Here is a 55213-nt window from a genome sequence, read left to right as displayed (position 1 = left end):
CCGACCTGATCGAGCGCGTGCTCGAAGTGGTCCATCGTCACGCGGACGTTGCCCACGCTCTCACCGACCTCTTCGGGGGAGACGCTGTTGATGAACTCCCGGGAGGCGGCCATGGAGGCCTCGCGGGTCAGCGCCTCGATGTCGGCACCGACGTAACCCTCGGTCTTGCGGGCCAGCGCGTCCAGATCCACGTCGTCGGCCAGGGGCTTGTTCCGGGTGTGGACCTCGAGGATCTTCCGGCGGCCGTCCTCGTCGGGGACGGGGACGTGGACGTGGCGGTCCAGCCGACCGGGGCGCAGGAGCGCCGAGTCGATCAGGTCCGGCCGGTTCGAGGTGGCGATCACGACCACGTCTTCGAGGGCCTCGATGCCGTCGAGTTCGGTCAGCAGCTGGGAGACGACGCGCTCGCCGACGCCGGAGTCGGTCGCCTGCCCGCCGCGCTCGCCCGCGATCGAGTCGATCTCGTCGAAGAAGATCACGGTCGGTGCGTTCGCCCGTGCCTTCTCGAAGATCTCGCGGACGCCCTTCTCGGACTCGCCCACGAACTTGTTCAGCAGTTCGGGGCCCTTGACCGAGATGAAGTTCGACTGGGCCTCGTTGGCGACGGCCTTCGCGAGCAGCGTCTTCCCCGTGCCCGGCGGGCCGTACATGAGGACGCCCTTGGCGGCCTGCATGTCCATCGTGTCGAACACCTCGGGGTACTCCAGAGGCCACTGGATGGTCTCCCGGAGCCGCTCTTTGGTGTCGTCGAGACCGCCCACGTCGTCCCACGTGGTGTCGGGGACCTCGACGAACACTTCACGGAGCGCGGAGGGTTCGATCCCCTTCAGCGCGTCCTTGAAGTCGGCTTCGGAGACCTGCAACCGTTCGAGGACCTCCGCGTCGATCTCCTCACTCTCCAGGTCGAGTTCGGGGCGGATGCGCCGGAGCGCGTTCATCGCCGACTCCTTGGTCAGCGATTCCAGATCCGCGCCGACGAACCCGTGGGTGTTCTCGGCGTACTGATCGAGGTCGATCCCGTCGGCCAGGGGCATCCCGCGGGTGTGGACCTGCAGGATCTCCTTGCGGCCGTCCTTGTCCGGGACGCCGATCTCGATCTCGCGGTCGAAGCGGCCGCCTCGGCGCAACGCGGGGTCGATGCTGTCGACCCGGTTGGTCGCGCCGATGACGACCACTTCGTTGCGCTCGTCGAGGCCGTCCATCAGCGAGAGCAACTGGGCGACGACCCGGCGCTCCACGTCGCCGGAGGTCTCGCCGCGCTTGGGCGCGATGGAGTCGATCTCGTCGATGAAGACGATGGCCGGGGCGTTCTCTTCTGCCTCCTCGAACACCTCACGGAGTTGCTCCTCGCTCTCCCCGTAGTACTTCGACATGATCTCGGGGCCCGAGATGTTCGTGAAGTAGGCGTCGATCTCGTTGGCGACTGCCTTGGCCATCAGGGTCTTCCCCGTGCCCGGCGGGCCGTGCAGGAGGACGCCTTTCGGCGGCTCGATGCCGAGCTGCTGGAACAGCTCGGGGTGGCGCATCGGGAGTTCGATCATCTCCCGGACCTGTTCGAGTTCGTCGTCGAGGCCGCCGATGTCCTCGTAGGTGACGTTCGGGGTCTCCTGGCTGGCCGCGCCGCCGCCGCGCTCGCCGACGATCTGCTCGGCGGGCTTCTCGCTCACCTGGATGTCCGTCGAGTCGGTGACGACCACGGTTCCAGAGGGGTCAGTCTCGGCGATCTTCAGCGGGATCTTCTGGCCGGACATCGACGAGAGGGGGCCGAGGCCGAGCGAGAACGGGACCGTCTGCCCGGTCGTGACGGCCTGTCCGGAGAGCTTGTTTCGGATGTGGGGTCCGACGTTGCCCCGAACCCGGAGGTTCTGGGGGAGCGCGACCGTGATCGAGGTCGCGGGCTGGACGTCGGCGTCTTCGACTTCGACGGTGTCGTCGATGCCGACGTTGGCTTCCTGGCGGAGCTGGCCGTCGATCCGCACGACGTCCTGACCCTCGTCCTCGGGGTAGCCGGGCCAGACGCGAGCGACTGCGCGGCCGCTGTTCTGACCCTCGATGACGATGTAGTCGCCGTTCTCGACGCCCATCTCGGACATGGCCGCGCGGTCGATGGCGGCCAGGCCGCGACCCGCGTCCTTCTGCTTCAGGGGCTTGACGGTGAGTCTCATGCGTTCACCTCGACAGTGAGGACGCCATTTTTCATAAACGCTTGCGCGTTCTCGCCCTCTTCGACGTCGAACTCGTACTGCTCGTCGTCGGCGACGACGATCGCGGTGTCACCGACCAGATCGACGCTGGCGTCCCGACCGACTCCGACGTCCGCCACGAACACGACCGCACCGTCGTCGTACTCGCGCCGACCGACGGGACCCTCCTCCGCTCTGAACTGCTCTTGGTCATTCATACTAACTCTAAGTTAGCTCCTATAGTATATAAATCTGTCGCCGACAAACCGGCAAAGGGCGGCGGGGTAGCTTCTGAACGGGTGTCTTGCGGTTCAGGGCAGACGTCGATCAGGGAGTCCCGTCGGGCTTTAAATCGCTGTCGAGCCAAGGGTCGGCATGGCGACGGTGACACACGACGGTCGCGAGACGGCGTACTGGGTCGACGAGTTGGGCGCGGACGGACCGGTCGTCCTGTTCGTGCACGGGAGCGGGCAACGCCACGACGTGTGGCGCGAACAGACCGGTCGAGAGGGCTACACCGCCGCGACACTCGATCTCAGCGGTCACGGCGAGTCCGAGGACGTCGACACGGAGGCCGGTCCCGAGACCATGGCCGCGTACGTCGAGGACGTGGCGGCGGTGGCCCGCGAGGTCGACGCCGACGTGATCGTGGGCCACTCGCTGGGCGGGGCGGTCGTCCAGACGCTCGTCCTCGAAGACGCCTACGACCCCGAGGCGGTCGTCCTCGCGGGCACGGGCGCGAAACTCGGCATCGGCGAGGACGTTGGCGCGCTGCTGGGCGACGACGTCGAACCCATCCTCCAGTTCATGCGGTCGGCGAACGTCCTCTTCGAGGACACCGACCACCCGGCCGCGGGACCCACCGACGACCTCATGCGGGAGGTCGGTATCCGGATGTTAACCCGGGACCTCTCGACCTGTGACACCTTCGACGTGCGCGACCGACTGGACGAGATCACAGTGCCGGCGCTCTGTATCGTCGGCGACAACGACTCGCTGACCCCGCCGACCTTCTCGGAGTACCTCGTCGAGAATCTCCCCGATGCCGAGTACGCCGAGGTACCCGGCACGAGTCACATGGCGATGCTTGAGAATTCCGAGGCGTTCAACGAGGGACTGGACGCGTTCCTGACGGATCGGGTCCGCTGAGGACCCAACAGTTGCGAGTACACGCACCGACTGATGGCCGACGACTCGGCCGGAACAAATTTGCCGCTCGACGGGGGATACTGGGTCAATGCGGCTCGTTGCCCATCGCGGCTTCGACGAGCAGTACTCGGCGAACACGGTCGCAGCCGTGGAAGGGGCGGTTCCACACGCGGACATGATCGAACTCGACATCCACCGGTGTGCGTCGGGCGAACTCGTCGTCGCGCACGACGCGCTCGTGGACATCGGCCTCGACGGTGTCGACCATGTGGACGAATTGACCGCGTCGGAACTCGCCGCGCTCGACGCCCACGGCGGCGAAGGGATCCAGACTCTCGCCGCCGTTCTCGACTCGATCCCCGCCGACGTGGGCGTCAATCTGGAACTCAAAGAGTCCGATATCACCGAGCAGGCCCTCTCGATGGCCGAATCGACGCCACACGAGGTCATCGTCTCGTCGTTCGACCCCGAGGCACTCCGTGGCGTCCACCCCGAAAGGCGTGCGGACGTGGATCTGGCTTACGTCCTCGGACTGACACCGAACGACGACCTCACGGTCGCGCGGGAGCTCGATTGTGGGTACGTCCACCCGAACGCGTGGCAGTGCCTGCTGACCGGCGTCGTCGGCGCCGCTCACGACGCGGGACTCGGGGTCAACGCCTGGACCGTCGACTCCAGGCCCGGTGCCTGGGCGCTCCAACGACGCGGCGTCGACGGACTCATCGCGAGTTCCCCGCACGTGACCGAATGGGTCGAATGAACCCCGGAGGTCGACCGCCGCGTGAGGCCTCTGTTCCGGTCCGCGGTGGGACTCAGTACAGATCGTCGACGTCGTCCTCGTAGTGGCTGTGCTCCTCGGCCGGGAACTCGCCGGATTCGACGGCGTTCTTGTATCCCGCGATGGCCTCACGCATCTCGCCGCGCACGTCGCCGAAGGCCTTCGAGAAGGGGGCCACGCCCTCGCTCAGGCCGATCACTTCGTCGACGGTGAGGACCTGCCCGTCACAGTCCGGGCCCGCGCCGATGCCGATGGTGGGGATGTCGATGGCCTCGGTGACGGCCGCGCCGACGTTGGCCGGGACGTGTTCGAGGACGAGCGAGAACGCGCCGGCGTCCTCGTGGCGCTCGGCCAGGTCGACGATTCGCCGGGCCGCCTCCTCGTCGGTCCCCTGCCGGAACAGGCCGGTCTCGTTCTCGCGCTGGGGCGTCAGTCCGAGGTGGGCCTGCACGGGGACCCCGATCTGGGTGAGTCGGCGGGTCAACTCGACGGTGTGGGGGCCGCATTCGAGTTTCACCCCGTCGGCGTCGGCCTCCTTGAGCATCCGGCCGCAGTTCTCGACGGCCTCGTCCTCGTCGGCGCCGAACGAGAGGAAGGGCATGTCGGCCAGCACCATGGCGTCCTCGGTGACGCGCGCGACGGCGGCCGTGGCGCTCTCGATCTCTGCCATGGTGACCGGGAGCGTCGACTCGTAGCCCAGTCGAAGATTCCCGATGGAGTCGCCCACGAGGGCGATGTCGACGCCGACCTCGTCGACCAGTTCGGCCGTCGGGGCGTCGTAGGCGGTCAGCATCGTGATCGGCTCCTCGCCGGCCTTCGCGCGGATGTCCTTCGCTCGCATATCACGGAGTCGGTCGGCCGGGACCTAAACGTGTCCGATACGCCCGGACCGACAGAGGCATATTCGGACCGGTCCCAGCGGTTTGTGTGGCACCGATCGACCGCGAACCGGCCGAGACGACCGACCCCGACGGGGTCGACTACGGCTGGGTGATGCAGGTCACTTTCGTCACGACCATCGTCGTCGGCGCGCCGCTGGTCGCGATGCTCGCGGTCGTCGTCGAACTCCAGACGTGGGCGGCCCGCGCGAACTTCGCCGTCAGGGTCGGTGCGGTCGTCTGGTTCTGCACGGCTATCGCCGTCTTCCTCTACGCCCGGCGCGAGCAGACCTGACTACTCCACGGCGAACTCCCGGACGTACACGTAGTCCGTCCCCGCCCGCCGGGCAGTCTCCTCGTCGCGCTCCGAGTCACCGACGAACAGCGTCGACTCGGGGGAGGCACCCAGTCCCTCCACGGTCGTCAGAAGGGGTTCCGGATCGGGCTTCTCGGTCGCCACGGAGTCTCGGCCCACGATCACGTCGACGCTCCCGTCGAGTCCGTAGGTCTCCAGTGCGATCCGACAGGCCGACTCCGAGTTCAGCGAGCAGACGCCGACCGGCCGCTCGGCCGGGACAGTCTTCGAGAGTGGGAGTCGGCGCGACGTGCGCGCGCCCTCGCGCTCGAACTCGGCGATGGTCTCCTCGACCAGCCGCCGGTAGCCCGCCTCCTCGGACAGTTCGAGCATCGACCACAGGTCCGCGCCGTCCACGTCGACCCCGCGGGGGCGCAGGACCGCGGCGACCTCGCGGCGGACTTCCTCCCAGTCCACGTCGAGGTGGACCAGCGTTCCGTCGAGGTCGTAGACCAGCGCGTCGTACTCCTGTATCACGGCCGGCGGTATGAGTCGGCCGAAAATAGCCCCTTCGGTGCCCCGTCCGGACTACCGACCCGGCAAACTGTCAGACCCGAACGCTTTCGGGCCGGCCCGGCGAACCCACGGACCGAACGGAATGAACGAGTCCGACGCGCAGGTCCTCCGGATCTTTCTGGTGTGGGAGCTCGGGGCGCTCCTCGTGCTGTTCGGGATCGTCGCCGGCACGTTCGTCGGGATCGAGACGCCGGCCTCGCCGTACGACCGGTCGCTTCGGCTCGCGGCGCTCGTCTTCTTCGCCGTCGAACTCCTGATCCCGCTCGTTGTGTACCTCGACACGCGTGGCCGCGAGGACGTAGACGAGATCTGGGTTCACGTCTCGGCCATGCCGATAGTCAACGTCGTCGGTCTACTGGGATATCTGGACGCTCGCAAACGCGCCCGCGACTAGAGCAGTTCGCGGGCGATCACGTCCTTCTGAATCTCGGTCGTCCCCTCGTAGATGGTCGTCACCTTCGCGTCGCGGTAGAACCGCTCCACGTCGAAGTCTTTTGTGTAGCCGTAGCCACCGTGGATCTGGACGGCCTCGCCGGTCACGTCGACGGCCCCCTCGCTGGCGAAGTACTTGGCCATGGCCGCGGCCGAGCGTACTTCGTCACCCGCGTCGGCGCGCCGCGCGGCGTCGAGTGTCAGCAGGCGACCCGCCTGCACAGTCGTCTGCATCTCCGCGAGTTTGTGCCGGATCGCCTGGAAGTCGCCGATGGGCTGGTCGAACTGCTCGCGCTCGCCCGCGTAGTCGACCGCCGCGTCCAGCGCCGCCTGCGCCAGCCCGACCGACTGGGCGGCGATGCCGATGCGTCCGCCGGTCAGGATCGACAGCGCGGCCGAGAGCCCCCGTCCCTCCTCGGTCAGGCGGTACTCGGCGGGGATCCGCGCGCCGTCGAACTCAAGCGTCGTCGTGTCGCTCGCGCGCAGGCCCAGCTTGTCCTCTTTCTTTCCGACGGAGAGGCCGTCGGTGTCCTTGGGGACGAGAAACTGCGTCACACTTCCAGGATCGTCACGGTCGGTCTTGGCGAACAGGACGACAACGCCCGAGCGCTCGCCGTTGGTGATCCACTGCTTGGTGCCGTCGATGACGTACTCGTCGCCGTCGCGGCGGGCCTCGGTCGTCATCTCCGCCGGGTTCGAACCAGCGCCGGGTTCCGAGAGCGCGAACGCGCCGACGGGTCGACCGTCGACCATCTCGGGAAGGTACTCCTCGCGGAGGGATTCGCTGCCGAACTGACGGATACAGGAGGTGGCGAGGCAGTGGACCGACAGGGCGGTCGCGACCGCCAGCGTGCCGTACGCGACGGCCTCGTTGACGACGGCGTAGGTCACCCGGTCGGCGTCGTAGCCGCCGTACTCTTCGGGGACGGTCAGGCCAGTCAGATCGAGGTCGGCCAGGCCGTCCCACACGTCTTCGGGGAACTCGCCGGTTTCGTCGGCTTCGCGCGCGACGGGGCGGATCTCTTCCTCGGCGAACTCCCGGACGGTGTCCCGGATCGCTTCCTGTTCGGGCGAGAGGTGCATACCGCTATCTGGGAGGCGTGGGACAAAAACGAACGGGACCGCCGGATCGCAGGCGGCCGATCAGGATTCGGCGAGGTCGACGTCGAGTCGATCTTCGAGTTTGGAGATGACGGAGCCGCCGACGCCGGCCTGGGTGGCGCGGCCCTGTTCGACGGCGAGCAGGTCGGATTCGTCGATGTCGAGTTCCTCGGCGAGTTCTTCGAGCTGGAGGCCGGCGTCCTGGCGAGCGCTGGTGAGGCGCTTGCCGTAGTCGGTGACGAGGTAGGGTAGCTGGTCGTCCTCGTAGTCGGTGCCGCCTTCCTCCCAGTGGGTGGAGTCCCCCGTGCGTGCGTCGTCGATGCGGGCGGTGTTCTGGGCCGCGCGGCGCTTGCGGTCGCTGTCGCTTCTGCTGTCGTCGTCGGAACTGTCGCTCGTGTCGTCGCCGTGCTGTGCACAGTCGGCACAGACTTCGAGTCGGGCCCCGGCGACGTTCGCCGTGCGGAGGTCCGCGTCCTCCGCGCCGCAGAGTTCGCAGTTCCCGCCGGCGTTTCCGCCCGCGCCGCCGGTCGAGTATTTGGCCATACGGGCGGTAATAGCTGCCCCGTATTTGAAAGGTCCGTTTCCGACACTGACCTACTCGCGACTACTCCTCGGATCGGTGACTGGTCGACCGGACTCGCCGTCGGCAAACGAAAGCCCTTTTATCCGGCCACGGATACCGATTGAGTGCAGACAGACACACGGTGCGTGGGTAGCCAAGCCAGGCCAACGGCGCAGCGTTGAGGGCGCTGTCCCGTAGGGGTCCGCCGGTTCAAATCCGGTCCCACGCACTCATCTGCGGGCTCTGCCCGCAAACTTCGGCGGCGATGCCGCCGGAACGAGTGCGGGTGCACTCCCCTTGGGACTGCATCCACGCAAATTCCTTTCGGAGCAAATAGGTGAGCGATAGCTGGGTTTCTCTGTTGTCAAGAATGCCAACGGCGCAGCGTTGCGGGCGCTGTCCCGGAGGGGTCCGCCGGTGAGCGGTGCGAGCCGAACGTAGTGAGGCCTCGACCGCGAACGCCGTCACGAGCGAAGCGACGTGACGGAAGTTCAAATCCGGTCCCACGCACTCATCTGCGGGCTCTGCCCGCAAACTTCGGCGGCGATGCCGCCGGAACGAGTGCGGGTGCACTCCCCTTGGGACTGCATCCACGCATATTCCTCTCGAAGCTACCTGGTGAGCGACGGCTATCGAGTTCGGCTGAGGCGTCTCCTGCCGTCGAAATTCTATTTCGGTGGTCGTCGATACCTGATCGAAAAGGAGCCAGTTATCCGTGGTGAGTGTCGACGTGGGTACGACGGCCATACATGTCTGGCAACTACGATCTGGTTATCGTCGGCGGCGGAATCAGTGGTGCATCGCTCCTGTACACGACGGCGAAGTTCACCGACATCGACTCGATCGCGCTGATCGAGAAGGAGTCGGAGATCGCTGCGATCAACTCCCACCGGTCCAACAACTCCCAGACCCTCCACTTCGGCGACATCGAGACCAACTACACCCTCGAAAAGGCCGAAGAGGTCAAGGAAGGCGCTGAACTGCTCGCGGGCTACCTGGAGAACTACGACGCCGACCGCGAGATGCATTCCAAACGGAGCAAGATGGTGCTCGGCGTCGGCGACGAGGAGGTCGACTCCCTGCGAGACCGGTACTACGACGAGGGCTTCGGCGACCTCTATCCGAAACTCCAGCCGATCGGCCGCGACGAGATCGCGGAGATCGAACCCAACGTCGTCGCGGGCCGGGACCCCGACACCGAGATGCTCGCGCTCCAGACGCCCGACGGGTACGTCGTCGACTACGGGATGACGGCCCAGTCCTTCGTCGAGGAAGCCAAAGAGGAATCGGGCGTCGACGTCCACACCGGGACGGAAGTCACGGACATCACCCCGACGACGGACGGCTACACGATCGAAACGGACGACGGCCGCTTCGACGCCGACGCGACCGTCGTCGCCGCCGGCTCACACAGCCTCCAGATGGCGAAGGAACTCGGCTACGGCGAGGACAAGGTCCTGCTCCCCGTCGCGGGCTCCTTTTTCCTCGCCGATGACTTCCTGAACGGGAAGGTGTACACCCTCCAGATGAAGAAGCTCCCGTTCGCGGCGGTCCACGGGGACGCCGACGTGCACGATTCGAGCGTCACGCGATTCGGCCCGACCGCGAAACTCGTCCCGACGCTTGAGCGGGGCCGCCTCTCGACGGTCGGCGACTTCCTCGACGTGTTCGGCCTGAACGCGTCCGCGTTCCTCAGCTACGCCAACATCCTCTCGGATCGGATCCTGCTGCCGTACGTCCTCCGGAACCTCGTGTACGACCTGCCCGAGATCGGTCGTCGGCAGTTCCTCCCACAGGTTCAGAAGGTCGTCCCGAACGCCGAACTCGACGACATCGAGCGCGCGGAGGGGTACGGCGGCGTCCGGCCCCAGATCGTCGACACGAGCGAGAAGTCCCTCGACATGGGTGAGGCCAAGATCGTCGGCGACGACGTCATCTTCAACATCACGCCCTCACCGGGTGCCTCGACCTGCCTCAAGAACGCGATGCGGGACACGCACACGCTACTGGACTTCCTCGACGACGACTACGAGTTCGACGAGGATGCGTTCCGCGAGGATACGATCGACAACTTCCCCCGTGGGGACCGCGACGACGGGTCCTCGGGCGACGAGATCCCGGCGATGACCGACTGAACTACGACCCTGGGCTACCGAGAGCGGTTACTCGGCCTCGTCCTCGTCGATACCGGGGATGTCGGGTACGTCCCGGTCGTTCGAGGCGTTCATCTCGGTCACTTTGATGGTGCCGGACACGTCCGAGAAGCTCTCTTCGAGGTCGGACATGTCGACGCCGACCTGCTCGCGGCGGTCGGCGAGGCGCTGTTTGATCTGGGTGTACTCCTCGCTGGCCTCCAGTTCCGCACTGGATTTCTCCGTTTCCAGTGTCGCCTTCTTCGAGACCAGTGCGAGGAACCGGCGGAAGTCGTCGTCGTAGGTCGCGCGTTCGAGCATCTCCGCGACGACTTCGTTCAGTTCCTCGCGCTCGATGGGTTTGACGAGGTACTCGTCGAAGCCCATGTCGATGATGTCGAAGTCCGGATCGACGGCGGTCAGCATGACCACCCGGCAGTCGAGCTGGCGGGACTCGATCTCTTCGAGGACGGCGTCGCCGGACACTTCGGGCATGCGCCGGTCCAGCAGCACGACGTCGACGCTCTCGCCGAGTTCGTCGAGCGCCTCTTTGCCGTTGTACGCGGTCCGGACGTCGTACTCGTCCGAGAGAAACGCGGTATAGGTGTTCGCGATAGCCCTGTTGTCGTCCACGACGAGGACGACCGGTGATTCCTGACTCATCGCTCGATCACGCCGTACTGGCAGGCACCCAACAACACCACGTATTCGCGAACCATCCTTGTTCCTCGTATGACCGCAAGTCAAGAAATAGATTGGGGGGAATACACGGTCCGAGGCGGGCTCGTTTCGGTGTGGCGGTAATTTTCGCCGAATACGGGCCGATATTTCCAGTCACACCGGCCCGCTATCGGACTGCGATCGGTACCGACCCCCCACACGACCCGTCCTGTTCTCAATAGAGATAATTGCTCAGGTACGTTTATCACTCCCGACTCCAGAGTAACAGTTGCTGGCACAGTGGTGGCGTACTGAACCCACCACCTACCCACCCCACCCACCCCACACCCACCCTACTTTCGCCCCTTCGTCCCCACCCCCACCCCACTTCCTCCCTCACTCGTACGACACCACGGAGTCGCGACGGTAGCGGTCGCCGAGTGGACCGCCGGTCTTTATCCACCCCGCTCCTAACGACCCCGTATGGGTAGCGAGCAGTTGACGCGGCGGCGGTTGCTGGCGGCTGCGACCGGCGTCGCCGCCGGTGTCGCTGGCTGTAACACGCCGAGATCGGACACGTCGTCGGGAAACGTCTCGAATCCGGACGGGACGGAGTTGCTGAACTCGACGCCCGAGTCACGGTCAGTCTACACCGACGTGTACAGAGAGACCATCGACTCCGTCGTTCTGATCCGGGTCTACGCGAACTCGCGCGGCCGCGTGGGCGAAGGATCCGGGTTCGTCTACGGCGACGGCCGCTATATCGTCACCAACGAGCACGTCGTGACGGACACACAGGGAGCCGTCCTCGAACCGGGCACCGTCTTCGACGACATCCGGGTCCAGTTCACCGACGGCCAGTGGCGAACCGCCGAGGTCGTCGGCACGGACGCCTACAGCGACCTCGCCGTCCTCGACGTCCCGGACGTCCCCGATTCGGCGACGCCGCTCTCGCTCATCGGAGGCGAAATCGCCATCGGCCAGCCAGTTATCGCGATCGGAAACCCGCTCGGCTACACCGGTTCGATGACGACCGGCGCGGTCAGCGGCGTCGACCGGTCCCTGCCCGCGCGCAACAACTTCCGGATCCCGGATGCGATCCAGACGGACGCGCCGGTCAACCCCGGCAACAGCGGCGGGCCGCTCGTGACCCTCGACGGCGAGGTCGCGGGCGTCATCAACTCCGGCGGCGGCGACAACATCGGCTTCGCCATCTCGGCCGCGCTGATGGAACGGGTCGTCCCGTCGCTGATCGAGACCGGCGACTACGAGCACTCGTTCATGGGGGTCACCCTCACCAGCGTCACGCCGCTGCTCGCCGAGGCCGAGGGACTCTCGGACGCCGACGGGGTCTACATCGACAGCGTCCGTCCGAACGGTCCCGCAGAGGACGTCCTCCAGGGGTCGAGTGGAACCGCGACCATCAACGGGGTCCGGGTACCGACCGGCGGTGACGTGGTGGTCCGGATGGGTGACCAGCCGATCCGGAGTCAGGAGGAACTCTCGACCTATCTCGCGCTGGTGACCAGTCCGGGCGACACCATCCCCGTAGAAGTCATCCGCGACGGGAGCCGGACCACCGTCCAGCTCACGCTCGGCGAGCGGCCGGAACCCTACGCCTGAGCCTCGTTCTCTCGCCGGCCCCAGCCCGAACGGAAACGCCCATCCCGATTCGGTCCGTATCGCCGGCCATGGAACTGCGCGCGCGAGACCGCGTTCCCGAGTTGACCGGCCTGTTGACCGCCGTGGCGCTCGCGCTGGTGTTCGGTGCCGTCCTCGGCTGGATCCCCCGGGCCGCACTCCCCCGGGCCCCCGAGTGGGTGCTCGCGGCCATCCCCCACGTCAACGCCGCCGTGAGCGTCCTCGCCATATTCGTCATCCTCGCCGGCTGGCGCGCGATCCGCCGCGGGCGGGTCACGCGTCACCGCAACGCCATGCTCGCCGGCCTCGTCCTGTTCGCCACCTTCCTCGGACTCTATCTCTACCGGGTGACCCTCGAAGGTCCCTCCGGCTTCCCGGGTCCGGCCGCCGTCGAGCAGTTCGTCTACCTCCCGATCCTCGGGATCCACATGCTACTCGCCATCGTCTGTATCCCGCTTCTCTTTTATGTCCTCTTGCTGGCGCTGACCCGACCCACCAGTGAACTCTCGGGGACGAACCATCCACGGGTCGGCCGCGTGGCCGCGACGCTGTGGCTCGTCTCCTTCGCCCTCGGGACCGTCGTCTACCTGCTGCTGTACGTGCTGTTCTGAGCGACGACACTGTCGCTACACCTGCGATCCGAACCCGTCCGGCCTCCTGTTGGTGACCACCACGAACCCACTCCTAGGGACGCCGGGAATCAGCTTTTCCGGCTTCACGGCGACAGAGATAGCCATGGGGCGCGAGCTGGACGATATCGACCGGAGTATCCTCTATCTCCTCCAGCAGGACGCGCGAAACACGACGGCACAGGAGATCGCCGACACCGCAGGCGTCTCCGCGAGCACCGTCCGCAACCGCATCGAACGGCTGGAAGACGACGGCATCATCCGCGGCTATCACCCCGAGATCGACTACGAGGCGGCCAACCTGCCCCTCCAGTTGACCTTCGTCGTCACCGCCCCGCCCAGAGAACTCCAGCACTACTCCGAACAGATCCGGGGAATTCAGGGAATCATCGACGTGCGCGAGATGCTCACCGGCCGTCGCAATCTCTTCGTCGACGCCGTCGGCACGAGTTCGAAGGACATCACTCGTATCACCGACACGATCCACGACCTCGGCGTCGAGATCGAGAGCTCCGAGATGATGCGCCGCCGTCACGTCCAGCCGTTCAACCACTTCTTCCTGCAGGGGAGCGAGGAGACGGAAGCACGCGACGACGACGACGAATTCGACGACGCGGACTCGACGTAGTTCAGTGCCGAGGCGTCTGTTGTATCCACAGGAAACGTCCAGCAGGAGCGACATTCCGGCAGCGGTCGATGTGGAATCTGCCCGGCAATCCCGTCTCGGATGCGTTATCCGCAACCTGATCGTTCACGTCCACAACAACGTTATACGTGTTTGTACCTGTTTATTTCGGGAGGGACGGCAGCACCCGAGTTCCGAGCGTTCGGGCCAGCCCGACCGAGTGATTCAATGAACGACACGACATACGAAGCGCTGGCGAACGAACGACGGCGGGAGGTATTGATCGATCTGCTGGACGAGAACCCCCGGTCAGACGGAGTCGCAGGTCCGACGGCGACGAGTCGGGACGAGCGCGACACAGAGCCAGCCGGAGTCGAACTGTATCACGTCCACCTCCCCAAACTCGAATCGTACGGCCTCATCGAGTGGCATCGAGACTCCTCGGAGATCGTCAAGGGACCGCGGTTCGAGGAGGCCCGCCCCGTGCTCGAACTCGCGGCCGAGTACGCCAACGGATAACCGTTCTAGTCGTCCGCGCTCGCAGCCGTCCCGATGGCGGGCCGGTCGACGTCGCGGTCTTTCGCCTCGCCCTCGATATCGTAGGGGTACTCCCCGGTGACACAGCCGAGACAGAGGTCGGCTTTCGACTTCGCGAGCGCGTCGGCGACCGAATCGATGGAGAGGTAGGACAGCGAGTCGGCCCCGATCTCGTCTCGGATGTCGTCGACCGACTGGTCGGCCGCGATCAACTCCTCGCGGGAGGCCATGTCGATCCCCATGTAACACGGGGCGACGATGGGCGGCGCACCGATCCGGACGTGGACCTCCTCGGCTCCGGCGTCGTACAGGAGCTGTACGAGTTGATTCGAGGTGGTCCCCCGGACGATGGAGTCGTCGATCAGCGTCACGGTCTTGCCCTCGACCGTCGACTTGATCGGGTTGAGCTTCAGCCGCACCGCCCGCTCGCGTTCGTCCTGAGTCGGCATGATGAAGGTTCGGCCGACGTAGCGATTCTTCATCAGCCCCTCGGCGAACTCGACGCCGTCGGCCTCGGGGTCCTCGTTTGCCGCCTCGGCGTAGCCCGAGGCGAACGCACGCCCGGAGTCCGGAACCGGCATCACCACGTCGCTGTCGATGCCGCTTTCCTCCCAGAGCGCGCGTCCGAGGTCCCGCCGCACCTCGTAGACGAGTTCGTCGTCGATCACCGAGTCGGGTCGCGCGAAGTAGACGTGCTCGAAGAAGCAGTGGGCCGTGTTCTCGGGTTCGACGAGCTGGTAGGTGTCGTAGCCCGTCCCGTCGCTGTGGAGGACGACGAGCTCGCCCGGCCGCACGTCACGGATCAACTCGCCGTCGAGCGTGTCGATGGCCGCCGACTCGGAGGCCAGCACGTAGCCGTCTTCGAGTTCGCCGATACAGAGCGGCCGGTTGCCTTCGGGGTCGCGCACGCCGAGCACGGTGTCGTCGTGCATGATCGTCAGCGAATAGGACCCGTGGATCCGGCTCATCGTCCGCTTGACCGCGCGCACGAGGTCCTCCTCGAGGAGGTTCCGCGCCAGATCGTGAGCGATGACCTCCGTGTCGCCGTCGGAGGTGAAGGCGTGGCCCAGTTCGGCCAGTTGATCGCCCACCTCGTCGGCGTTGACGAGGTTGCCGTTGTGGCTCAGGCCGAGCGAGCCGCTCTTGAAGGATACGGAGAACGGCTGGGCACAGCTCGCGTTGACGCTGCCGGCGGTGGGGTACCGGACGTGGCCGATCCCGTGTGAGCCGTTCAGGTCTTCGAGGTCACCCTGTTCGAAGGCGTCGCCGACGAGGCCCATCTCGACGTGGGAGTGCTGCTGGAAGCCGTCGTGGGTGACGATGCCGGCGGACTCCTGGCCGCGGTGCTGGAGGGCGTACAGAGAGTAGTAGAGGGGGCGGGCGGCGTCCCGGTCTGCTAGCGATACACCGACGACGCCGCACTTCTCGTGCATGGTGGGTGGTGGGGTGTCCGTCCGTTACTCGCCCGACTTCTCCTGCCAGGCGTAGTCACGACGCTTGGCGGATTTGCCGAATCCGCAGGACGAACAGACTTTCTTTTTCGTGTGATACGACTTTTCGCCACACCGGCGACACTTCGTGTGTGTCGTGGTGTTTTTCTTCCCCTGGCTCGGGGTTCCTGCGCCCGTCATGGGTTAATCGAGACGACGTTATCGCCGCGTATAATCGTTGTGTCTTCACCTTCCTCGATGACCAGGTTCATGTGCTGGTCGTATCCGGTGAGCTCTCCCTCGTACATTTCGCCCCCTTTCAGTTGGACCGTCACGCTCGATCCCAGCGCCGCTTCGAGGACGTCCAGCGGTCGTCCACTCATACCGAAACCGGGTGCAGACGCACGTATAAACGTACCGCTATCTCAACGGTCGGCCCGACGATGTATCCAAGCGTGACGACGCGCTCGTCCCGCTCAGGCCGTCGGATCGACCGCGTAGGGCGTGAACTCGTCGGCCCGCTCGACGACCGCCGCGATCACGTCCACGGCACCGGTCAGATCGTCCGTGTCGATCACCTCGACCGGCGTGTGCATGTACCGCGTCGGGATCCCGACGTTGACCGAGGGGATGCCCCCGCGCTGGACGAAGATCGAGTTGGCGTCGGTCTTGGTCGTGTTGCTCGCGGCTTCCAGTTGCACGTCCACGCCCTCGTCGTCCGCTACCGTCCGCAGCGCGTCGACCAGTTTCGGATGGTCAGGGAGTCCCCGCCGGATCGACGGCCCCTCGCCCAGTGCCACGTCCACGTCGCGCTTGGCCGCGAGTCCGGGCGTGTCCGTCGCGTGGGTCACGTCCACCACGACGGCCGCGTCCGGGTCGAGGTCGAAGCCGATCATCTGCGCGCCGTTGCCGCCGACCTCTTCCTGAACCGTGCTGACGGCCTTCACCGTCGCGTCCACGTCGTTATCGACCGCAGTCCGGAGAGCTTCCGCCGCGCTCCACGTCCCCACGCGGTTGTCCATCGCGCGCCCGGTGAGCCGGGAGCCCTGGAGGTCCTCGACGCCCGAGGCGACCGTCAGGGGATCGCCGACGTCGACGAGTTCCCGGGCTTCCTCGCCGTCCTCGGCGCCGACGTCGACGTACTGCTCGGTGATCTCGGCCACCTCGTCCTCGTCGCCGTCCCGCAGGTGGATCGCGGTCTGACCGATGACGCCCGAGACGGGACCGTCGTCGGTGCGGATCGTGACGTGCTGGCCGCGCGAGACCGTCTTGTCCGTCCCGCCGACCCGCGAGAGGTGGAGGAAGCCGTCGTCGTCGATCCGGCGGACGACGAAGCCGATCTCGTCGCCGTGGCCCGTCACGACGACGGTCGGCGCGTCGGGGTCGCCCTCGTGGACCGCGACGGCGTTGCCGTAGGCGTCGGTCCGCACCTCGTCGGCCACGTCAGAGCAGTGGTCGATCCAGACCCGCTGTGCGGCGGTCTCGAAGCCGGTCGGTGCGCCCGTCTCCAGCAGGTCGAAGAGGAACTCGCGTCGTCTGTCGTCCATACCGTCCCCTGTGGTGGGTCGGATATGAACCCGGCGACGCCGCTCGATCCGGGGTATTCTTCGACGCCCGATAGATCGAGGAAAACCACCGGCTCCCCAAACCGTAAGCCGGTTCGCGTGGACTGTGGGGTATGGCCGACATCACACTGTTCGAACTTCACCTCGACGAGGCATCGTTTTCCAACACGGCCCCCTTCTTCGGCGAGGACGAGGACGAGGCGTCGGCCGAGGACGAGTCCGAGGGCGGTGCGGCGGGGAAGCTGTTCGTCCTCCTCGCGCTGGGTGCCATCGTCGGCGTCGCCTGGCTGGTCTCCCGGAGCGAGGTCGGCGAGGAGATCGAGCTAGACCAGGAAGGTATCGAACTACCGAACTGACGGGAGAAGACCTTTTTACTGGTCACCCCGTGGCCGACGTATGGGTCTCTTTCGTAGCGTCCAGGCGGTCACGGGAGCCTCGGGGACGGGTCCCGTCGACTGGACGGCAGTCGCCGAGGCGGCCAAAGCGTCGACCGAGCCCGGCTCTATCGCACTCTCTCGGGAACAGGAGGAGGGGTACGCAGACGACGTGCGCGAGGCGCGCGGTCGGATCCGCGAGGTCGCCGGCATCGACTTCGACGTCCCCGACGCCGTCGAAATCCAGAACCGCCACCACTGGATCGACGCCAACATCGACACCTTCCAGCGCGTGATGGCACCGCTGGGCGATCAGGTCGGCCTGATCCCGGGCCTGGCCCGCATGGTCAACACCGGGTCGATGTCCATCGCGCTCGGCTTCCTCGGCAACAACGTCCTCGGCCAGTACGACCCGCTCTTGCTCGCCGAGAGCGACGCGCACGCGCTGTACTTCGTCCACCCCAACATCGCCAGGGTGGCGACGATGCTCGACGTACCCGAGCCACGCTTCCGGCGCTGGATCGCCTTCCACGAGGTCTCCCACGCCGCCGAGTTCGGGGCCGCGCCCTGGCTCGCCGACCGACTCGAAGCCGACCTCGAACGGGCCGTCGACGCCCTCGGCGAGGGCAGCCTCGACCGCGAGGCGCTGGGGAGTCTCGACACCACGATGACTGCCGTCGAGGGATACGCCGAACTCGTGATGGATCGGGCCTTCGACGGGGAGTACACCGACCTGCGGCGGAAACTGGACGAGCGCCGACAGGGCCGGGGCCCCATCTCGATGCTCGTCCGTCGACTGCTCGGACTGGGCATGAAGCGTCGCCAGTACGAACGCGGGAAACAGTTCTTCGAGACCGTCGCCGACGAGCGCGGCGTCGAGGGCGCGTCGGCGGTCTGGGAGCGCCCGGAGAACCTGCCGACCGATACCGAACTCGACGATCCGGGCGCGTGGCTGGATCGGGTCCGCTAGCGGTTCCGTCGCTCGCGTCGGGATTCTGATTCTCGCTCGTCGCTATCGAACCGCCGTTCGAGGTGGCCGTTCGACTTCGACAGCCGGCCGGTCGTGTCCTGATCGCGGAACCCGCCCGGGTCGGGAACCGCGAACCGCACCAGTACGACGCCGACGACGAGGCCGCCCACCACGGCCCCGACGACGACGGCTGGAGTGGGATCCCCCTGGAGCGTTATCAGCCCCGCCGACAGGCCGACGAGGACCACGAACCCGACCTGCAGGCGACGGGTGAACGACTCCCGCTCGTCGTTCGAGACCGGACCGACCATCAGCGGTCCCCCGCCGTGCTGACGTGCATGCCGACGAACCGCCAGTCCCCGTCCCGCAGTTCGAGCGTGCCGCTCCAGCGCGTGTCGAACTCGTACCGGATCTCGCGTTCGGTGTCGGTCCACCCCATCTCGACGGCGTCGCTGAACCAGGCGTGACGCTCCCGCTCTGTCGCCCGAAGGGCACGGCTGTCGACGGCCCAGTCGGCTGTCGTTGCCGTCTGTTCGCGCAACCCCTCGCGGACGGCGTCGGTCCCGACGAGTCGCTCGGAGAGGCCGAACTTGACGATCGCGTCGTCCGCCGGACGCTCGGACGCGAAGAACGGCCCCAGCGGCTCCCCGTCCCGGAGCGCGTCGTAGTACGACCGGATCGTGTCGGCGGCGTCCATGCGAGAGTGGTGGTCGCCGGCCGACTTGAGTCACAGGATTCGGCCCGACCCGGCGACACGTCCGATTCGAAGACTGGCCGTACTGGTCAGTCTCCGGTCACGACAGTCACCGCGCGACCGCAGTCCCCGCCCCGCGAAACCCCGCATGGCCCCGACCTCCTCCAATTCTTTCATACTGGCCGATAGATTTAATTTAATCAGGTAGGTATAGCTATGTGTGCACGATCTGACTGGATTCCAGCGCGATCTGCTGTACGTCATCGCGGGGTACGACGAACCGCACGGACTGGCGATCAAGGACGCCCTCGAAGAGTACTACGAGGGCGAGATACACCACGGCCGGCTCTACCCCAACCTCGACACCCTCGTCGAGAAAGGACTCGTCGAGAAAGGGAAGAAAGACCGGCGCACGAACGTCTACGCAGTCACGAACCGGGGTCGTCGCGAACTGGAAGCCCGCCGCGAGTGGGAAGACCAGTTCCTCGAAGAGAGCACGATTCTCGCCTGACCGCCGACCCCGTCGTTCGTTTCTCCTGCACCGAAAGTTTTTATTCTGTTAGCTGTGTCTCGAAATATTGTTTCCAATGGACAGACGGACGTATCTGGGGGCGCTCGGGGGAGCGTCCGTGTTCGGAGCGGGGAGTGGCGTCGGCAGCGCGAACGCGACCTGGTGGTTCTCGGGTCCGACGGTCGAGACCGAGAGCGGGACCGTCGAGGGGTACGAGGACGACGGGATCGAGGTGTTCGAGGGGATTCCGTACGCCCACCAGCCGGTGGGTGAGCGGCGGTTCCGGCCCCCGGAGACGCCCGCGCCGTCGTGGGACGGGACCCGCGACGCGACGGAGTTCGGGCCACGCGCACCGCAACCGCTCCTGTTGACGACGTTGATCGACAGCGTCGGGGAATTCGTCGGCGAGGAGGACGGCTGTCTCAACCTGAACGTCTGGGCACCCGAGGACGCCGAACCCGGGGACAAGCCCGTGATGTACTGGATCCACGGCGGCGGATACAACTTCGGGAGCAACCGGTTCCCCGGCGGGGCGCTGGCCGAGGCCGGCGACGTGGTCGTCGTGGCGGTCAACTACCGGCTGAACGCGCTGGGCTTTTTCGCCCACCCCGAGATCAGTGCCGAGAACCCGTCGACGCCGACCAACTTCGGCTACCTCGACATCCGCGCCGGCCTGGAGTGGGTCCAGCGCAACGTCGAAGGGTTCGGCGGCGACCCGGACAACGTGACCATCTTCGGGGAATCGGCTGGCGGGCACGCCGTCCTCACGCTGTTGACCGATCCCGAGGCGGAGGGACTGTTCCACCGCGCCATCAGTCAGAGCGGACCCATCAACGAACCGCTCTACTCCCTGTCGGAACTGGAGACCCGGGGGACCGAAGCGGCTGCCGAACTGGACTGCGGGGACGACACACTCGCCTGTCTCCGCGACACCGATCCCGAGACGCTGGCCGAGGCCTACGGCGTCGCGGGCGCGATCGCAAGTGGTGCCACGTCCGGGCAAACGCCACCCGTCGAACAGCCGGCACTCATAATCGGCGTCGACGGCGAGGTGGTCCGGGACCACCCCGCGACGTCGATCGAGAACGGCGAGTTCCACGACGTGCCGGTCCTGCTGGGCGGCAACGCCGAGGAGTACCAGTTCTTCCTCGAGTTCACCGACGACACCGTCCCCGAGTCCGAAGCGGCGTACCGCGACCGCCTCCAGCGGATCTACGGCGACTTCGGGGACCGGCTCGTCGACGCCTACCCCGTGAGCGACTACGACTCCATCGAGGCGGCGTACATCGACGTGAACACGGACGACTTTTTCCTCTGCTCGGACGTGGCAGTCACCGACGCCATCACCAGTCAGGGCGGGACGGCCTACCGCTACGTCTTCGACGACACGCCGACGATTCCCGTCACCCTCCTCTCGGAGGACCCCGGCGCGTACCACACCGCCGAACTCTCCTACGTCTTCGGCGCGACCGTCACCCAGCAGAAACTCCCGACCGGGATCAACGGCCCCGGCGACTGGGAACTCCGCGACCGGATGCAGGGCTACTGGTCGAACTTCGCGGCCACGGGCGATCCGAACGGGGGCAGTCTGCCCGAGTGGCCCGCAGCCAATCAGAACCAGCGCCGGGTTCGCCTGCAGGAGGAGTCGGTGACCGTCGAGACGGGGACCGGCGACGGCTGTCCCGTCTTCCGTGACGTGTACGACCGCCTCCGATCGATCGACCGCTGACTACTCGAACCCGCGGCTCACGCTGTCCTCGACGAGGTCGTCGAGTTCGGCGTCGAGCAGTTCCTCGGCCTCCTCGAAGGTCTCGGAGAGTCCGTCGAGTTCGTCGGGGCGGTCGTCGAACTCGATGTCCGCGGGGCCGAAGGCGGGGCTATCGAGGGTCTCCATCACGTCGTCGAACAGCGCGTCCGGCGTCGTCGGTGCGTCGGCGTGGGCCTTGAGGACTTCCTCGAGTTCGCCGACCGTGTCTTCGGCTTCCTCTTCCTCGATGGGTTGTTGCACGCCGAAGCGGCCGGAATCCTTGTTCGGGAACAGATCGTCGAGGTCCTCGTCGATGCGGCGGGCGACACGGGTGCCGACGCCGTGGACCTCGAAGGGGTTCTTGGCGTAGGTCTTGAGCTGGTAGACGTCGGCGTCAGGGTGGCCGATGTAGAGGTCCTCGCCGATGCCGCCCGCCCGGTCACCACCCACGGCCCGCCAGCCGCCGGGATCGGCGTCGCTCTCGACGACGTCCTCGAGGATGTCCTGCCAGTCTCTGACGCGCATAGCTACCCCACCGTTCGATTCCACACCCGAAGAACGTGTCGAAAGCACCGGAACGGGTCACCCGACGAGGCGGTCGTCCTCGGCGAGAAATCGCCGGTCGGCCAGCGTCACGTCGGCCCGGCCCGCCGAGACGTTCGCCGCGAAGTCGGCGTCGGCCCGGTACCAGCCGACGAACGCGCCGTCGCGGTCACGGATCGAGAGTTCCAGCGCCGCCGTCTCCCAGTCGGCCGTGGCGTTCCCGTATGCCCTGACCACCTCGGTCACCGCTTCTCGCAACTGTTCACGATCACCGGCGGGCGCGTCCACGGTCAGGAAGACGGTCCGGTTGCGCGTCGACGCGCCGGCGACGCTCACTGCCGTGTGGTCGACAGTCGCGGAGAACCCGTTGAGCCGGCCGTCAGTTTCGGGGAACTGTCCGTCCGCGTCGGTCCGTTCGAGCGCGGCGCGAAGCCGATCGGAGAAGGTCCGTGCCGAGATGGTCCCGCGGAAGTACTGGAGCGGCCAGGACGCGGGCATCCGGAAGCGGGCGAGCGCCGGCCCGTTGGCCCGCACCGCGAGTGCGTCCATGCGGGTGGCGGCCCAGGTGGAGTCGTTCCGCCAGGTCCGGTTGACCGTCCCCCCGTAGGCCAGGCCGAGCACGTACGCGTCCCGCACCAGTGTCGAGTCGTTCGAGACGTACGTGACGCGGAACCCGTCGTTGACCGTCGCTACCGATCGAACCGGGAACGCGGAGAACCCGGCGAGGAAACTCCGTCCGGCCTCGGTGTCGGCACTCGAAGGGGGCGCGGAGGCCTCCGCTTGCGGTTCGGGTGTTCCCTCGTCGGCGTCCAGATCCGGCGTCGGGAGCGGGGTCGGGTCGCCGCCGAAGTCGCCGCTGGGACCGCTACAGCCCGCGAGGACCAGCAGCGTCGCCAGCACACCAACCACGGCCGCCCGCCGAACGCGTCGCATGGTCGAGCATTGCCGTCCGCTAATAAAAAGCCTGCCCGGTCCCCCGTCGGTTTGAATACCGTCGACGTGGCCCCGGTACGCATGGAGTACGAGGTGGTGGATACGGACTCGGTGGCGGAGATCGAGATGGCGGGGATCGATCAGTTCCCGGCCGGACACAAACAACTCACTGCGGCCCTGGGACTCGACGAGACCCACGTCAACGTCTGGCGCTACGAATCGGGCGACAGCACGGCGTTTCACGCCCACCGCGAACAGGAAGAGGTGTTCTACGTGCTGGAAGGGGAGTTCGAGGTGACGCTGGGTGACCCCGAGGACCCCGAAACCCGCCGGATCGGTCCGGGATCGGCCTACGCCGCCGGCCCGGAGGTCGGTCACGGCCACGAGTACCTCGGCGACGACGAGGGGCTCGTACTGGCGATCGGTGCGCCGCCGGTCGACGACACGTTCCGGGACCCCGAAACCCTCTGATCAGTCGTAGAGGTAGAACAGGAGGGCGACGCCGGCCCCGAGCAGGAAGACCAGCCCGACGAGTGGCAGGTCGGTCACCTGGAGCCGCCAGACGGCGACGGCGACCGCGACCGTCCCGAGGCCGACGACGCCCGTCGCCGCGACGTGGACGAGTTCCGCCCGGGGCGTCGCCGCCGCCCGTCCGACCTGTTCCCCGAGTGTGATCGCGTGTCTCGCGGCGTCCCACGCGGCCACGCCAGCCGCGGTCGCCGCGAGGATACCGACGACCCCGGCGTCCCGGGTGATCCCGCTGAACAGGACACTGACGAGTACCAGCGTGACGCCCAGCGTGGCGAACCTGGTCTCCCAGCCTCGTCGGACCGGGAGCAACCCCAGTCCGAGGACGGTCAGTCCGTAGAGCCCCGGCAACAGCTCGGCGTCCCCGATCCGTCCGAGGTCGGCGGCGATGGCGAACTGGATCCCCGCGAGGACGATCGCGAGCCCGATCACGATCCTGACCACCGACACCAGCCCCTCTCTGCTCCGGTAGCCTACACCGAGGATGAACAGCCCGACCACGACGATCAGCAGCGACTGGGTCTGGACGGGGCCGGTCGCGACGAGCGCAACGCTACAGGCGGCCAGCGCCACCGACAGGACGCTCGCGAGACTCGACGGGCGATGGTCGACCGTCCGGCGGATCGGGCGGTCGGTCTCGTGGCCGTCGGCCAGCGATTCGCCACTCCCTGCGACCGTCCCGCCGTCCGTCCGTTCGGTGCCGGTCATCGTTGCCACCGCTTTCGTGCCGTCGCGACGCTCTTGCGGAGCCGGTTCGTCGGGTCCCAGTCGACCACCCGGACGTCGCCGCGGCGAAGCCGGTCGATCCGGTTTCGCCGCTCGACCGTCGCGAGCCGTTCGCCCGGGGAGTCCTCGCCAGTCACGTCCGGGCTGACGACGGTGACACTCCGCCCCGTCGCGGCCAGTTCCAGCGCGAAGGCGACGACGGCGTCGTCCGCGAGCGGCGTGAGCAAGAACAGCTGTGCGTCACGGTCCAGTCGCGTCCGGAGGCGGTCGAACTGGTCGTCGGAATCGTCGGCTCCGTCGCTCCCGTCTGGGGACGGGTCCTCCGGTGGTTGCGGCGAGAGCGACGGGTGGGAGAGCAGGAGTTGCCGGGCGCGGTCGGCGTGCGCCGATCCCCGACCGGGCGGGAGCCAGCAGTCGGAGCCCCCGAGGGTCGTGAGCCCGCCGCGTTCGTCGAGGGCCCAGATCGCTTCGAGCAGTTCCCGCGCGGCCGCGACGGAGTGGGAGATGGCGTGTGGTTCGCCGGGCCGCCCGCGGTAGGCGACCGGTCTGGCGTCGACACAGACCGTCACCGCGACGCTGCGTTCCTGGCGGAACTCGAGCGTCGTGAGCGACCCGGTCTTGGCCAGCTGTCGCCAGTCGATCCGGGAGCGCGCGTCGCCGGGACGGTACTCCCGGGTGTGGTCGAACTCGATCCCGGCGCCGCTGGCGTCGGTCAGCACCTGTCCCGGGTACGGGTCGGTCGCCCCCGCGACGGGCGGCTCCGAGGGGGCGCGCAGACACTCGATCTCGTCGACGGCCTCCACTTCCAGTTCGACCTCGTGCTCGCCGCTCACGTCGCGGGCGATGGCCGTCAGCGGCCGGAACCGGTGAGCGCCGTGTTCCGCCGCGACGGTGTAGGAGAACGTGGTCGACTCGCCGGGCCTGAGCGTGGCCGCGTGGCGGGCCGTCCCGTCGACGACGGTGAGCATCGCGGGCACCCCGTCGATCAGCCGGAGATCCGGCAGCCACGACTCACCCACGTTGGTGACCGTGACGGTGACCGTGACGGACTCGCCGGGAGACGGGTCGCGCTCGCCCAGCCGGCGGTCGACCGCCAGCGACACGTCGGGCGGCGTTCGCAGGTGGGGATACACCGCGAACCCGACGCCGACCGCCGCCGCCAGTACGATCAGCGGCCGCTTGAAGAGGACGCCGAGCGCGGCCGCCAGCAGCGCCACCGCGACGACGCCCCGCCAGTGGTGGGTGCGACGCGTCCGCGTCACGATTCCCCCTCCGCGAGGTCGAGGACGGCGGCCACCGTTCGTTCGGACCGATGCTGGAAGCGGGACCCGCCCGGGAGCGCGTCGGTCAACCGCGTTCCGAGTGATCCCGGTCCCTGTTCGGAGAGAAACGCCGCCGCGGTGCGGTCGTCGGTCCACTCACGCCGCGCGATGCGCTGACGGGCCTCGGGGCGAGAACACCCCTCGGCCCGGACGAGCGTCTCTACAACGGCCGAGCGGAGTCGCTCACGGACGGCCGTGCGCTCGTCACCCCGCAGGTGCGCTCGCACTCCGATATCACCCGAAATCGCGCGGTCGACCTCTTCGCCCAGGGGGCTCCCAGCCGGGACCTCCTCGGCCTGTGGCGGCGTCGCGCCGTCGAACCCAGAGAGCGAGCGGGCGGTGACGACGCCCACGCCGGCGAGGACGATCACCGCGCCGACGCCGGCGGCCAGCAGGTAGTCGTTGCCGGGGCGGGCGAGCCAGCCCGACGACCCGATCGCGGCGACCCCGTCGAACAGCACTGCGACGAGCGCGAGCGCGAAGAGGAGCCCACCGACGAGCAGGCCGACACGGCGTCCGGTCACGGCGACTCACCGTTGAGTCCGAGTCGTTTCTGTGCGGTCCGGGCACGACGACGCCGGGTGTCGGTCACCGGTTGCCCGCCGTAGCGCACGGCCTCGAAGTCCAGCCGAAGCCGTTCGATCTCCTCGCGGTCGAAGCCGTCTGCAGCGGCCGCGTCGGCACACTCCCGCGTCGTAAGCGTCTCGGGTCGGTCCACGTCCAGATCCGACAGCAGGTCGTCCCACGCCTCGAAGACGAGGTTGTCGTCGGCGGGTGGCCCGTCGGGCACCGGTCGGGGATCCTCGGCCGACGGGTCGTCGCCGTCGGTCGCGAAGAGCGCCCGGAACCGGTCGCGGTACCGGTAGCAGAGGTACGCCGTGGTGAGTAGCAAGGCGGCGAGGACGAGCAACGTCAGCAGGTCGAGGAGGCCGCCGCGGTCCGTGCCGAGACCGAAGCCGTCGCCCGCGCTGCTCCCGCCGTCGCCGCCGGATCCGCCCCCGTTCTCGCCGCTGCCGTCGCCCCCGCCCTCGGCGTCGCCCGCACCGTCGTCCTCGCGGTTCCGTTCGTCGTCGCCGTCGTCGTCCTGCTGGGCTTCGTTCTGACTGCTCGGGCCCCGATCACCGCCGCGGCTGTCCCCACCGTCGCTCCCGCCGGGCGCGGCGTTCCCACCGCTGCCCGCGATCGCGGATTCGAGCTGGGCGATGCCGCCGCCGGCGACGGGGATCACCTCGTAGTCGGGATCGAGTGCGTCCGAGGGGTCGGCGGCCACCGACGAGGAGAGCGTCGACGCCGAGACGCCGACCGCACCGACACACGCGAGCGCCACCATCAGTGACGTGAGTTGACTCCGGTTCATGAGGTCGCGTCGCCCGGGCCGGGAGGCCGCGAGCGCGTTCGTCGGTGAGAACCCGGGCGGATCCCATTGTTATCCACCGTGTACCGTGCGTGGAACTGTCCCGGCGGGGCACTCCCGCCCGGCCGTAAGCCGAGCGTACGGCCCGGTTCGTGTCGGCGACGTAGCGACCGCGAAGGGGGAGGGCTTTTGTCCGTTCGACCGGTTCCATCTCACCGTGCAACTCCGCGGCCCAGTCGTCGAAGTCGGAGACTCTAGAACCGTGGAGACCAGCCGCGGCACCAGCGACCTCGCGGAGGTTCGGATGCGGCCCGATGACGGAGCGAGCGAGGCCGTGACGGTCACGCTCTGGGGGAAGTGGACCGAAACCGCGGACTACCTCGAACCCGGGATGGAACTGCTGGTGACCAACGCCGAGGAAGACGAGTTCCGCGGCGAGATCCAGTACTCGACGGCGCGGGAGTCGATGGTCGTCGTCGAACCCGGCTTCCTCGTGGACGTGACCGACGTGCGCTCGTGGGTGCAGTGCCCCCGGATGTACTACCTCAACAAACTCTCCGGGCTGGAACTGGCCTACCCCGTCGTCAAGGGGACCATCGTCCACGAGGTGTTCGGCGACCTCCTCCGGGGCCGGGACCTCGATTCGGCCATCGAGGACCACGTCGCCGAGTCCGGCCTCGAACTCGGTCTGCTGAACAAAGATCCCGAGTCGGTCGCAGCCGAGGTACGGGACCACGCCAGCGCCATCGAGGGGTGGCTCCAGCAGGGCACCCTGACAGACCACGACGAGTGGCGAAGCGAGCAGACGCTGGTCAGCGAGACCTACGGCCTGAAGGGCCGGGCCGACGCCGTGCGCCGGGGCGGCCCCGTCGAACTCAAGACCGGGAAGAACACCAAGCGCGAACCGCGCTTCCAGGACAAGATGCAGGCGGCCTGTTACGCCCTCCTGCTCGGCGAGCAGGCCGTCGCGGATGGGGTTCCGGAGACCGCCGCGGACGGAAGCGGCGACCCCCTCGAAGACCACACCGCCGAGGCCCCCGACACGGGAACGCTGCTCTACACCAAGAACGCCGCCGTCGAGCGGACCGAGGAGACCGGCGACCTCTCGCCGGCCAAGGAGTTCTCGCTCGGTCCCGGCCTCCTGAAGTTCGTCGTCCGCACGCGCAACGAGATTGCAGCGATGGAACACGATATGAGCGTACCGACGGGGTTCGAGGCCGAGGCCAAGTGCGAGTACTGCTTCGAGCAGGACACCTGCATGGCCGTCTCGGGCCGCCTCGATCAGGAATCGAAGGCCGGGCAGGTCGGCAGTCCGATCCCCGAGGACGAACGCGCGTACTTCGACCGGTTCTACCGCGCCATCGAGGCCGAGCGGCGGGCGGTCCACCGCGAGTACACGAAGCTCTGGCGGCAATCCGGCGAGGAGCGGGCCGACGACGACCGCGCGCTGATCGATCTGGAACCGCTCGGCCAGACCGAACGCGACGGCGGCCGCTGGGAACTCCGCGCGAAGGGAACGGGCGCGGTCTCGAAGATCCGCGAGGGCGACGTGGTGCTGGCCAGCGACGGCCACCCCGTCCGCGGCCGGGCGGAGATGGCCAGAGTGGAGGAACTCGGGGAAGAGATCGTCGTCACGACGGACGAACCCGTCGAGTTGCGGCGGCTGGACGTCTACCCCTCCGAGATCGGCACCGACCGGATGCTCACCGCGCTTCACGACGCCCTGCTCAAGCAGTCGCCCGAGAAGAAGGCGGTCCTGTTCGGCCGCCGCGAACCGGAATTCGGGGAGGACGACACCACGTACATCGACAACAACGCGGCCCAGAACGAGGCGGTCTCGCTCGCCGTCCGGGCCGAGGACGTGGCGCTGATCCACGGCCCGCCCGGCACCGGGAAGACCTACACGCTCGCACGGACCGTGCGCGCGCTGGTCGAGCGTGGCGAGCGCGTCCTGCTGACGGCGTTCACCAACCGCGCGGTCGACAACGCCATCGAGGCGCTCGAAGAACAGGGTTTCACCGACATCGTCCGGATGGGGACCGAGACTGGCGTCCGGCCGGACATGCAGGAGTATCGCCTGCCGGACAGCGGCGACCCCGGAAAACTCGCGAGTGAACTTCGGGAGGCCTCGGTGGTGGCGGCGACCACGGCATCCTGTGGCTCGACGGTGATGCGCGAACAATCGTTCGACGTTGCGCTGGTCGACGAGGCGGGGCAGCTCACCGAGCCGGCGACGCTGGCCGCGGTCTCGCTGGCCGAGAAGAGCGTCCTCGTCGGCGACCACCAGCAACTCCCGCCGGTCGTGCAGGCAGCGGACGACGAAGAGGGGGGTGCGGCCGCGCCGCTCCAGACCTCCCTGTTCGAGCGCCTCATCGAGGAGTATCCCGAGGCGGGCGTCATGCTCGACCGCCAGTACCGGATGTCCCAGCGCATCCAGGCGTTCGCCTCCCGGGAGTTCTACGACGGGCAGTTGCGCCCCGCGACGGGCGCGGTCGCGAGCCAGCGGATCGACGACCTCCCGGGTGTCGAGACCGACGCGCTCCCGCCGAATCTCCGGGACTCGGTGTCGTTCGTCGACCCCGATGGGCGCGCAGTGGGCAACACCAACCCAGTCGAAGCCGAGGCCGTCGTCGATACGGTGCAGTCCTACGTGGATGCGGGCGTCCCGCCCGAGGAGATCGGGGTAATCGCCCCCTACCGCGCGCAGGTCGCCGAGATCAACAAGCGCGCGCCGGCCGGTGTGACCGTGGACACGGTCGACCGGTTCCAGGGGTCCTCGAAGGAGGTGATCGTGGTCTCGTTCGTCGCCACCGGATCGCTCGACGGCCCGATCTTCGAGGACTACCGCCGGATCAACGTCGCGCTGACGCGGGCGAAGAAGGCGCTCGTCCTCGTCGGTGACGCCGACGCGCTGGAAACCGACCCCGTCTACGGCCGGATGGTCGAGTGGGCGCGGTAGTCGGTAGGCTCTTTTCGCTCACCGGCACAGGGTGAGTCATGTCCGTCACGCTCCCGCTCGGCGAGACCGAGATCTCGGTCTCGCTCCCGGACTGCGACGTGACCGTCGCCGAGCCACCGGGCGGCGAGGCCGTCGACGTACGCGACGCGGCCGAGCGCACGGCCGCCGACCCGTACGGCCCCGAACTCGCCCGGCTCGCCGATCCGGACGATATCGTGACCATCGTCGTGACCGACGTGACCCGCGCGACGCCCGACGACGTACTCGTGGACGTGCTGCTCTCCGAACTGGAGCGCGCCGGCGTCCCCCGCGAGCAGGTCACCGTCCTCGTCGGTCTCGGCCTCCACCGGCCGATGACTGACGCGGAGATCGAGGCGGGCCTCGGGGAACACGCCGACCTCGCGATCAACCACGACCCCGACCAGACCGTGCGTGTCGGGAGTGTCGACGACTGTCCCGTCGAAGTTCACGAGCGCGTCGCCGACGCGGATCTGGTGGTCTCGACGGGGATGGTCGAACCCCACCAGTACGCGGGTTTCTCCGGCGGGGCCAAGACCGTCGCCATCGGCGCGGGGAGCGAGTCGCTGATCCGGTACACCCACGGTCCCGAGATGCTGGCTAACGATGGAGTCCGGCTGGGCCGCGTGGCGGACAATCCCTTCCGCGAGGCCGTCGACCGCGCGGGCGACGAGATCGGACTGGACTTCTGTCTGAACGTGACTCACGGGCCCTCGGGATTCCTCGGCGCGAGCGCGGGTGATCCGCGGTCGGTGGTCCAGGAGCTCGCCACGGTCGGCCGCGAGGCGCTCTCGGTGCCGGTAAGCGGATCCTACGACGCCGTAATCGCGGGCGTCGGTGCGCCGAAAGACGCCAACCTCTACCAGACGACCCGGGCGGCGACCTACGTGGTGCTGGGCGACCGCAACCCCCTTCGGGAGGGCGGTCGGGTCGTGATCCCGGCCGAACTCCCCGAGGGTGCAGGCGAGGGAGCCGGGGAACGGCGCTTCTACGACTGGCTCAGCGACGCAGAAAGCGCCGCCGCGCTCTACGAGGCGATGCGGCCGGGCTACGAACCCGGCGCACAGCGGGCGTTCGTCGTCGCGCGGGCGCTCCGCGATCACGACGTGTACGTGACCGACAGCGAGCATCCCGACGTAGTCGAGGAGTGTCTCATGCACGCCCGGGAATCCGTGGAAGACGCCGTCGACCCCGGCAGTGACGTGCTGGTGGTGCCGGACGCGCTGAACACGCTGCTGGTCCACGGCGAGGACTGACCACCGTTCACAGTGCGGCCGAGCGACTGAACGTTTATTTTGTCTGGCGGCGTAGAATCGACTATGCTCCGAGGTGCCCTCCAGTGGCTCGGTGCTCGCCTGGGACGCGACGAGTCAGACGACGAGGACGAATCCGACGACTCTCGGTTCGTCCCGTCGGTGCTCGACGCCTCCGTCCGGTACGCCCACGGCGGGAGCAACACCGGCCTCGAATCCGAGATGGCCCAGATCGAGGAGAAGGCCCAGGTTCTCGAAGACGAAGACCGGAAGCGGTAGGTGCGGGCGGCTATCGCGGCGGCGTATCGGTGGGTAATCGCGTGCTATCCGGAGTAGGTCGCCGTTTCGACGTATCAGGTCTGGTGGTCGAGATCGACTGCCTCGTCGGACTGGAGCCACGCGCGGCGGTTCTCGGAATCGTAGATCACGACGGTTCCGTCGGGAGCCTCTTCCTCGACGAACCGGCCCTGGTTGTCTCGGTGCTGCATCACCTGGGAGTAACAGATGGTGCCTATAAGAGCTTAATCGGGGATTTCGCGACACATCGACGGAACGACTTACCGCCGCTACCGCGTATCACGGCCGGTAGCGTCCCCTTTCGGCCCTCTCGCTGGACCGTCGATCCCCGGTGTCACAGTACGTGAACCTTTCTACCCTGATCCGCCGGTCGTGACGCTCCGTTCGCCGTCGATTTCCTCGAGGACGCGCTCGTGGAACTCCCGGAGGACCTCGCTCTCGTCTTCGGCGAGCACCACGTCCGAGGCCATCAGCGTTGCCAGTCCGAACGCGCGCGGGGTCGGGGACGCGACCCGGTGGGAGACGACTTCGACGTCGCCGGACTGGACGTCCCCGAGCACGTCCTCGATGGCCGCGACGTCGAGTTTGTCCTCCAGTATCTCCCGGTAGGTCTCCGCTATCACGGCGAAGTCGTCGAGTTCCTCGGCGAAGTTCAGGAGCATGTCGCTGGAGACCTGTTGCTGACTCGCAGACTTCTCGTAGCCCTTGTAGCGTTTCAGGATCATCAGCGCCCGCGTCGCGTCGATCCTGAAGTACCGTTTCAGGAGATCGGTCCCCGTTAAGCTGTTCCTAAGGTCCTCACGCACGTCTGCGGGCTCCAGATCGCGAACGATCCCGGCGAGGTCGATCTTCCGGTTGAGTGGCATCGACAGGGTAAACCCGTGATCGGCGACCGCCACCTGTACGTTGGCGTTTGCGGTCTGGGCCACGCGGTAGGCCAGGAGCCGCGAGAGGCCGTCGTTGAACCGCCGGCCGTAGTTCGAGTGAACGTAGTAGTGGCGTTCGTAGGCGTCCCGGTCCATCTCGGTCTCGATCACCAGTCGGTCGTCCGTGCTGACGCTCTCGGGCCCGGCGTACTCGACCTGCTGCTCGAACATTCGCGTGATGGCGCGGACGGCGTCGTCCGAGAGCGGGAACTCCCGCAGCCAGTGCCGGACGGCCGCCGGGCCGCGATCGGTCAACCGGTCCACGAGGTCCCGCTGGAAGGTCAGGATCTCCCGGCCCAGATCGTAGGACAGCGGGAGGCGTTCGGAGAACCACGAGGGGACCGTCGGGCGCGCACTCGTCCGGTCGACGTAGACCTTCGACCCGCGTCGGTATCGAAACTGGAAGTTACTCCCGCCCAGCACGAACACGTCGCCCGATTCGAGCGTGTCGAGGTACTCCTCGTCGAGTTGCCCGACCCACTCGTCGCCGTTGCGAGTGATCACGTCGCAGGTAAAGGAGTCCGGGATCGTTCCGATGTTGGTCATGTAGATGACCCGCGCGAGGCGGCCGCGCTTGCCGATCAGGGGTTCGCCGACGGGGAAGTCGTCGTAGTGGTACTCCCCGTCGGGCGGATCGTTCTCGTCGCGCCAGACCTTGGCGTAGACGTTGCGGTCCTCCAGCCCCTCGTAGTCGGCGGTGAGGTACCGGAGCAACTGCTCCCACTCGTCGTCACCGTACTCGCGGTAGGGGTAGGCCCGACGGAGGATCCCGTTGATCTCGCGCTCGGGCCGGGGCCCCTCGATCGCCATCCCGTAGACGTGCTGGGCGGCCACGTCCTGTGCGTTCTCGGGGACGAACACCCGATCGACGAACCCCTCCTCGGCTTTCTTGAGCATCACCGCACACTCGATCAGTTCGTCGCGGTCGAGCGCGACGACCCGGCCGGTCACCGTCTCGCCGAGCTGGTGGCCTGCCCGGCCGACCCGCTGGAGCAGGGCGGCGACGGATTTCGGGGAGCCGACCTGCACCACCAGATCCAGGTCGGGCATGTCGATCCCCAGTTCGAGGCTCGTCGAGGTGGTCACCACGTCCAGGTTGCCGGCTTTGAGCATCCCCTCGACGCGCTGGCGCTCGTCGGTCGAGAGACTGCCGTGGTGACAGCCCGAATTGGACTCGTCGTAGCCGTCGTAGCGCTCCCGCAGGTTCTGGAGGACGCGTTCGGCCCCCGACCGGGTGTTCGTGAACACGAGCGTCGTCGTGTGGTCCCCGATCAGGTCGTGCAGTTCGCGGTAGAACCGGTCGGTGATCAGGTCCCGTGGCGTGTTGATCAGGTCGTCCGTCGGGCAGGTGAGCTGTACGTCGAACTCGCGGACGAAGCGCGTGTCGACGATCTCGTACTCCCTCGCAGGGCCGCCCGGTTCCGCCCGTCCGACCAGAAACTCCGCCATCGTATCCAGCGGTTCGACCGTCGCCGAACAGCCGATCCGGGTGGGCGAGGTCTCGGCGAGCGCTTCCAGTCGTTCGAGCGACACCGAGAGGTGGGTGCCGCGCTTGTTGTCGGCGAGGCTGTGGATCTCGTCGACGACGACGTACTCCACAGTTTTCAGCTTCTCCCGGAACTTCGGCGAGTTCAGCAAGATTGCGAGCGTTTCCGGCGTGGTGTTGAGGATGTGTGGTGTCTCCTCCAGCATCCGCTGGCGCTCGCTATCGGGGGTGTCGCCGTGCCGGATCGCGTGGCGGATTTCGACGTCTTCCCCTCGGTCGTCGAGTTTCTCGGTGATCCCGTCGAGGGGGACCTCCAGATTCCGGTGGATGTCGTTGGCCAGCGACTTCAGTGGGGAGATATAGAGGCAATAGACGCTGTTTTCGAGACCCTCCGCGCGATCCCGGCGGAACAACTCGTCGATGATGCCGGTGAAGCTGGCTAGGGTCTTGCCGGAGCCGGTCGGCGAGGCCACGAGCGCGTTCGTGCCCTCGTGGATCAGCGGGATGGCCTCCTTCTGTGGCGGGGTGAAGTAGCCGCCGTTCTCCGGGACGAACTCGCCGAACTGCTCGACCCACCACTCCCGGACCACGGGTTCGAGCGACTCCAGCACGTCGGCGTCGTCGATCTCGACGGCCGCGGGATCGAAGTCTACCGACGACTCGACGAGCGACTCGCGCTCTCCCATCCTGGCCTCCCTTGGGGCGAGGCTCCCAAGTCGGTTTGGACCGCGCGGTGAAAGTGAAACGCCGCGGTGCGTTTACGGAACTCCCGATCCAATATCGGACCCATGCCGGACTCACAGCGGTCGAACGCGCTCCGGGAGCGTCTCGAAAACGACGAGGTCGCGCTGGGCGTTCTCGACAGCACGTACAGCCCGACGCTGGTCGAGTTGTACGGCGACCTCGGACTGGACTTCGTCTGGATCGACCTGGAACACGGTGGCCCGAGCCCCTGGGACGCGGGGGCGCTGGAGAACCTGCTCCGGGCGGCGGAGGTGACCGACACGGAACTGCTCGTGCGCGTCCCGACGAGCCAGCCCGAAGGGATCAGGAAGGCCCTCGACGCGGGCGTCCGGAACGTCTTCCTCGCACGGGCGGAGGGTGCCGAGGAAGTCCGCCGGGCGGTCGAAGCGGCCCGGTTCCGTTACGGCGACGACCCCGGCAAACGCGGACTCGCCGCCCCTCGCGCCCGCCGGTGGGGGATGGCCGACGACTACGTGGCGACCGAGGACGCCGAGACGATGGTCGGCGTCACCGTCGAGACCAGAGAGACGCTGGTCGAACTCGACGCGATTCTCGACATCGACGGGCTCGGATTCGTCTTCGTCGGTCCCCTCGACCTCTCGGTCCAGCTGGGCCACCCGGGCGAACTCGACCACCCCGAAGTCAGGGAAGCCGTCGAGACCGTCCGCTCGAAGGCCGTCGAGGCCGGCGTCCCCGTCGGCGGCCTCGGGTTCGGGATGGACGACGTGAACGAGAAAGTCGATCGGGGATACCAGATGCTCAACCTGGGCAGTACGGCGGGCGCACTGCAGGCGGCGGTCGGGGACTGGCTCGACGCGTTCGAGGGCGACCGGTCCTGATCGGGCCGGCCCCATGTGGTCGGTCCCCGGTCTTTTTGCCGCGCGTGTCGACGGGTCGGACATGCGCGTCACGTTCCTCGGCACCGGAAGCGCCATGCCGACCGGCGAACGGTTCCAGACTGGCATCCTGCTCGAAGCGGCGGGGGATCGACTGCTGATCGACTGCGGCAGCGGCGTCCTCCACGCCCTCGCGACGACGGAGGCGGGATACGAGGGGATCGACACCGTCCTCCTGACCCACCACCACCTCGATCACGTCGCGGACCTCCTGCCGCTCATGAAGGCCCGCTGGCTGGCTGGCGAGGAATCCCTCGAGATCGTCGGCCCGCCCGGCACGCCCGACCTCGTCGACGACCTGCTCTCGGTCCACGAGTACATGCAGGACCGGATCGATCTCACTCTGCGGGGGGTGGGGGCCGACACGGACGAGTCCTTCGACGTGGCTGGCTTCACCGGCGAAGCGATGGAGACCCGCCACTCCTTGCCCTGCAACGCCTATCGCCTCTCCCACTCCGCGGACGGCGACGGCGAGACCGACCCGCCGGTGTTCGGCTTCAGCGGCGACAGCGAGGCCTTCCCCGAACTGGTCACGTTCTTCGACGGGGCGGCCGTCCTCGCCCACGACTGCTCGTTCCCCGACGACGTGGACGTGTCGAACCATCCGACACCCGACTCGCTGGGCGAGGCGTTCGCGACTGCGGACGCCGACATCGGGCGAGTGTACCTCACCCATCTCTATCCACACACGGAGGGTCACCACGAGGAGATGCTGGACTCGGTTGCCGAACGCTACGACGGTGACGTGCGGTTCGCCCGCGACGGCCTCTCTTTCGAGATCCGGTGACGCCGTTCCGTCCGAACTCTCGTAACTCCAACACTACGACACACGTTACCAATACCGTCTCACCGTCGTGTTCTATCAGGTCTGATAACTGCGCCGTGCCGTATTTATCGGTGAGACCGATCCGGACGCGTAATGAGTAACAGCCTCCAACCGGACCATGACGTGTCAGACGACGAAGTTATTACACCGTCAGAGCGACGGGGCGTCGACGGGGGCGATCTCGCCGCCGATATCGGTCTCGATCGGGACGAGATCGCCTGGCGCAAGGAGTTCACTGCGTTCGATGGAGATACTGCTGCGACGCTCGAAGGGATGGCCGGCCTGTTCGAGGACTGTGCCGACGACCTCGTCGAGGAGTTCTACGACCACCTGACGGGGTACGACCGGACGGTCGATATCTTCGGGCGCTCCAGCAAGACCGTCGAACAGTTGAAGACCACCCAGCGTCAGTATCTCCTCGATCTCGGCCGCGGGGAGTACGGACGGGACTACTTCGAGGGTCGCGCCCGCATCGGGAAGATCCACGACATGCTCGATCTCGGCCCGCGGATCTATCTCGGTGCCTACTCGATCTACTACCGGGGTCTCCTCTCCGAGATCGGCGAGGCGGCGAAGGAAAACGCCGTCGAGAGCCACGGGGACGGGGTGGAGGACGCCGTCGACGAGGCCGTCGACGAGGTCGTCGAGCGCACGCTCGCGCTCACGAAGGCCATCAACCTCGATCAGCAGGTGGCGATGGACACCTACATCCACTCGTACAACGAGCAGGCCGAGCGGGAGGCCGAGCGCCGACGCGAACAGTCCCGCGCCGTCAGCGAGGAGGTGGAAGCGCCACTCGCAGACCTTCAGGCGACCGCCGACGACGTGGCCGACAACGCCGACGAGATCGACGCGCTCACCACCGAACAGAGCCAGAACATGGACACCATCGCCGGAGAGGTCTCGGACATGAGCGCCACCATCGAGGAACTGGCCTCGACGGCCGATCAGGTGAAAGCCACGAGCGACGAGGCCGAACGGCGCGCCGAGACCGGACAGGAGTCCGCAGGCGACGCCATCGACGTGATGGAGGACGTGAGCGAGTCCGCCGACGCTGTCGCGGACGACCTCGACGAACTCAGGGACCGGGTCGGCGAGATCGACGAGATCGTCGACGTGATCGACGACATCGCCGACCAGACGAACATCCTCGCCCTGAACGCCTCCATCGAGGCGGCCCGCGCCGGCGAGGCCGGGGAGGGCTTCGCCGTCGTCGCCGACGAAGTGAAGACCCTCGCCGAGGAGTCACAGGAAAACGCCGCCGAGATCGAGGCCACTGTCGACCGAATTCAGGCCGACACCGAGGAGACCGTTGCGGGACTGGCCGAGACCACCGAACGCGTCGAGCGGGGTATCGAGGCAGTCGAAGCCGCGATGGCCGATCTCGAAGAGATCACCGACGCAGTCACCGAGGCGTCACAGGGGATCCGCGAGGTGTCCGACGCGACCGACGACCAGGCGGCGAGTGCCGAAGAGATCGCCAGTATGGTGGACGAGGCCGTCGACCGTGCCCGTGACGTATCGGACGCGGCCGACGATATCGCGGCCGCGACCGGCACCCAGGCCGAACGCGTCGGCGAGATCAACGACGCCGTCGATCGACTGGCCGACGAGGACTAGACCCGGTCGAGCGTGATCCGGAAGTCGGCGCCGCCGCGCTCGCTCTCGGTCACGCCGATGTCGCCGCCGTAGGATTCGGTGAGTGCCTTGGCGAACCCGAGTCCGAACCCGGTCCCCTCGCTGTCCTCGCCCTTGACGCCCATCTCGAACAGTGTGTCGGTCACGTCGTCGGGGATCCCGCCGCCGTCGTCCGAGATCGAGACCGTGACTCGATCCTCGCTCGCTTCGACCGGTCGGACGCGGACGTGGACCTCGCCAGCGTTGTGGACGGCGGCGTTGGTGAGGACGTTCGTGAACACAGAATCCAGCAGGTCGCCGCCGAAGACGCGCACGTCGAACTCCTCGGGATCGTACGCGACCGTCAGCGTCTCGTACCGGTCGCGGGTGTCGGCGATCACCGCCGAGAGAATCTTCGAGAGCGAGCGTGGCTTCGGTTCGTCCTGGCGTTCGAGCGTGGACACGAGATCGCCGACGCGCCGGATCAGGTCCATCGCGCCCTCTGCGGTCCGATGGACGCGCTCGGCGTAGTCGCCGGGCTCGCCCTCGACGGTTTCCGCGATCTCCTCGGAGAAGGCCGCGATCACCTGCAGATCGTTCCCCAGGTCGTGGCGCAGGAGTCGGTCGTACATCTCGACCATCTCCTTGCGCTTCTCCAGATCACGACGTGCGCGTTCGAGGCGCTCGCGAGACCTGATGTTTCCGATGGCCGTCGCGGCGTGTGTCGAGAGAATCTCCATCGGCCTCACCACATCGTCGCCGAACTCCCGGTTCTCGACCGAGCGGGTGACGATGATCGCCACCACGTCGCTGGCGATGGTCGCCGGGACCGCGAGCGCCGCGCCGACGCCGTCCGCGTCCTCGCCAGCCGCCTCGCCGCTGCGGACTGTCGTCTCACCGCTCTCGTAGGCCTCGTAGGCGACCGCGAGCGGTTCGTCCCCCGCCGAGACCGCCGGGTACGTGCTGTGGACCACCCGGAGGTCCCCGTCGCGCACCTCGACGAACGTGGTGTAGGGAAACCCGAAGAGCAAGGAGACGGCTTCCAGACTGAGCGAGACGATCTCCTCCACGGACTCGCAGTTGTTCAGCGCCTGTCCGTACTTGTTGAGGTCGGCGACCTGTGACGTGACGTCTGCCCCTTCTGAACCCATCTGTCGACCCGTATCGACTCGACCAAGGGAATACCCCCTCAAAACTGTTCGGCCCGTAACAGATCGGGAAACGGCGGCCGAGCCCGTCCGACTGGCGCACCCTCACTCCAGCCGGTAGCGCAAGATTGCGGCGATCTCCCCGAGGTTGGCCAGTTGCATCCCGGGGTCGAACTCGCTGGAGAAGACCGTCACCTCGCCGCCCTGCTGCTCGACCGACTCGACGATATCGTCCACGTCAACGTCCCACTCGCCCTCCTCGGCCCGTTCGCGCCGGAGCGCCTCGTCCAGCACGAGCAGGTGCTCGACAGCCCCGAAGTCGGCGGCCTTGGCCGTCCCTTCCGGACCGTAGGCCGCCTTCTCGCCCTCTCCGATCTGGGCCATCAACTCGTCGATCAGGTCCGCCTCCTCGGCGATGCGGGTCTGTTCCTGTACTTCGTCCACCGCGCCGCGTTTGAGAACCTCGTGGACGCCGCGGTCGCCCACCCCGCTGGTGTCCACAGTCGTAATCAGTTCAGCAACGTCGGGGTTCTCGTCTTCGATGTAGTCGAGTGCGTCCTGCTTGGTGAATCCGGGGCCGGCGAGGATGATCGCGGCCACGTCCAGACGGCCGAGTACGTCGGTCAGGTCCGAGAACAGTTCCTCGCGGGGGCGGGCGTACTCGCCTTTCCCTGTCGGGGCGGTGATGCTCGCGCGCTCTTCGGTCCCGTACTGGGCGACCGTGTGGACGTAGGCCTGGCCCTCCTCGACGGTGGCGACGGCCACGTCGGGGTTCTCGGAGGCCTCGACGGCTTCGTTCAGCCGTTCGAGCTGGTCTGACTTCCAGCGTTTCTCGATCTCCAGTTCGTCGCGTTCCTCGACGTTGAGGGTGTGGTGGTGGCCCAGCTGGTCCTCCCGGGAGCAGTCGACGATTTCGCCGCCGACCCGGAGGCGATTGGCGAAGCGGGCGAACTCCACGTCGTCGATTGCGAGGGTGACGTACATGTGTTCGCGTTCGCCGCCCGTATCGCGCATCTTGTCGTCGTTGCGCTGGATGCGCCGCGTCGTGTCGCCGCCGACCTCGTCGCCGGGCTCGATGATGTAGGTGAGGTGCCACAGGTCGTCGAGCGTCTCAGGGACCACGGTGATCCGCTCTCTCCCGCCCTCGACCTGCATCCGGTCGGCGATTCGCATACCTGTCGGTGTGGCGCTGTCGGGTAAGTGCTCTCCGGTTTCCGGACTCGCCGGTGGCCGGTGGCCCGAACCGTCCGATCAGTGCCGCGCGACCATACTCGTCCGCTGGGTCACCGGGTCGATGTAGGCCACCAGCGACTCGCCGTCGTCGGTCTCGATGTCGACGACCCAGACGCTGACCTGTCGTTCGACGCCCGTGACCTCGCCGTCGCCGTGGTCGCTCTCCGCCAGCGCTTCCGTGGCGAGTTCGCGCGCCTCGTCGGCGTCGGTCACCGTCTCGTCGGACTCGGGCAGGCGGACGGTCATCACTGGACAGTCGGCGTGGCGGACGAGGCGCTCGGCGACGCTGCCGATGAGGCGCCGCTCGACGCCCGACCGACCGTGTGTGCCGGCTACGATCACGTCCGCGTCGATCTCCCCGGCGTAGTCGAGGATCGTCGTCGCCGGATCGCCAGTCTCGATCTCCGTCACCGTGTCGACCCCGTGGACCTGGGCCATGCGCTCGATGCGCTCGACTGCGCGCTGGCCCTGCTCTTCCAGTTCGTTTTTCGACCCGGTGGCTTCCAGCAGCGAACTCGCCGTCTCGTCGACGACGTGGAGGACGTACACCGTGCCGTCGTACTGCTCGGCCAGATCGATCGCCTGCATGGCCACGTGGGCCGTCCCCGTACTCCCGTCCGTCGGAATCAGGATACGTTCGTACACGGCTAGACGAATGCATTCACCACTTATATTATCCCACCCCGTTCTCAGCGACCGGGAACTACTCGCCGGTGTCGGCCGTCTCCGTCCCGAAAAACGGATACCTCAGTAGTTTCCACTCACGAATAGATGTCAACAGTGACGAACACTGTCGTGCGTATCAAACGGCAGATCCGCCGGGATCTGCGGCACGACCCCTACCTCGCTCCGATCCTCCTCGGCGCGTTCGCACTGGCCGCCTTCTGGTTCTGGCACCGTGTCCCCAACTTCGCCACCTACGACGAACGTGACCGACTGCTCGACCCGCTGGTTACCTACAGCGCAGTCCTCGACGACCCCAGCCTCGAATCACTCCGGGAGGGCGTCACCTGGAGCCGTGCACCCTTCGGTGCCACGTTCTACCTCTACGCCGTCGCCATCCTCCCCGTCGTCGTCCTGGCCGTTCTCGTCGGCGACGGCGGCGCGATAGCGGACATCTATCCCACGGGATGGGAGTACGGCCACTGGCAGGTCTGGCACGAGACGCCGGCCTGGATCTGGTCCGGGGTCATCGCCGCCGGCCGCTTCGCCAACGTCTGTCTCGCCGTCGGGTCGGTCTACGTCACCTACCGCCTCGGCGTCGCGATGCGTGACCGCCCGACCGGTCGCCTCGCGGCCTTCCTGCTCGCGGTCACGTTCGGCCTCCTCATGCTCGCCCACGAGGCCGGCGAGGACGTGCCCGCGCTCTTCACCCTCCTGTGCTCGCTGTACCTGCTCGTCCGGTACGTCCAGACCGGCTCCCGGAAACTGTTCTTCGCGTCCTGTGCGCTCGGGGGCTTCGCCGTCGCGTTCAAGCTCACCGCCGGCCTGATCGTCCCCGTCATCGGCCTTGGCTACCTGCTGCGGGTCCGCCGCACCGAACGCGCGGGGTCGGCCGACGGCCAGCGCTCGACGCCACTCGGGAGCGGACTGGGCTTTCTGGCGCGCATCCGCGCGGACGACACCGTCGTCCCGGCCGCCTACTGGCGACCGAAACTCCTCGTCGGCGGGATGGCGATCGGCGCGCTCGGGATCGCCCTCGGCTTCCCCAGCCTGCTCGTCGGTGACTTCGCGTCCGTCTGGCAGCGCTGGTTCGGCCAGGCCGCCAACCGCGCCTCCGTCGTCGTCGGCCCGACCGCGCCGTCGTGGTGGTGGTTCCTCCGCGCGTACTTCGCCGCCTTCGGCCTCCCGCTCACCGTCGCGCTCCTCGTGGGCGTCCCCGCCGGCATCGCCAGCCTCCGATCCAGCGGCGACCGCGACGCCGGCACCGTCGTCGCCGCCGCGCTCGTGATCTTCCTGCTCGTGCTCACCACCTGGCACGACTTCCGCCCCCACCACCTGCTCCCCACCTTCCCGCTCGCCATCCTGTTGCTCGCCGCGGGCCTCGTCACCCTCTACGAGCGCCGCCCCGGTCTCGCCCGCCCGCTCGTCGCCGCCCTGCTACTCTCGACGACGGCCTTCGCCGCGACCGGCGTCGCCGGCTACGCCGCCACCCCCCGCGCCGAAGCCACCGACTGGCTCGACGAGCACGCCCCGGCCAACGCCACCGTCGAGACCTATCACCAGGCCTTCGACGAGACCGCCCTCCCCCACGACATGAACATCTCCCACCACTGGGGCGCGACCGAACCGGACGACGTCGTCCCCTGCCCCCAGTACATTCAGCTCTCCTATCAGGACCTGCTCTACCTCCGCGACATCCCCGTCGACCAGCGCGAACGCGACGTTGACGAGGGCGTCGAGGCCCGCGCCGAATACATTCGCGCCCTGCTCGACGGCGAGTACGCCTACGAGATCGAAGCCGAGTTCGGCCAGCGCCCGCCGAACTTCGTCCCCCAGCGCCCCGAGCCCGGCTCGCTCGTCGACATCATCCCGATGGGCATCACCCCCCGAAACGACTTCTACGGCGACGAACAGGAGATGGGCCCCACGCAGTACGTGGTGATCCTGGAGCGGACCGGCGAGTGTGGGTATCGACCGGTCCCCGACTGGGAGGGCGGGGTGTGAATGCTCGGCTATGTGCGCGGGACCGGATTTGAACCGGCAGCCCCCATGGGACAGGCCCTAAATTCGACTGTAATCAATCTTCATGACACCTGAGTAAAATATCTCAATTCAGTAAAAGTAATTCTGTCTTAGGGGAGTAACCCGCGGCCAATTTCCAATGAGTCGGGCGGAGTACCTCAGTACACCCGGAACGTCTCCAAGTAATCTTCAATCACGTCTTGCTCCTCGGGAGTGATGCCGAACATCTCGTACACCACATCGTTAACCAAGGCTTCCAATTCATCAACATCAGTCTCGGACACGGTAGCCTCATCGGACCGTAGTGCCTCCAACAGTGTCTCTACACCGGCATCGCTACGAGGAATCGGGATTGTAGTCTCCTCACCGCTTTTCACGTTCCGCCCGTTGACAGCCTCTTGAACGTACATAGCCCGCCGTTTTCTCGCTTCCTCGTCATCGGAATACATTGCCGCATCGGTAATTACGTCCGAACGGCCCGCCTGTACTGTGTACTCTCCTCCCACGTCGGCCTGTACTTCCGCACTTACCGGATAGCGGCGAGTTTGCCACTCATAGGTGATGTAGTCCATTTCGCCGTCGTGCTCACCCAGATACGCTTCGGGGAACCGCTCGGTCTTACTCTCTGTATCTAAGGCTGTCGTAATCTCTGACAGATAATCTCGAAGTTCGGAGCGGTCCTCATCGGCACCCCACGTAATCGGTAGCGGAGTCAGGTAGTTGGTGGTGTATTTGTAGTATCCATCCACTTTCAGCGTTGTGTAATGCTTTAGGTAGAAGTCGAGCGCGTTAGAGTTCAGGAGGGCGGCAAACGTATCTGTCCTATCTTTCCAATCATCTTCAAGTTGGACACCGTAAGCGGCTTTGAAATACCACGTTCCAACGTCATCTAGCATGAACGTCGCTTCTGCCGCGATTTCAGAGCAGATGAGTTTCGGGTCTTCAAACCGGGTCATGCTCTTGGGGTATCCGAACCCGTACCAGTCGTCACGGCCCTCGAACCGGCCACCTTCACGACTCTCTAAGGTGTCTCGATGCTCTGTCAGGTACTCCCACGTTAGTGGTAACTCACTCTCCAACCGTTCTTGTTCGATGAGGTTCGACGTTAGATTGCCTTCGTCATCCTCCTCAAGAACATATGGCACGATAGCGTGCTCGCCTGACCAATCCCCACGCCAGCGATTAATGTCACGGCCCTGTAACCATGGGCGGAGCGGATCCGTCTCGACCTCGTACTCACGAGACTCACCTTTCGGTACCACTGTCACTGTATCGCCAGTATCGTTAGCAGAGATGCGGTCGGCATCAACAGGCGTCACCAGAAAAACGTTGTTCGCGCTAGTTTGAGTTCCAGCAAACACAGAGTCCGTGACATCGCCTACGGTCACATCACTTGCGGCCTCCATCTTGTGGATGATTTCCAACTCCTCGGGCGGCATCAACGACCAATACCCCTCATCCAAATCCCCCTGCGGATAGTCAAACACGTTAATCAATTCGTCCTCGTATCCCGGCTCACCACGATGCTCGCGGACAGCCTTGATGACCGCAGTATCGAGGTCTCGGTTCGTTGGCGCTTTCGTATCAGCCTTGACTCTAACACACCGGATTTCGCTCGCTTCACGCTCATCTGGGTCCGGCTCGTCTTGCAGCATGACGATAGCAGGGTAGTTCTTTGCGTCTTCAAACACGCCGGAGTCACGGAAATCATAGACCTCCTCGATGCGCGCTCTCTCAAGCAAGACACGCCGCAGACCCTCACCGTAATCAGTCACCATGAACTGGTTCGGGGTGATGAATCCGAGTTTTCCGGTTCCTTCACGGAGCCAATCAAGTCCCCGCTCGTAGAACGGACAGTAAATGTCGTAGTTTCCAGTTGTGGATTCATACAATCGGTCCAGCACCTCTTTCTGTCTATCTGGGAGATTTTGGGTGCGGACGTACGGCGGATTCCCAACGACGTAATCATAGGTCATGTAGTTCTTTACGACGAGGGCTAGGACGGTGTCCTCGAACATCTTGAACAGCCGTCCGTCGTTGTGTTCCTCCTTGAGATAGCGGACGTTCTCCAGCATGTCGTCCACGTAGGGGGCGAAGAACTCCTCGACACCCGAATACTCCTGTGACGTGTGCTGGTTGATTCGTTCTTCCAGCCCGCTCTTGTACTCCCAGTCGAAGTCGCCGCCGAACTCCTCGGCCAGTGCCATGTGGTCCTTGACGGTGTCGAGGACGCCCTGCAGCGCGGCGAAATACTCACCGAAGTTGTTCACGCCGGTCTCTAACTGGATCGTGTCGAACAGCGGCATCCGCACGCGACGCACGAGGAAGCCGTCCTCCGTCTCGGCGGCCTCGTCTTCGTCCACCTCGACCGGAAGCGGGACGGGAATCCGTACGTCCTGCTCGTCCTCAGTCATCGCGTCGAAGGTCATCTGTCGCGTGCCGTCGTCGCCGAGGTCCGCGCCGGTCAGTTCCCGCTCGTTGCGGAGCGTATCGGTCCGGTAGATAGGAAGCCGTCGCAGTGTGAAATCCGTGTTCTGGGTCTTGGCCTCCCGATACGCCGGCAGGATGGCGACCACGAACCGGATCTGGGCCATCAACACGGCGAACGGGTGGATGTCCAGCCCGACGATACGCGGCCGGGTACAGAGGTCCCGCAGGTGTTCCTCCCAGTCTGGGTCGTCCTCGTAGTTCTCCACGTCCGCGATGTACCGCTCGACAGCCTCGACGAGGAACGTCCCGGAGCCACACGACGGGTCGATGAGGCGCTCGTTCGAGACGCCGCGCTCGTACCCGACGCCGTCCATGATGTAGTCGATCACTGGTTGCGGCGTGTAGAACTCCCCGAGGGCCTTGCGAGTCTCTGGGTCGAAGTATCGCTGGTAGAGATCACCGAGCAGGTCGCCTTCAACGTCCTCGAAGTCGAATCGAAGGACGTTGAAGAACACCTCGGCCACGGCGCGGCTGAAGCGGTCCCGCGTGGCATCGCTCACTCGCTCGACGCTTCCGGTTCCCTCGGCAACCGCCTCGAACTGGCTCGGCCCCGTATCGTGCCCTCGCGAGAGTTGTTCGGCGTAGCCGTCGGTCCACCAGATGAAGATGTCGTCCTGAAAGAGTCCTTCGACGAGCTGATCCTGCATATCGTCGATCATGTTGTCGGCAGCCACGGGGAAGGCGTCGAGATTGATAGAGTCGTCAAAGCCCTGCAACCCGCGGAAGTAGCTCCCCATTCCCTCGTAGCCGGTGCCGGCGAAGAAGTCGTGATCCTCGGTCGCCTTCGCCAGCAGGAGCCGGGCGAGGAGCGCGTGTCCGCTCTCCAGACAGAACATGAAGTCCCGGAGGGACTGCTTGCCGTCGACGAACGGCTCCCAAGAGCTAGGGACCTCGTCCGGCTCGTCGGCATAGGTTGCCTCCCAGAAGTCGTACGCCCCTTTCACGAACTTCTCTTCCTGCTCGTCCCGGAGTTCGTGTAGGAGGTCAACCATTCCGGTGACGAGGTCTGCGAACGGACTGCCGTCTTCGAGCCGAAAGGTGTCGAAGAAGTGTTCCTGTCCGAGCTCGGCCTTCGAGTCCAGCGGAATCGGGTCGAGATCTTCGAGGAATCTGTTCACGTCCTCGGGGTCCGTGAGATCGAATTCCCGCTTCCGGAGCGCGCTGACGAGATCCCGGGCTTGACTCTCCGTAACCGCCCCCATCGAGACGGTGAGCATCGGCCGACTGTCCCCGCGCTGATAGACCCGCAGCTGCTCGCCGTTGGTCAGAACCCCGTACTCCGCCCGCAGGTAATCCATGTAGTGAAACAGTTGCTCCTCGTGAGGGGGCAGATCCCGTCCGGTCGTCTTGAACTCGTAGACTGCAGTGACGGCTTCGTTTGTGTCGAGCGTGATGTAGTCAGGCCGCCGATCGTCCGGTAGCGTGAATTCGCTCCGGAGATCCGTTCCGGTCCCTTCGTAGTCGAGCGCGTCGTAGAACCCTCGTTCGAGAAATAGATTTTCCACGTCCCGCTCGCTCATGTCTTCGTCTGTCTGCTCCGCTATATTCCGGAGAGCATCGAAGAGATCGGAAGTGTCCGCCATTATACCGGTTGAGATAGCCGGCAATCATAAAAGGTAGGTGATAGTCGATACGTCCGGTGATCCGTACGCAAATGGAGTGCGCGGGACCGGATTTGAACCAGTGGAAGAAATGCTCGCTCACTGCGTTCGCTGCGCGTTCCTTCCAGGGTTCAAATCTGCTGGCGATTCTGCTGCTCGCGGTTTGCTCGCAGCAGAATGCGCGGGACCGGATTTGAACCGGCGGACCCCTACGGGATAGCGTCCTAAGCGCTACGCCTTTGGCCTGGCTCGGCAACCCGCGCTCACGGGTGCTTTCCACCCGACGTGACCCGCTTTGAGATATGGGCTTATAAATTCATCCAACTCGTACAGGCGACCCGGACCCCGTCACCGCCCGAGCGATTCCCGCCGCTCACTCAACGTCGCGGGTGGATTCCGATAGAAGAAGTTCGGTTTCTTCACGGTGTTATCGTAGTCGTTCTCGAACACGTGTGTCGTTGCCGAACTCATCGGCGGTAACAGCCACGCCCGGTCGCCGGTCACCTCCCGCCCGGCCGCCGCTTCCTTCTCCTCGAACCGCTCGAACTGGTCGGTCACGGTGTGGTGATCGACGATCTGGACGCCGTCCTCCGCGAAGGAGTGCAACACCGCACGGTTCAACTCCACCAGCGCCTCGTCTTTCCAGAGGGTCCGATCGTCCCCCGTATCGAGTCCGAGTTTCTCCGCGACCGCCGGCAGCATATCGTAGCGATCCTCGTCCGCGAGGTTTCGCGCCCCGATCTCCGTCGACACGTACCACCCACTGAACGGCGCGGCCGTGTAGTGGATGCCGCCGATCTCCAGACGCATGTTCGAGACGACGGGCACGTCGTACCACCTGAGGCCGAGGTCCTCGAACCACGCGTACTCGGGGTGGCGAAGCCGTACCTCGCCGACGGCCGACTCGGGGACCTCGAACAGCTCCGGTTCCTGATCTCTGATCTGCACCACGTGGGGCAGGATGTCGAATCGGGTCCCCTCGCCTTCCCACCCGCGGGACTGGCAGTACTCGGTCAACTCGACTTCGTCGGGATCACCGACGATTCCGTCCGCCGTCCGGTAGCCGGCGTACCGCAACAGTTCGTAGTTCCAGAGTCTGACCTGTCGGTCCCCGTCGATCATCGGTTTGAATACCGTCAGCAACGGTTTGATATTGCCGCCGTTGCGTGCCCGTTCGAGGTGGGTACAGCAGGCCTCGTGTACCTCGCGGGCCGTCTCGCAATCCCGTGCATCGGCGACGGTTAACTGCTGCCAGAACAGGCGGCCGATGCAGCGGTTGCTGTTGCGCCAGGCCATCTTCGCGCCGTGTTCGAGTTCGAAAGCCGTGTGGTCGTAGTGGCCGCGCCGCTCGATCTCGTCCGCGATCTCGTCGAGTCGGTCTTCGATCTCGGATTCGCGGCCCAGTTCGGAGTAACACTCGCGAACGAATGCATCGGCCTCCGCGTAGAGTTCCCGTCGAGAGTACTCGGACGGAGATTCATGCATAGCGATATTTGGCAGAGTTCGGATTTACACCTGGCGATGCGGTCGAAAGGTCTGTCGAGGTGGATTGACCGCCGCCAGCGGGTTTGCCAACTGACTTAGGAGACGAACCGGAATCCCTGACCAAGAGATGCAGGGGGTGACCCTCCCACGCTCCCGTCGCGAACTTCACGACTGGATCGAGACCCACTGGTTCCTCGTCCTGCTCGGCGGTGCCCTCGCGCTCGTGGCCACGGGGACCATCTACCGGTTCCTCGATCACCCCTGGTACATCAGCGACGACTCCGCCCTCTTCCAGCACGGCGGCTGGTATATCACGCAGGGCGCGACCCCCTACGTCGACTTCTGGGACCTCAAACCACCGCTGATCTACGCCGTGACGACGACGCTCGCCCTTCTCTCGGGCGGGAACATGGCGGCCCTCCACGTCCTGAGCGTCGTCGTCGCGGTGGCGGCCATCGTCGCGGGCGTCACGCTCGTCGGTGTCCTCAACTATCGGCTCACCGGGAACGGCGTTGCCAGCGTCGCAGCGGGGTGGACGATGTTCGTCGTCACGACGCTGTACACCTACCCCTGGGCCGGGATCCGACCGAAGTACCTGGCCTTCCCGTTCGGCGTGGCGGCGCTCCTGCTGGCCGTCGACGACCGCCCGCTCCCGAGCGGTGCCGCCGCCGCGGTCACGGCCGGGTTCTGGCACCTCGGAGCACCGCTGGCCCTCCTCGTGGTCGCGATGAACTACGTCGACGGTGACCGTGTGGGACTCGAGCGCTCGCTCGCGGGCGGGTTGACTGTCACCGCGGTCGTCCTCGCGCCGTTCGTACTCACCGGAAATCTCACACCGCTGTTCGTCGAGGTCGTCCTCACACCGCTGTACGGCGCGGGGGAATACTCGCTGGTGAGCCGACTGCTGGAACCGATCTACGAACTCGGGTGGGGGGTCGTCCTGTTCCCGGCCGGCGTCTACGGCTGGTACCTCGGCGCCAAAGGTGACTGGTCGCAGTACTGGTGGGTCGTCGTCGGCGGCGTCGCCTACCAGTTGCTCTTTTTCGTCGAGATGGCCGGTGCGATCGACGCAGTGCTGGCCGCTCCGTTCGCCGCGCTCGGTGTCGGTGCCGTCGTCGCCGAGGCCCCGACTCCCGCCCGGCGGACGCTGCTGCTGGGTCTCGTCCTCGTCCTCGTCGCGTCGAGTCTCCACTGGAACGAGGGCGGGACGACGCCGGTCCGTGACGAGATCCGCGAGATCCAGGAGTCGTGGGGCACCGTCGAGTACGGACCGCTGGCCGAACGACCGCCGGAGTTCCCGTCGATGGAGACGATCTACTGGGAACAGCGACGGCCGGCCACCTGTCACTACCGGATGGACAAGAAACAACGCGCGTTCGTACACGCCACCGGCGGGACCCTCCACGAGCCGACCTGTGGCGCGTGGCCCTTCGAGCAGCCCCCGCTGCCGTGGGTGGTCGACAAAGTTACACCCTGGTGACTTACGACCGCCGCTCTTTGATCGCCTCGGCCAGACCGTCGGGGTCGGGCGCTGTCGACTCGCCGATCTCGATCCCGTCGCCGGCCGCGAACTCACCGCCGTCGACCACGCGGGCACAGATCCCACCGCGGTCGCCGCTCAGGGATTTGGCGACGCCCTCCTCGTCGGCGACCTGTTCGACGTGGGCGCAGGGTGGCCGCGGACGGGTCCCCTCGAACGTCGCGTCGCCGATTCCGAACCGACGGTCGAGCAGGTCGTGCACGTCGACGCCCCGGGTCACCACGTTCCGGCGGTGTCGCCCGTCGGTCAGGTCGATGTCGTGGCGGTCGCGGATGCGCCCGATTGCCTCGGCCTCGATCAGCGTCACCTCGCACTCGTCGAATCCGGAGTAGTAGCCGGTGCCCCGGCAGTAGCGGTCGCCTTCCAGCCCGCCGGGCACGGCGCGGACGCTCTCGACGGCCTCCATCGGTTCCCCCTCCGCCTCGGTCACCCAGATCCGTTCGACCGTGCCGGTCATACACGTGTGAAGGTGGCGACAGCGTTTATACTCGTGGCCGGACAACGGACGGGTGTGTATCGGGCCAGCGACGAGGTGGACAACGAGGAGTGGCTCGCCGAACTCGAGGCGGCGGCCGACAGCCTCGATCTCGACGACGAGGCACGAACCCGGGCAGCCGACCTCTTCCTTACGACGCTACCCGACAGCGACCGGTCGAAGCGGCCGACGATGGCGGCCAGCCTCTACGTCGCGACGCTCGTGACGGGCGACCGGCGGTCACAGGGTGCGGTGGCCGACGCTGTGGGTGTCTCGCGGCTCTCGGTCCAGCAGCGGTGGAAGGAGTTACTCGAACGCACGGGACTGGACGCCCCGGACTGGTGAGTCAGGTTTCTGTCTCCCGCTTGGGGCGGCCGTCCCGGTCGGGCGTGAGGTTCCCGTGTTCGTCGATCTCGCCTTTGACGATTCGGGTCGAGGAGATGACGTCGCCGTCGTCGGCGTAGACGTGTTCGACGACTTCGATTTCGAGGGGGGCGTCGCCGTTCTCGCGACGGATCTCGTTGATGCGGCGACCGCCCGTCTCGGTCTCGGGGGAGACGATGAGGTAATCGAACTGCGGTTCGGTAGCGATACCTGTGGGTTCGGTCAGTTTGCGGATCTCGAACTCGCGGTCGAACTCCTCGGCGAATTTGGCGAGTTCCGCGTCGAGATCGCGCCGGCGTTGCTCGAACGTCCGGACGTGTCGATCCTCGTCGCGGGTCTTCGGTGCGAGTTCGTCGCTCGTGAGCCCGACGGTGACGTCACCGAGTTCGAACGCGCGCTCGAACAGCGCACGGTGCCCATCGTGTACGGGGTCGAACGTCCCGCCCAGCGCGACCTTCATATCTCCGGGCATGGTCCCCTCAGGGTAAAGTGGCTTCGGATTGCCCCGCCTCCTCGCGGGTCGTCACTGCTCCGATTCCTCGACGGTGATCGTCACCGGCTCGTCGGCCCCGTCCGTCGATTCGCCCCCGCCATCGCCGAGGTGATCGTCCAGATTGAACACCGTGTTCAGCTCCGACTGCACGTCCCCCGCGATGTTCGACACCAGTTCGCTCGGCGCGATAGCGGTGTACTCGTAGGGGTTGTTCCCCGCGCCGTCGCTCTCGCGCTTGCGCCGACTCACCCGATCCTCCCCGTGGAGTTCCGCCAGCGCCTCGCGGACGGTACTCGGGTACAGGCCCGTCCCCTCGGCGACCTCGTCGCTCGTGCTGTCGGGGTGCTGGCGCAGGTAGACGTAGATTCGCGCCCGCGTCTCGGTGTCGAGCACCCAGGACAGCAGGTCGACGACGCCGTCGTCGAACCGTTCGACCGCCCTGTCGGTCTCCTCTTCCAGTCGCTCGCGGACGCTCCCGTCGCCGTCGGTCACGTCCAGTCCCTCCTCTTCGGGTTCGGATGGCCCGTCGTCTGTAGACATGAGTTGCTTCTATTCCGACGGAAGGCCGTTGCCGGGTAAAAACCCTTGGCTACAATCGGAGTTCGCGACAGAGTTCGTCCATCCCCGCCTCGTCCAGGAGCCGACGCTGCTTCTCCGCCCCGCTCTCCGCGTCGTACACGTCCCCGATCCCGCTGACGCCCAGGCGCTCGCACTCGCGGTCGACCAGTTCGCCCAGGTCGACGGTCTCTTCGAGGTCACGGGAGAGCAGTTCGGCCTCGTGGCCGTGCCGAATCGCGCGCCACTTGTTCTCGTCCAGGGCCTCACGGCGGTGTTTTCGCCCGGTCTCGCCGTCCTCGTACCGTTCGGCGAGGTCGGTCACCAGCGCGTGCGTGTACTCGACGAACGCCATGACCGTTTCCTCGTCGGCCTGGCCGTCGGGCGTCCGGACCTCCACGGTCCCGAGCCCGGAGTGGGGCCGTACGTCGTACCACAACTCCCCGCGGTCCTCGATCGACCCGGTCTCGACCATCGTGCGCTCGAACTCGTCGAACGCCTCGTAGGATTCGAAGGCCGTCGGGACGCCGGTGTTCGGCAGCGCCTCGAAGATCTTCGCCCGCGCGGAGTGGAGGCCGGTGTCGAACCCACACCAGTACGGCGAGTTGGCCGACAGCGCCAGCATGATCGGGAGATGCCAGCGGATCTCGTTGGCGACCCACACCGCCTTGTCAGCGTCGTCGACGCCGACGTGGACGTGCAGTCCCGCGGTCGTGTTCCGGTGTTGGGGGTACTGGATCCGGTCGAGCTGTGATTTGTACCGCGGTTTCTCGGCGTGTTCGAGTTCCCGCCAATTCGCGGCCGGGTGCAGGCCAGCGGCGGCGATGCCGTAGCCGTGGCTCTCGGCGTGGTCGACCAGCGCCGTCCGCACGGCGGCCAGTTGCTCTCGCGCCTCGTCGAGGTCGTCGGCACCGATGGTCGGCGTCTGGGTCTCGATGACGCACTTGAACAGTTCGTGGTCCAGCCGGCCGTCGAGTATCTCCGGCGGCTCGGACTCGTAGACGAGGTCGTCCGTGCCGGAGGTCGGCCGGTTCCGGTCGTCGACGACGAAAAACTCCTCTTCGATGCCCAGCGTTCCCATCCGGGTGAACGTCTCGGCGGAGCCCCTCCGGTCCATCTTTCCGCGGGTTGGACTCCCCCCGGCCTAAACCTTCCCTTCCGGAGCGATCGGGACCCAACCACGAGATGCCGCCCTCACCGCGGCCGCGCCACGACTCCCAGATGATCGGCGTGGTACGGCTCCAGCCGCTCGCGTTCGAGAATCTCGTAGCCCTCCGACAGCGTCTCGACCACCTCGTCGAACACCGCTTCGGGATCGGCAGTCACGTCCTCACTCCGGGCCTTGACGGCCATGACGAGCCGCCCATCGTCCCGCAGGAACTCCCGGTTGGCCAGCGCCACCTCGGCCTGCCCCCGCGTCGCCACGTCCTGGACGATGGCGTCGACCGGCTCGACGACGTGGGCGTACGTCTCGGGTTTCCGGGCGTCCTTCAGCAACGGGAACAGCCGCTCGCGGTCCCCGGCCACCTCCAGCAGGTCCCGGACGGGCCGGGCCGCGAACTCGACGGCGTAAGTCGGTCCCGCGAAGTCCGCGACGTGGCTCACGGTCGTCCCCGCGGCCGCGCCGAGATAGAGGACCGTCTCGCCGCCGTCGAGGCCGGTGTCCATACCGAGTTCGAAGGTCGCGCCGAGTTTCGACCGGCGCGGGTTCCAGCGCCGCCACCCCTCGTCGGTCGGCTCGCCGTAGGCCGGCGGTCCCCGCGTTGCGAGTCCGGTCTCGCCGTCGATCTCTCGCCGCTCGACCCCCTCGGGCAGGTCACTCATCGTTGCCCTCCCCCTCCTCGGCTCGCGCCTGGATGGTCGCGATGCGGTCGTTCAGGTCCGCTTCGAGGTCGGGTCGCCGGTCGCCGCTGTAGTGGTCGATCCGGGCGGCGATGGAGAGTTTTCCGGCGAGCGCGCGGGACGCCGACCCCCGGTCCTCGGGTCGTGTCCCGCGGACGGCGTCGTGCGTGTAGATGATCCCGTGCTTGGGCGAGGGGGCGTCCCCGCGAAGGTGCGCGAACAGCGCGTCCTCGGCCCCGAGTACCTGCACCGTGCCGCTGGGTTTCTTGGCCAGCGACTCCAGTCCGCCAGCCAGCGAGAGGAGTCGCGCCGCCAGCACCGGCCCCGCCAGCGCCGCGAGGTTCGGCGCGATCTCGGGCGTCGTCGTCTCGACGTACTCCCGGAGCGCGTCGGCCTCCTCGTCCAGTTCGACGACTCGCCGGGCCAGCGAGACCGCTCGTCTGTCACCCGCTGTCTCGGGGTCGCGCTCCGCGAGTTCACGCGCGTACTCCACGCCTGTCCCCGCGTCCTCGAAGCGACTGCCGCCCCACTCGGCGACCCGCTCGGCGAGTTCGTTGGCCTGTCGCCGGCAGTCGTCCATGGCGCGGACGGCGTGGACGAGTTGCTGATCTTCGGCTCCCTCGCGTTCGGTGACGGCCGCGCGGCCGGCGTCGAGCGTCGCTTCGCGCAGGCGCTCGTAGTACTCCGCCTTGTCGGCCGCGAAGCCGGCATCGACGGCCAGTTCGGGCCAGTCGGCTGGTGATTCGGCGCTGCCCTCACGGATTCGTCTCGCCCCTCCCCCGGTATCTCCCGGGTCGAGGCCGGCGAACCACGCGTCGTCGGTCATGCCCGGGCATCGGACCCCCGCGGCGGTAAAGCTTCGCGATACGTCCGGCCCGATTTGCTCGCTTTCCCTATGTGACTCCCGTCGAATATATTCGGCGCCAGTCCCAGCCGGTGAAAACGCCCCTGCGCGTTCTTTTCCGTCCCTTCCACAGATCGGGTGACGGTCGAACAATGGAGCGATCGTGTCGTCCGTTGCATGGTGGGATCACCGGCACCCCGTGTCGCCGGCGCGGACGGACGCGTGACCGAGATCAGCTATGACAGGAGACGATTCACCGATATCGTTCGACGACGACGAGGAAGAGCGCATGGAGCGCCTGCTCGACGACACCGAGTACGACACGGAACTCGGGATGGAGATGGGCAAAGACGCCCAGCGCGTCACGGCAGGCGAGATGAACGAGGCTGAGTTCTACCGGAAGTACCACGAGCGAATCCTAGAGGAGTTCGGCGAGGACGACCGCGAACTCGACGAGTTGCTGGAAGGACTCGAAGCGAACTCCCTCGACGAGGCCGTCGAGGACGGGACGCTTAGAGATCGCCTCACCGAACTCGCCGAC

General features: G+C 66.6%; 56 protein-coding genes and 2 tRNA genes (2 of these 58 only partly in view). 25 read left to right on the top strand and 33 right to left on the bottom strand.

Annotation, left to right across the window (positions count from 1 at the left end; translation table 11 throughout):
- On the bottom strand, positions 1–2165 hold the 5' portion of the coding sequence (locus BV210_RS01730) for a CDC48 family AAA ATPase (protein ID WP_077204975.1). 109 nt of this gene lie to the left of the window's left edge; only the first 2165 of its 2274 coding nucleotides appear in the window; its start codon is at positions 2163–2165; its stop codon lies beyond the left edge, outside the window.
- Positions 2162–2401 (bottom strand): hypothetical protein, encoded by a 240-nt coding sequence (locus tag BV210_RS01725; RefSeq protein WP_077204974.1) that lies wholly within the window; start codon positions 2399–2401, stop codon positions 2162–2164. The genes BV210_RS01730 and BV210_RS01725 overlap by 4 nt, the downstream gene beginning before the upstream one ends.
- A 157-nt stretch (positions 2402–2558) precedes the next feature.
- On the opposite strand from BV210_RS01725, the gene BV210_RS01720 reads away from it, so the two are divergent.
- Both BV210_RS01720 and BV210_RS01715 read left to right on the top strand, forming a co-directional pair.
- Positions 2559–3332 carry an alpha/beta fold hydrolase gene (locus BV210_RS01720; RefSeq protein ID WP_077204973.1) on the top strand — a complete coding sequence of 258 codons (774 nt, stop codon included), beginning with the start codon at positions 2559–2561 and terminating at the stop codon, positions 3330–3332.
- An 88-nt stretch (positions 3333–3420) separates the two neighbouring features.
- Positions 3421–4092 (top strand): glycerophosphodiester phosphodiesterase, encoded by a 672-nt coding sequence (locus BV210_RS01715; RefSeq protein ID WP_077204972.1) that lies wholly within the window; start codon positions 3421–3423, stop codon positions 4090–4092.
- A gap of 52 nt (positions 4093–4144) precedes the next feature.
- Here the strand turns inward: BV210_RS01715 and panB are convergent, their stop codons facing one another.
- Positions 4145–4951 (bottom strand): 3-methyl-2-oxobutanoate hydroxymethyltransferase, encoded by an 807-nt coding sequence (gene panB, locus BV210_RS01710; protein ID WP_077204971.1) that lies wholly within the window; start codon positions 4949–4951, stop codon positions 4145–4147.
- A gap of 152 nt (positions 4952–5103) precedes the next feature.
- Between panB and BV210_RS01705 the strand changes: the two genes are divergently transcribed.
- Complete coding sequence (locus BV210_RS01705) at positions 5104–5283, top strand: DUF5822 domain-containing protein (RefSeq protein WP_077207931.1); 180 nt, start codon at positions 5104–5106, stop codon at positions 5281–5283.
- Here the strand turns inward: BV210_RS01705 and BV210_RS01700 are convergent, their stop codons facing one another.
- On the bottom strand, positions 5284–5817 hold the full coding sequence (locus BV210_RS01700; RefSeq protein ID WP_077207930.1) for an HAD family hydrolase: 534 nt from the start codon (positions 5815–5817) through the stop codon (positions 5284–5286).
- Positions 5818–5941: 124 nt separating this feature from the next.
- Here BV210_RS01700 and BV210_RS01695 point away from each other — a divergent pair, with 124 nt between their 5' ends.
- On the top strand, positions 5942–6253 hold the full coding sequence (locus BV210_RS01695) for a hypothetical protein (protein ID WP_077204970.1): 312 nt from the start codon (positions 5942–5944) through the stop codon (positions 6251–6253).
- On the opposite strand, the gene BV210_RS01690 is transcribed toward BV210_RS01695, so the two are convergent.
- Positions 6250–7374, bottom strand: coding sequence for an acyl-CoA dehydrogenase family protein (locus BV210_RS01690; protein ID WP_077204969.1), 1125 nt, complete (start codon positions 7372–7374; stop codon positions 6250–6252). The two genes, BV210_RS01695 and BV210_RS01690, sit on opposite strands and share 4 nt — an antisense overlap.
- Positions 7375–7434: 60 nt before the next feature.
- Entirely contained in the window at positions 7435–7935 is a 501-nt protein-coding gene (locus BV210_RS01685; RefSeq protein ID WP_077204968.1) for a multiprotein-bridging factor 1 family protein, read from the bottom strand.
- Positions 7936–8098: 163 nt separating this feature from the next.
- Between BV210_RS01685 and BV210_RS01680 the strand changes: the two genes are divergently transcribed.
- Both BV210_RS01680 and BV210_RS01675 read left to right on the top strand, forming a co-directional pair.
- Positions 8099–8183 (top strand) — tRNA-Leu (locus tag BV210_RS01680).
- Between the two features lie 520 nt (positions 8184–8703).
- The gene (locus BV210_RS01675) at positions 8704–10089 is read left to right on the top strand and encodes an FAD-dependent oxidoreductase (protein WP_077204967.1); all 1386 of its coding nucleotides are present in this window, start codon (positions 8704–8706) and stop codon (positions 10087–10089) included.
- 27 nt (positions 10090–10116) lie between these two features.
- On the opposite strand, the gene BV210_RS01670 is transcribed toward BV210_RS01675, so the two are convergent.
- On the bottom strand, positions 10117–10749 hold the full coding sequence (locus BV210_RS01670) for a response regulator (protein ID WP_077204966.1): 633 nt from the start codon (positions 10747–10749) through the stop codon (positions 10117–10119).
- A gap of 480 nt (positions 10750–11229) precedes the next feature.
- On the opposite strand from BV210_RS01670, the gene BV210_RS01665 reads away from it, so the two are divergent.
- From BV210_RS01665 to BV210_RS01650, 4 genes are all read left to right on the top strand, one after another.
- On the top strand, positions 11230–12369 hold the full coding sequence (locus BV210_RS01665; protein ID WP_077204965.1) for a S1C family serine protease: 1140 nt from the start codon (positions 11230–11232) through the stop codon (positions 12367–12369).
- 68 nt (positions 12370–12437) lie between these two features.
- Entirely contained in the window at positions 12438–12998 is a 561-nt protein-coding gene (locus BV210_RS01660; protein WP_077204964.1) for a DUF420 domain-containing protein, read from the top strand.
- Positions 12999–13122: 124 nt separating this feature from the next.
- Complete coding sequence (locus tag BV210_RS01655; protein ID WP_077204963.1) at positions 13123–13644, top strand: Lrp/AsnC family transcriptional regulator; 522 nt, start codon at positions 13123–13125, stop codon at positions 13642–13644.
- A 225-nt stretch (positions 13645–13869) separates the two neighbouring features.
- Positions 13870–14160: a hypothetical protein gene (locus BV210_RS01650; protein ID WP_077204962.1), complete on the top strand. Its 291-nt coding sequence runs from the start codon at positions 13870–13872 to the stop codon at positions 14158–14160.
- Between the two features lie 5 nt (positions 14161–14165).
- On the opposite strand, the gene purF is transcribed toward BV210_RS01650, so the two are convergent.
- From purF to BV210_RS01630, 4 genes are all read right to left on the bottom strand, one after another.
- On the bottom strand, positions 14166–15611 hold the full coding sequence (purF, locus tag BV210_RS01645) for an amidophosphoribosyltransferase (RefSeq protein WP_077204961.1): 1446 nt from the start codon (positions 15609–15611) through the stop codon (positions 14166–14168).
- A 24-nt stretch (positions 15612–15635) separates the two neighbouring features.
- Positions 15636–15809, bottom strand: a complete 174-nt coding sequence (locus tag BV210_RS01640) for a 50S ribosomal protein L37e (protein WP_077204960.1) — start codon at positions 15807–15809, stop codon at positions 15636–15638.
- The gene (locus BV210_RS01635; RefSeq protein ID WP_077204959.1) at positions 15806–15991 is read right to left on the bottom strand and encodes an LSM domain-containing protein; all 186 of its coding nucleotides are present in this window, start codon (positions 15989–15991) and stop codon (positions 15806–15808) included. Before BV210_RS01635 ends, BV210_RS01640 begins: the two co-directional genes overlap by 4 nt.
- A 93-nt stretch (positions 15992–16084) precedes the next feature.
- On the bottom strand, positions 16085–17155 hold the full coding sequence (locus BV210_RS01630; RefSeq protein WP_077204958.1) for a M20/M25/M40 family metallo-hydrolase: 1071 nt from the start codon (positions 17153–17155) through the stop codon (positions 16085–16087).
- A 131-nt stretch (positions 17156–17286) separates the two neighbouring features.
- On the opposite strand from BV210_RS01630, the gene BV210_RS01625 reads away from it, so the two are divergent.
- Both BV210_RS01625 and BV210_RS01620 read left to right on the top strand, forming a co-directional pair.
- A complete protein-coding gene (locus tag BV210_RS01625; RefSeq protein WP_077204957.1) occupies positions 17287–17529 on the top strand; it encodes a hypothetical protein in 243 nt (80 codons plus the stop codon).
- Between the two features lie 40 nt (positions 17530–17569).
- Positions 17570–18517 (top strand): zinc-dependent metalloprotease, encoded by a 948-nt coding sequence (locus tag BV210_RS01620; RefSeq protein ID WP_077204956.1) that lies wholly within the window; start codon positions 17570–17572, stop codon positions 18515–18517.
- Here the strand turns inward: BV210_RS01620 and BV210_RS20540 are convergent.
- Together BV210_RS20540 and BV210_RS01610 are read right to left on the bottom strand one after the other, a co-directional pair.
- Positions 18514–18828 carry a hypothetical protein gene (locus BV210_RS20540; RefSeq protein WP_077204955.1) on the bottom strand — a complete coding sequence of 105 codons (315 nt, stop codon included), beginning with the start codon at positions 18826–18828 and terminating at the stop codon, positions 18514–18516. The genes BV210_RS01620 and BV210_RS20540 overlap by 4 nt on opposite strands.
- The gene (locus BV210_RS01610; protein WP_077204954.1) at positions 18828–19214 is read right to left on the bottom strand and encodes a nuclear transport factor 2 family protein; all 387 of its coding nucleotides are present in this window, start codon (positions 19212–19214) and stop codon (positions 18828–18830) included. Before BV210_RS01610 ends, BV210_RS20540 begins: the two co-directional genes overlap by 1 nt.
- A gap of 217 nt (positions 19215–19431) precedes the next feature.
- On the opposite strand from BV210_RS01610, the gene BV210_RS01605 reads away from it, so the two are divergent.
- Both BV210_RS01605 and BV210_RS01600 read left to right on the top strand, forming a co-directional pair.
- Positions 19432–19722: a PadR family transcriptional regulator gene (locus BV210_RS01605; RefSeq protein ID WP_077204953.1), complete on the top strand. Its 291-nt coding sequence runs from the start codon at positions 19432–19434 to the stop codon at positions 19720–19722.
- A gap of 76 nt (positions 19723–19798) precedes the next feature.
- A complete protein-coding gene (locus tag BV210_RS01600; RefSeq protein ID WP_077204952.1) occupies positions 19799–21451 on the top strand; it encodes a carboxylesterase/lipase family protein in 1653 nt (550 codons plus the stop codon).
- Here BV210_RS01600 and BV210_RS01595 read toward each other — a convergent pair whose 3' ends face one another.
- Complete coding sequence (locus BV210_RS01595; protein ID WP_077204951.1) at positions 21452–21994, bottom strand: hypothetical protein; 543 nt, start codon at positions 21992–21994, stop codon at positions 21452–21454. It lies immediately after the preceding gene.
- A gap of 57 nt (positions 21995–22051) precedes the next feature.
- On the bottom strand, positions 22052–22945 hold the full coding sequence (locus BV210_RS01590; protein WP_077204950.1) for a hypothetical protein: 894 nt from the start codon (positions 22943–22945) through the stop codon (positions 22052–22054).
- Positions 22946–23026: 81 nt separating this feature from the next.
- On the opposite strand from BV210_RS01590, the gene BV210_RS01585 reads away from it, so the two are divergent.
- Positions 23027–23416: a cupin domain-containing protein gene (locus BV210_RS01585; protein ID WP_077204949.1), complete on the top strand. Its 390-nt coding sequence runs from the start codon at positions 23027–23029 to the stop codon at positions 23414–23416.
- On the opposite strand, the gene BV210_RS01580 is transcribed toward BV210_RS01585, so the two are convergent.
- Genes BV210_RS01580 through BV210_RS01565 form a run of 4 tightly spaced genes read right to left on the bottom strand, consistent with a single transcriptional unit; the run spans position 23417 to position 26878 of the window.
- Positions 23417–24181 carry a hypothetical protein gene (locus BV210_RS01580; protein WP_077204948.1) on the bottom strand — a complete coding sequence of 255 codons (765 nt, stop codon included), beginning with the start codon at positions 24179–24181 and terminating at the stop codon, positions 23417–23419.
- Positions 24178–25461: a DUF58 domain-containing protein gene (locus BV210_RS01575; protein ID WP_077204947.1), complete on the bottom strand. Its 1284-nt coding sequence runs from the start codon at positions 25459–25461 to the stop codon at positions 24178–24180. The genes BV210_RS01580 and BV210_RS01575 overlap by 4 nt, the downstream gene beginning before the upstream one ends.
- Positions 25458–26045 carry a hypothetical protein gene (locus BV210_RS01570; protein ID WP_077204946.1) on the bottom strand — a complete coding sequence of 196 codons (588 nt, stop codon included), beginning with the start codon at positions 26043–26045 and terminating at the stop codon, positions 25458–25460. Before BV210_RS01570 ends, BV210_RS01575 begins: the two co-directional genes overlap by 4 nt.
- The gene (locus tag BV210_RS01565) at positions 26042–26878 is read right to left on the bottom strand and encodes a DUF4129 domain-containing protein (RefSeq protein ID WP_084802539.1); all 837 of its coding nucleotides are present in this window, start codon (positions 26876–26878) and stop codon (positions 26042–26044) included. The genes BV210_RS01570 and BV210_RS01565 overlap by 4 nt, the downstream gene beginning before the upstream one ends.
- A 214-nt stretch (positions 26879–27092) precedes the next feature.
- Between BV210_RS01565 and BV210_RS01560 the strand changes: the two genes are divergently transcribed.
- The 3 genes from BV210_RS01560 to BV210_RS01550 all read left to right on the top strand — a co-directional run bounded on the left by BV210_RS01560 (position 27093) and on the right by BV210_RS01550 (position 31384).
- Positions 27093–29834: an AAA domain-containing protein gene (locus BV210_RS01560; protein WP_077204944.1), complete on the top strand. Its 2742-nt coding sequence runs from the start codon at positions 27093–27095 to the stop codon at positions 29832–29834.
- 38 nt (positions 29835–29872) lie between these two features.
- Entirely contained in the window at positions 29873–31108 is a 1236-nt protein-coding gene (locus BV210_RS01555) for a lactate racemase domain-containing protein (protein ID WP_077204943.1), read from the top strand.
- A 63-nt stretch (positions 31109–31171) separates the two neighbouring features.
- Positions 31172–31384 (top strand): hypothetical protein, encoded by a 213-nt coding sequence (locus BV210_RS01550; protein WP_077204942.1) that lies wholly within the window; start codon positions 31172–31174, stop codon positions 31382–31384.
- A 74-nt stretch (positions 31385–31458) separates the two neighbouring features.
- Here the strand turns inward: BV210_RS01550 and BV210_RS20740 are convergent, their stop codons facing one another.
- Positions 31459–31593: a hypothetical protein gene (locus BV210_RS20740; protein WP_256385549.1), complete on the bottom strand. Its 135-nt coding sequence runs from the start codon at positions 31591–31593 to the stop codon at positions 31459–31461.
- A gap of 162 nt (positions 31594–31755) precedes the next feature.
- Entirely contained in the window at positions 31756–34500 is a 2745-nt protein-coding gene (locus tag BV210_RS01545; protein ID WP_077204941.1) for an ATP-dependent helicase, read from the bottom strand.
- A 102-nt stretch (positions 34501–34602) separates the two neighbouring features.
- Here BV210_RS01545 and BV210_RS01540 point away from each other — a divergent pair, with 102 nt between their 5' ends.
- The 3 genes from BV210_RS01540 (at position 34603) to BV210_RS01530 (ending at position 37900) form a co-directional block, all read left to right on the top strand.
- A complete protein-coding gene (locus BV210_RS01540; protein ID WP_077204940.1) occupies positions 34603–35397 on the top strand; it encodes an HpcH/HpaI aldolase/citrate lyase family protein in 795 nt (264 codons plus the stop codon).
- Between the two features lie 61 nt (positions 35398–35458).
- A complete protein-coding gene (locus tag BV210_RS01535) occupies positions 35459–36241 on the top strand; it encodes an MBL fold metallo-hydrolase (RefSeq protein WP_077204939.1) in 783 nt (260 codons plus the stop codon).
- A gap of 132 nt (positions 36242–36373) precedes the next feature.
- Positions 36374–37900: a globin-coupled sensor protein gene (locus BV210_RS01530; protein ID WP_077204938.1), complete on the top strand. Its 1527-nt coding sequence runs from the start codon at positions 36374–36376 to the stop codon at positions 37898–37900.
- Here the strand turns inward: BV210_RS01530 and BV210_RS01525 are convergent.
- From BV210_RS01525 to BV210_RS01515, 3 genes are all read right to left on the bottom strand, one after another.
- Positions 37897–39048 carry an ATP-binding protein gene (locus tag BV210_RS01525; protein WP_077204937.1) on the bottom strand — a complete coding sequence of 384 codons (1152 nt, stop codon included), beginning with the start codon at positions 39046–39048 and terminating at the stop codon, positions 37897–37899. The two genes, BV210_RS01530 and BV210_RS01525, sit on opposite strands and share 4 nt — an antisense overlap.
- Before the next feature lie 102 nt (positions 39049–39150).
- Positions 39151–40218: an mRNA surveillance protein pelota gene (locus BV210_RS01520; RefSeq protein WP_077204936.1), complete on the bottom strand. Its 1068-nt coding sequence runs from the start codon at positions 40216–40218 to the stop codon at positions 39151–39153.
- A 78-nt stretch (positions 40219–40296) separates the two neighbouring features.
- A complete protein-coding gene (locus tag BV210_RS01515) occupies positions 40297–40923 on the bottom strand; it encodes a universal stress protein (RefSeq protein WP_077204935.1) in 627 nt (208 codons plus the stop codon).
- A gap of 126 nt (positions 40924–41049) precedes the next feature.
- On the opposite strand from BV210_RS01515, the gene BV210_RS01510 reads away from it, so the two are divergent.
- Entirely contained in the window at positions 41050–42945 is a 1896-nt protein-coding gene (locus BV210_RS01510; protein ID WP_077204934.1) for a glycosyltransferase family 39 protein, read from the top strand.
- A gap of 176 nt (positions 42946–43121) precedes the next feature.
- On the opposite strand, the gene BV210_RS01505 is transcribed toward BV210_RS01510, so the two are convergent.
- The 3 genes from BV210_RS01505 to BV210_RS01495 form a co-directional block, all read right to left on the bottom strand.
- A complete protein-coding gene (locus tag BV210_RS01505; RefSeq protein WP_077204933.1) occupies positions 43122–47036 on the bottom strand; it encodes an Eco57I restriction-modification methylase domain-containing protein in 3915 nt (1304 codons plus the stop codon).
- Between the two features lie 196 nt (positions 47037–47232).
- A tRNA-Leu gene (locus tag BV210_RS01500) sits at positions 47233–47317 on the bottom strand.
- An 85-nt stretch (positions 47318–47402) separates the two neighbouring features.
- Entirely contained in the window at positions 47403–48539 is a 1137-nt protein-coding gene (locus BV210_RS01495; protein WP_077204932.1) for a nitric oxide synthase oxygenase, read from the bottom strand.
- 127 nt (positions 48540–48666) lie between these two features.
- Between BV210_RS01495 and BV210_RS01490 the strand changes: the two genes are divergently transcribed.
- Positions 48667–50019 (top strand): DolP-mannose mannosyltransferase, encoded by a 1353-nt coding sequence (locus BV210_RS01490; RefSeq protein WP_077204931.1) that lies wholly within the window; start codon positions 48667–48669, stop codon positions 50017–50019.
- A gap of 1 nt (position 50020) precedes the next feature.
- Here the strand turns inward: BV210_RS01490 and BV210_RS01485 are convergent, their stop codons facing one another.
- Complete coding sequence (locus BV210_RS01485; protein WP_077204930.1) at positions 50021–50536, bottom strand: MOSC domain-containing protein; 516 nt, start codon at positions 50534–50536, stop codon at positions 50021–50023.
- 54 nt (positions 50537–50590) lie between these two features.
- Between BV210_RS01485 and BV210_RS01480 the strand changes: the two genes are divergently transcribed.
- Entirely contained in the window at positions 50591–50899 is a 309-nt protein-coding gene (locus tag BV210_RS01480) for a cyclin (protein ID WP_077204929.1), read from the top strand.
- A gap of 1 nt (position 50900) precedes the next feature.
- Here the strand turns inward: BV210_RS01480 and BV210_RS01475 are convergent, their stop codons facing one another.
- The 5 genes from BV210_RS01475 to BV210_RS01455 all read right to left on the bottom strand — a co-directional run bounded on the left by BV210_RS01475 (position 50901) and on the right by BV210_RS01455 (position 54654).
- Entirely contained in the window at positions 50901–51398 is a 498-nt protein-coding gene (locus tag BV210_RS01475) for a phosphopantetheine adenylyltransferase (RefSeq protein WP_077204928.1), read from the bottom strand.
- A gap of 63 nt (positions 51399–51461) precedes the next feature.
- Positions 51462–51971 carry a winged helix-turn-helix domain-containing protein gene (locus BV210_RS01470; protein ID WP_077204927.1) on the bottom strand — a complete coding sequence of 170 codons (510 nt, stop codon included), beginning with the start codon at positions 51969–51971 and terminating at the stop codon, positions 51462–51464.
- Between the two features lie 49 nt (positions 51972–52020).
- On the bottom strand, positions 52021–53103 hold the full coding sequence (locus BV210_RS01465) for a glutamate--cysteine ligase (RefSeq protein WP_077204926.1): 1083 nt from the start codon (positions 53101–53103) through the stop codon (positions 52021–52023).
- 77 nt (positions 53104–53180) lie between these two features.
- Positions 53181–53810 carry a fibrillarin-like rRNA/tRNA 2'-O-methyltransferase gene (locus BV210_RS01460; protein ID WP_077204925.1) on the bottom strand — a complete coding sequence of 210 codons (630 nt, stop codon included), beginning with the start codon at positions 53808–53810 and terminating at the stop codon, positions 53181–53183.
- Positions 53803–54654, bottom strand: a complete 852-nt coding sequence (locus BV210_RS01455; protein ID WP_077204924.1) for an NOP5/NOP56 family protein — start codon at positions 54652–54654, stop codon at positions 53803–53805. The genes BV210_RS01460 and BV210_RS01455 overlap by 8 nt, the downstream gene beginning before the upstream one ends.
- Before the next feature lie 256 nt (positions 54655–54910).
- Here BV210_RS01455 and BV210_RS01450 point away from each other — a divergent pair, with 256 nt between their 5' ends.
- Positions 54911–55213: the 5' end (the start) of a 4Fe-4S ferredoxin N-terminal domain-containing protein gene (locus BV210_RS01450; protein WP_077204923.1), read on the top strand. The gene runs 942 nt beyond the window's last position; the window shows 303 of its 1245 coding nt (coding positions 1–303); the start codon lies at positions 54911–54913; its stop codon lies off the right edge, out of view.

Origin of the sequence: Halorientalis sp. IM1011 (assembly GCF_001989615.1) — an archaeon.
Taxonomy (GTDB): Archaea; Halobacteriota; Halobacteria; order Halobacteriales; family Haloarculaceae; genus Halorientalis.
This window is presented reverse-complemented; position numbering and strand designations above follow the sequence as displayed.

Coding starts and splice junctions, on each gene's coding strand:
- BV210_RS01725 (WP_077204974.1), bottom strand. CDS start 2,401: ATGAATGACCAAGAGCAGTTCAGAGCGGAGGAGGGTCCCGTCGGTCGG.
- BV210_RS01720 (WP_077204973.1), top strand. CDS start 2,559: ATGGCGACGGTGACACACGACGGTCGCGAGACGGCGTACTGGGTCGAC.
- BV210_RS01715 (WP_077204972.1), top strand. CDS start 3,421: ATGCGGCTCGTTGCCCATCGCGGCTTCGACGAGCAGTACTCGGCGAAC.
- panB (WP_077204971.1), bottom strand. CDS start 4,951: ATGCGAGCGAAGGACATCCGCGCGAAGGCCGGCGAGGAGCCGATCACG.
- BV210_RS01705 (WP_077207931.1), top strand. CDS start 5,104: ATGCAGGTCACTTTCGTCACGACCATCGTCGTCGGCGCGCCGCTGGTC.
- BV210_RS01695 (WP_077204970.1), top strand. CDS start 5,942: ATGAACGAGTCCGACGCGCAGGTCCTCCGGATCTTTCTGGTGTGGGAG.
- BV210_RS01690 (WP_077204969.1), bottom strand. CDS start 7,374: ATGCACCTCTCGCCCGAACAGGAAGCGATCCGGGACACCGTCCGGGAG.
- BV210_RS01685 (WP_077204968.1), bottom strand. CDS start 7,935: ATGGCCAAATACTCGACCGGCGGCGCGGGCGGAAACGCCGGCGGGAAC.
- BV210_RS01675 (WP_077204967.1), top strand. CDS start 8,704: ATGTCTGGCAACTACGATCTGGTTATCGTCGGCGGCGGAATCAGTGGT.
- BV210_RS01670 (WP_077204966.1), bottom strand. CDS start 10,749: ATGAGTCAGGAATCACCGGTCGTCCTCGTCGTGGACGACAACAGGGCT.
- BV210_RS01665 (WP_077204965.1), top strand. CDS start 11,230: ATGGGTAGCGAGCAGTTGACGCGGCGGCGGTTGCTGGCGGCTGCGACC.
- BV210_RS01660 (WP_077204964.1), top strand. CDS start 12,438: ATGGAACTGCGCGCGCGAGACCGCGTTCCCGAGTTGACCGGCCTGTTG.
- BV210_RS01655 (WP_077204963.1), top strand. CDS start 13,123: ATGGGGCGCGAGCTGGACGATATCGACCGGAGTATCCTCTATCTCCTC.
- BV210_RS01650 (WP_077204962.1), top strand. CDS start 13,870: ATGAACGACACGACATACGAAGCGCTGGCGAACGAACGACGGCGGGAG.
- purF (WP_077204961.1), bottom strand. CDS start 15,611: ATGCACGAGAAGTGCGGCGTCGTCGGTGTATCGCTAGCAGACCGGGAC.
- BV210_RS01640 (WP_077204960.1), bottom strand. CDS start 15,809: ATGACGGGCGCAGGAACCCCGAGCCAGGGGAAGAAAAACACCACGACA.
- BV210_RS01635 (WP_077204959.1), bottom strand. CDS start 15,991: ATGAGTGGACGACCGCTGGACGTCCTCGAAGCGGCGCTGGGATCGAGC.
- BV210_RS01630 (WP_077204958.1), bottom strand. CDS start 17,155: ATGGACGACAGACGACGCGAGTTCCTCTTCGACCTGCTGGAGACGGGC.
- BV210_RS01625 (WP_077204957.1), top strand. CDS start 17,287: ATGGCCGACATCACACTGTTCGAACTTCACCTCGACGAGGCATCGTTT.
- BV210_RS01620 (WP_077204956.1), top strand. CDS start 17,570: ATGGGTCTCTTTCGTAGCGTCCAGGCGGTCACGGGAGCCTCGGGGACG.
- BV210_RS20540 (WP_077204955.1), bottom strand. CDS start 18,828: ATGGTCGGTCCGGTCTCGAACGACGAGCGGGAGTCGTTCACCCGTCGC.
- BV210_RS01610 (WP_077204954.1), bottom strand. CDS start 19,214: ATGGACGCCGCCGACACGATCCGGTCGTACTACGACGCGCTCCGGGAC.
- BV210_RS01600 (WP_077204952.1), top strand. CDS start 19,799: ATGGACAGACGGACGTATCTGGGGGCGCTCGGGGGAGCGTCCGTGTTC.
- BV210_RS01595 (WP_077204951.1), bottom strand. CDS start 21,994: ATGCGCGTCAGAGACTGGCAGGACATCCTCGAGGACGTCGTCGAGAGC.
- BV210_RS01590 (WP_077204950.1), bottom strand. CDS start 22,945: ATGCGACGCGTTCGGCGGGCGGCCGTGGTTGGTGTGCTGGCGACGCTG.
- BV210_RS01585 (WP_077204949.1), top strand. CDS start 23,027: ATGGAGTACGAGGTGGTGGATACGGACTCGGTGGCGGAGATCGAGATG.
- BV210_RS01580 (WP_077204948.1), bottom strand. CDS start 24,181: ATGACCGGCACCGAACGGACGGACGGCGGGACGGTCGCAGGGAGTGGC.
- BV210_RS01565 (WP_084802539.1), bottom strand. CDS start 26,878: ATGAACCGGAGTCAACTCACGTCACTGATGGTGGCGCTCGCGTGTGTC.
- BV210_RS01555 (WP_077204943.1), top strand. CDS start 29,873: ATGTCCGTCACGCTCCCGCTCGGCGAGACCGAGATCTCGGTCTCGCTC.
- BV210_RS01550 (WP_077204942.1), top strand. CDS start 31,172: ATGCTCCGAGGTGCCCTCCAGTGGCTCGGTGCTCGCCTGGGACGCGAC.
- BV210_RS20740 (WP_256385549.1), bottom strand. CDS start 31,593: ATGCAGCACCGAGACAACCAGGGCCGGTTCGTCGAGGAAGAGGCTCCC.
- BV210_RS01545 (WP_077204941.1), bottom strand. CDS start 34,500: ATGGGAGAGCGCGAGTCGCTCGTCGAGTCGTCGGTAGACTTCGATCCC.
- BV210_RS01540 (WP_077204940.1), top strand. CDS start 34,603: ATGCCGGACTCACAGCGGTCGAACGCGCTCCGGGAGCGTCTCGAAAAC.
- BV210_RS01535 (WP_077204939.1), top strand. CDS start 35,459: ATGCGCGTCACGTTCCTCGGCACCGGAAGCGCCATGCCGACCGGCGAA.
- BV210_RS01530 (WP_077204938.1), top strand. CDS start 36,374: ATGAGTAACAGCCTCCAACCGGACCATGACGTGTCAGACGACGAAGTT.
- BV210_RS01525 (WP_077204937.1), bottom strand. CDS start 39,048: ATGGGTTCAGAAGGGGCAGACGTCACGTCACAGGTCGCCGACCTCAAC.
- BV210_RS01520 (WP_077204936.1), bottom strand. CDS start 40,218: ATGCGAATCGCCGACCGGATGCAGGTCGAGGGCGGGAGAGAGCGGATC.
- BV210_RS01510 (WP_077204934.1), top strand. CDS start 41,050: ATGTCAACAGTGACGAACACTGTCGTGCGTATCAAACGGCAGATCCGC.
- BV210_RS01505 (WP_077204933.1), bottom strand. CDS start 47,036: ATGGCGGACACTTCCGATCTCTTCGATGCTCTCCGGAATATAGCGGAG.
- BV210_RS01495 (WP_077204932.1), bottom strand. CDS start 48,539: ATGCATGAATCTCCGTCCGAGTACTCTCGACGGGAACTCTACGCGGAG.
- BV210_RS01490 (WP_077204931.1), top strand. CDS start 48,667: ATGCAGGGGGTGACCCTCCCACGCTCCCGTCGCGAACTTCACGACTGG.
- BV210_RS01485 (WP_077204930.1), bottom strand. CDS start 50,536: ATGACCGGCACGGTCGAACGGATCTGGGTGACCGAGGCGGAGGGGGAA.
- BV210_RS01475 (WP_077204928.1), bottom strand. CDS start 51,398: ATGAAGGTCGCGCTGGGCGGGACGTTCGACCCCGTACACGATGGGCAC.
- BV210_RS01470 (WP_077204927.1), bottom strand. CDS start 51,971: ATGTCTACAGACGACGGGCCATCCGAACCCGAAGAGGAGGGACTGGAC.
- BV210_RS01465 (WP_077204926.1), bottom strand. CDS start 53,103: ATGGACCGGAGGGGCTCCGCCGAGACGTTCACCCGGATGGGAACGCTG.
- BV210_RS01460 (WP_077204925.1), bottom strand. CDS start 53,810: ATGAGTGACCTGCCCGAGGGGGTCGAGCGGCGAGAGATCGACGGCGAG.
- BV210_RS01455 (WP_077204924.1), bottom strand. CDS start 54,654: ATGACCGACGACGCGTGGTTCGCCGGCCTCGACCCGGGAGATACCGGG.